General features: G+C 64.4%; 52 protein-coding genes, 1 pseudogene and 1 riboswitch (2 of these 54 running past the window's edge). Of the genes and pseudogenes, 26 read left to right on the forward strand and 27 right to left on the reverse strand.

Annotation, left to right across the window (positions count from 1 at the left end; genetic code table 11):
• On the reverse strand, positions 1 to 909 hold the 5' portion of the coding sequence (gcvT, locus tag XH85_RS18035; RefSeq protein WP_164940788.1) for a glycine cleavage system aminomethyltransferase GcvT. It extends 240 nt beyond the left edge of the window; 909 of the gene's 1,149 nt are visible here — the first part of the coding sequence; the start codon lies at positions 907 to 909; its stop codon lies beyond the left edge, outside the window.
• A gap of 163 nt (positions 910 to 1,072) precedes the next feature.
• Positions 1,073 to 1,164: riboswitch (glycine riboswitch) on the reverse strand.
• A gap of 235 nt (positions 1,165 to 1,399) precedes the next feature.
• Between gcvT and alaS the strand changes: the two genes are divergently transcribed.
• Positions 1,400 to 4,078, forward strand: coding sequence for an alanine--tRNA ligase (gene alaS, locus XH85_RS18040; RefSeq protein WP_164940789.1), 2,679 nt, complete (start codon positions 1,400 to 1,402; stop codon positions 4,076 to 4,078).
• Between the two features lie 6 nt (positions 4,079 to 4,084).
• Complete coding sequence (locus XH85_RS18045) at positions 4,085 to 5,317, forward strand: cyclic nucleotide-gated ion channel (protein WP_128932880.1); 1,233 nt, start codon at positions 4,085 to 4,087, stop codon at positions 5,315 to 5,317.
• 16 nt (positions 5,318 to 5,333) lie between these two features.
• Here XH85_RS18045 and XH85_RS18050 read toward each other — a convergent pair whose 3' ends face one another.
• Positions 5,334 to 5,834 carry a DUF3455 domain-containing protein gene (locus tag XH85_RS18050; RefSeq protein WP_128932881.1) on the reverse strand — a complete coding sequence of 167 codons (501 nt, stop codon included), beginning with the start codon at positions 5,832 to 5,834 and terminating at the stop codon, positions 5,334 to 5,336.
• A 155-nt stretch (positions 5,835 to 5,989) separates the two neighbouring features.
• Complete coding sequence (locus tag XH85_RS18055) at positions 5,990 to 7,204, reverse strand: NADP-dependent isocitrate dehydrogenase (protein WP_128932882.1); 1,215 nt, start codon at positions 7,202 to 7,204, stop codon at positions 5,990 to 5,992.
• A 328-nt stretch (positions 7,205 to 7,532) separates the two neighbouring features.
• Here XH85_RS18055 and XH85_RS18060 point away from each other — a divergent pair, with 328 nt between their 5' ends.
• Positions 7,533 to 8,732, forward strand: a complete 1,200-nt coding sequence (locus tag XH85_RS18060) for a TrmJ/YjtD family RNA methyltransferase (protein WP_128932883.1) — start codon at positions 7,533 to 7,535, stop codon at positions 8,730 to 8,732.
• A gap of 125 nt (positions 8,733 to 8,857) precedes the next feature.
• Here the strand turns inward: XH85_RS18060 and XH85_RS18065 are convergent, their stop codons facing one another.
• The gene (locus XH85_RS18065) at positions 8,858 to 9,517 is read right to left on the reverse strand and encodes a TetR/AcrR family transcriptional regulator (protein WP_128932884.1); all 660 of its coding nucleotides are present in this window, start codon (positions 9,515 to 9,517) and stop codon (positions 8,858 to 8,860) included.
• A 246-nt stretch (positions 9,518 to 9,763) separates the two neighbouring features.
• Here XH85_RS18065 and XH85_RS18070 point away from each other — a divergent pair, with 246 nt between their 5' ends.
• The 3 genes from XH85_RS18070 (at position 9,764) to XH85_RS18080 (ending at position 12,432) form a co-directional block, all read left to right on the forward strand.
• Positions 9,764 to 10,306, forward strand: a complete 543-nt coding sequence (locus XH85_RS18070) for an OsmC family protein (RefSeq protein ID WP_128932885.1) — start codon at positions 9,764 to 9,766, stop codon at positions 10,304 to 10,306.
• Positions 10,307 to 10,343: 37 nt separating this feature from the next.
• Positions 10,344 to 11,477 carry an acyl-CoA dehydrogenase family protein gene (locus tag XH85_RS18075; protein WP_164939640.1) on the forward strand — a complete coding sequence of 378 codons (1,134 nt, stop codon included), beginning with the start codon at positions 10,344 to 10,346 and terminating at the stop codon, positions 11,475 to 11,477.
• A gap of 76 nt (positions 11,478 to 11,553) precedes the next feature.
• Positions 11,554 to 12,432 (forward strand): sulfurtransferase, encoded by an 879-nt coding sequence (locus XH85_RS18080; RefSeq protein WP_128932887.1) that lies wholly within the window; start codon positions 11,554 to 11,556, stop codon positions 12,430 to 12,432.
• A 192-nt stretch (positions 12,433 to 12,624) separates the two neighbouring features.
• Here the strand turns inward: XH85_RS18080 and XH85_RS18085 are convergent, their stop codons facing one another.
• A complete protein-coding gene (locus XH85_RS18085; protein ID WP_128932888.1) occupies positions 12,625 to 14,553 on the reverse strand; it encodes a sigma 54-interacting transcriptional regulator in 1,929 nt (642 codons plus the stop codon).
• Between the two features lie 159 nt (positions 14,554 to 14,712).
• Between XH85_RS18085 and XH85_RS18090 the strand changes: the two genes are divergently transcribed.
• The 4 genes from XH85_RS18090 to cynS all read left to right on the forward strand — a co-directional run bounded on the left by XH85_RS18090 (position 14,713) and on the right by cynS (position 18,592).
• On the forward strand, positions 14,713 to 16,095 hold the full coding sequence (locus tag XH85_RS18090) for a CmpA/NrtA family ABC transporter substrate-binding protein (RefSeq protein ID WP_128932889.1): 1,383 nt from the start codon (positions 14,713 to 14,715) through the stop codon (positions 16,093 to 16,095).
• A gap of 166 nt (positions 16,096 to 16,261) precedes the next feature.
• Positions 16,262 to 17,101 (forward strand): nitrate ABC transporter permease, encoded by an 840-nt coding sequence (ntrB, locus tag XH85_RS18095; RefSeq protein ID WP_128932890.1) that lies wholly within the window; start codon positions 16,262 to 16,264, stop codon positions 17,099 to 17,101.
• A 4-nt stretch (positions 17,102 to 17,105) separates the two neighbouring features.
• Complete coding sequence (locus XH85_RS18100) at positions 17,106 to 18,029, forward strand: ABC transporter ATP-binding protein (RefSeq protein WP_128932891.1); 924 nt, start codon at positions 17,106 to 17,108, stop codon at positions 18,027 to 18,029.
• A 74-nt stretch (positions 18,030 to 18,103) separates the two neighbouring features.
• Complete coding sequence (gene cynS / locus XH85_RS18105; protein ID WP_091889062.1) at positions 18,104 to 18,592, forward strand: cyanase; 489 nt, start codon at positions 18,104 to 18,106, stop codon at positions 18,590 to 18,592.
• Here the strand turns inward: cynS and XH85_RS18110 are convergent.
• A complete protein-coding gene (locus tag XH85_RS18110; protein ID WP_128932892.1) occupies positions 18,579 to 19,406 on the reverse strand; it encodes an isocitrate lyase/PEP mutase family protein in 828 nt (275 codons plus the stop codon). The genes cynS and XH85_RS18110 overlap by 14 nt on opposite strands.
• Positions 19,407 to 19,510: 104 nt before the next feature.
• Here XH85_RS18110 and XH85_RS18115 point away from each other — a divergent pair, with 104 nt between their 5' ends.
• Positions 19,511 to 20,485 (forward strand): LysR family transcriptional regulator, encoded by a 975-nt coding sequence (locus XH85_RS18115; RefSeq protein ID WP_128932893.1) that lies wholly within the window; start codon positions 19,511 to 19,513, stop codon positions 20,483 to 20,485.
• Between the two features lie 5 nt (positions 20,486 to 20,490).
• On the opposite strand, the gene XH85_RS18120 is transcribed toward XH85_RS18115, so the two are convergent.
• Complete coding sequence (locus XH85_RS18120) at positions 20,491 to 20,814, reverse strand: DUF1476 domain-containing protein (protein ID WP_128932894.1); 324 nt, start codon at positions 20,812 to 20,814, stop codon at positions 20,491 to 20,493.
• 319 nt (positions 20,815 to 21,133) lie between these two features.
• Between XH85_RS18120 and purC the strand changes: the two genes are divergently transcribed.
• On the forward strand, positions 21,134 to 21,901 hold the full coding sequence (purC, locus tag XH85_RS18125; protein ID WP_173015815.1) for a phosphoribosylaminoimidazolesuccinocarboxamide synthase: 768 nt from the start codon (positions 21,134 to 21,136) through the stop codon (positions 21,899 to 21,901).
• Between the two features lie 15 nt (positions 21,902 to 21,916).
• Positions 21,917 to 22,156 carry a phosphoribosylformylglycinamidine synthase subunit PurS gene (purS, locus tag XH85_RS18130; protein ID WP_091889056.1) on the forward strand — a complete coding sequence of 80 codons (240 nt, stop codon included), beginning with the start codon at positions 21,917 to 21,919 and terminating at the stop codon, positions 22,154 to 22,156.
• 12 nt (positions 22,157 to 22,168) lie between these two features.
• On the opposite strand, the gene XH85_RS18135 is transcribed toward purS, so the two are convergent.
• The gene (locus XH85_RS18135) at positions 22,169 to 23,185 is read right to left on the reverse strand and encodes a magnesium and cobalt transport protein CorA (protein ID WP_128932895.1); all 1,017 of its coding nucleotides are present in this window, start codon (positions 23,183 to 23,185) and stop codon (positions 22,169 to 22,171) included.
• Positions 23,186 to 23,354: 169 nt separating this feature from the next.
• Here XH85_RS18135 and purQ point away from each other — a divergent pair, with 169 nt between their 5' ends.
• Both purQ and XH85_RS18145 read left to right on the forward strand, forming a co-directional pair.
• The gene (purQ, locus tag XH85_RS18140) at positions 23,355 to 24,056 is read left to right on the forward strand and encodes a phosphoribosylformylglycinamidine synthase subunit PurQ (RefSeq protein ID WP_128932896.1); all 702 of its coding nucleotides are present in this window, start codon (positions 23,355 to 23,357) and stop codon (positions 24,054 to 24,056) included.
• The gene (locus XH85_RS18145) at positions 24,053 to 25,027 is read left to right on the forward strand and encodes a tripartite tricarboxylate transporter substrate binding protein BugD (protein WP_128932897.1); all 975 of its coding nucleotides are present in this window, start codon (positions 24,053 to 24,055) and stop codon (positions 25,025 to 25,027) included. Before purQ ends, XH85_RS18145 begins: the two co-directional genes overlap by 4 nt.
• A 257-nt stretch (positions 25,028 to 25,284) precedes the next feature.
• Here the strand turns inward: XH85_RS18145 and XH85_RS18150 are convergent, their stop codons facing one another.
• Positions 25,285 to 26,250 carry a DMT family transporter gene (locus XH85_RS18150; protein WP_128932898.1) on the reverse strand — a complete coding sequence of 322 codons (966 nt, stop codon included), beginning with the start codon at positions 26,248 to 26,250 and terminating at the stop codon, positions 25,285 to 25,287.
• A 75-nt stretch (positions 26,251 to 26,325) separates the two neighbouring features.
• Positions 26,326 to 26,805 (reverse strand): PaaI family thioesterase, encoded by a 480-nt coding sequence (locus XH85_RS18155; RefSeq protein ID WP_164934489.1) that lies wholly within the window; start codon positions 26,803 to 26,805, stop codon positions 26,326 to 26,328.
• A gap of 184 nt (positions 26,806 to 26,989) precedes the next feature.
• Here XH85_RS18155 and purL point away from each other — a divergent pair, with 184 nt between their 5' ends.
• A complete protein-coding gene (gene purL, locus XH85_RS18160) occupies positions 26,990 to 29,200 on the forward strand; it encodes a phosphoribosylformylglycinamidine synthase subunit PurL (RefSeq protein WP_128932899.1) in 2,211 nt (736 codons plus the stop codon).
• A gap of 183 nt (positions 29,201 to 29,383) precedes the next feature.
• On the opposite strand, the gene XH85_RS18165 is transcribed toward purL, so the two are convergent.
• On the reverse strand, positions 29,384 to 30,574 hold the full coding sequence (locus XH85_RS18165) for an acyltransferase family protein (protein ID WP_128932900.1): 1,191 nt from the start codon (positions 30,572 to 30,574) through the stop codon (positions 29,384 to 29,386).
• 176 nt (positions 30,575 to 30,750) lie between these two features.
• Here XH85_RS18165 and XH85_RS18170 point away from each other — a divergent pair, with 176 nt between their 5' ends.
• Positions 30,751 to 30,924, forward strand: coding sequence for a DUF1328 domain-containing protein (locus XH85_RS18170; protein ID WP_007612121.1), 174 nt, complete (start codon positions 30,751 to 30,753; stop codon positions 30,922 to 30,924).
• 106 nt (positions 30,925 to 31,030) lie between these two features.
• On the opposite strand, the gene XH85_RS18175 is transcribed toward XH85_RS18170, so the two are convergent.
• The gene (locus tag XH85_RS18175; protein ID WP_128932901.1) at positions 31,031 to 31,390 is read right to left on the reverse strand and encodes a DUF427 domain-containing protein; all 360 of its coding nucleotides are present in this window, start codon (positions 31,388 to 31,390) and stop codon (positions 31,031 to 31,033) included.
• 174 nt (positions 31,391 to 31,564) lie between these two features.
• Here XH85_RS18175 and XH85_RS18180 point away from each other — a divergent pair, with 174 nt between their 5' ends.
• Complete coding sequence (locus tag XH85_RS18180; RefSeq protein WP_128932902.1) at positions 31,565 to 31,810, forward strand: BolA family protein; 246 nt, start codon at positions 31,565 to 31,567, stop codon at positions 31,808 to 31,810.
• 39 nt (positions 31,811 to 31,849) lie between these two features.
• Complete coding sequence (locus tag XH85_RS18185) at positions 31,850 to 33,031, forward strand: low temperature requirement protein A (RefSeq protein WP_128932903.1); 1,182 nt, start codon at positions 31,850 to 31,852, stop codon at positions 33,029 to 33,031.
• Positions 33,032 to 33,041: 10 nt separating this feature from the next.
• Here the strand turns inward: XH85_RS18185 and egtD are convergent, their stop codons facing one another.
• Positions 33,042 to 34,013 carry an L-histidine N(alpha)-methyltransferase gene (gene egtD / locus XH85_RS18190; protein ID WP_164940184.1) on the reverse strand — a complete coding sequence of 324 codons (972 nt, stop codon included), beginning with the start codon at positions 34,011 to 34,013 and terminating at the stop codon, positions 33,042 to 33,044.
• A 48-nt stretch (positions 34,014 to 34,061) separates the two neighbouring features.
• Entirely contained in the window at positions 34,062 to 35,360 is a 1,299-nt protein-coding gene (gene egtB / locus XH85_RS18195) for an ergothioneine biosynthesis protein EgtB (RefSeq protein ID WP_164940192.1), read from the reverse strand.
• A 250-nt stretch (positions 35,361 to 35,610) separates the two neighbouring features.
• On the opposite strand from egtB, the gene grxD reads away from it, so the two are divergent.
• From grxD to XH85_RS18215, 4 genes are read left to right on the forward strand one after another with little or no spacing between them, the layout of a single operon-like run.
• Positions 35,611 to 35,937, forward strand: a complete 327-nt coding sequence (gene grxD, locus XH85_RS18200; protein ID WP_061883061.1) for a Grx4 family monothiol glutaredoxin — start codon at positions 35,611 to 35,613, stop codon at positions 35,935 to 35,937.
• A gap of 3 nt (positions 35,938 to 35,940) precedes the next feature.
• Complete coding sequence (locus XH85_RS18205) at positions 35,941 to 36,492, forward strand: O-acetyl-ADP-ribose deacetylase (RefSeq protein ID WP_128932906.1); 552 nt, start codon at positions 35,941 to 35,943, stop codon at positions 36,490 to 36,492.
• Positions 36,493 to 36,538: 46 nt separating this feature from the next.
• Positions 36,539 to 37,825, forward strand: coding sequence for a serine hydrolase domain-containing protein (locus XH85_RS18210; RefSeq protein WP_164940185.1), 1,287 nt, complete (start codon positions 36,539 to 36,541; stop codon positions 37,823 to 37,825).
• Position 37,826: 1 nt separating this feature from the next.
• The gene (locus XH85_RS18215; protein ID WP_206734824.1) at positions 37,827 to 39,086 is read left to right on the forward strand and encodes a serine hydrolase domain-containing protein; all 1,260 of its coding nucleotides are present in this window, start codon (positions 37,827 to 37,829) and stop codon (positions 39,084 to 39,086) included.
• 32 nt (positions 39,087 to 39,118) lie between these two features.
• Here XH85_RS18215 and XH85_RS18220 read toward each other — a convergent pair whose 3' ends face one another.
• The 9 genes from XH85_RS18220 to XH85_RS18260 form a co-directional block, all read right to left on the reverse strand.
• On the reverse strand, positions 39,119 to 40,186 hold the full coding sequence (locus XH85_RS18220; protein ID WP_128932909.1) for a threonine aldolase family protein: 1,068 nt from the start codon (positions 40,184 to 40,186) through the stop codon (positions 39,119 to 39,121).
• A 36-nt stretch (positions 40,187 to 40,222) separates the two neighbouring features.
• Positions 40,223 to 40,507: a type II toxin-antitoxin system RelE/ParE family toxin gene (locus XH85_RS18225; RefSeq protein ID WP_245474148.1), complete on the reverse strand. Its 285-nt coding sequence runs from the start codon at positions 40,505 to 40,507 to the stop codon at positions 40,223 to 40,225.
• Positions 40,504 to 40,731 (reverse strand): hypothetical protein, encoded by a 228-nt coding sequence (locus XH85_RS18230; protein ID WP_128932911.1) that lies wholly within the window; start codon positions 40,729 to 40,731, stop codon positions 40,504 to 40,506. The genes XH85_RS18225 and XH85_RS18230 overlap by 4 nt, the downstream gene beginning before the upstream one ends.
• 114 nt (positions 40,732 to 40,845) lie before the next feature.
• Complete coding sequence (rpsD, locus tag XH85_RS18235) at positions 40,846 to 41,463, reverse strand: 30S ribosomal protein S4 (protein ID WP_128932912.1); 618 nt, start codon at positions 41,461 to 41,463, stop codon at positions 40,846 to 40,848.
• Between the two features lie 198 nt (positions 41,464 to 41,661).
• A complete protein-coding gene (locus XH85_RS18240; protein WP_128932913.1) occupies positions 41,662 to 42,429 on the reverse strand; it encodes an acyltransferase in 768 nt (255 codons plus the stop codon).
• Positions 42,430 to 42,736: 307 nt separating this feature from the next.
• Positions 42,737 to 43,510 (reverse strand): HpcH/HpaI aldolase family protein, encoded by a 774-nt coding sequence (locus tag XH85_RS18245; RefSeq protein ID WP_128932914.1) that lies wholly within the window; start codon positions 43,508 to 43,510, stop codon positions 42,737 to 42,739.
• A 61-nt stretch (positions 43,511 to 43,571) separates the two neighbouring features.
• Entirely contained in the window at positions 43,572 to 44,369 is a 798-nt protein-coding gene (gene murI / locus XH85_RS18250; RefSeq protein WP_128932915.1) for a glutamate racemase, read from the reverse strand.
• A gap of 186 nt (positions 44,370 to 44,555) precedes the next feature.
• Entirely contained in the window at positions 44,556 to 45,362 is an 807-nt protein-coding gene (locus XH85_RS18255; RefSeq protein WP_164934486.1) for a Crp/Fnr family transcriptional regulator, read from the reverse strand.
• Positions 45,363 to 45,600: 238 nt separating this feature from the next.
• Positions 45,601 to 46,674: a SecDF P1 head subdomain-containing protein gene (locus XH85_RS18260; RefSeq protein WP_128932916.1), complete on the reverse strand. Its 1,074-nt coding sequence runs from the start codon at positions 46,672 to 46,674 to the stop codon at positions 45,601 to 45,603.
• A 250-nt stretch (positions 46,675 to 46,924) separates the two neighbouring features.
• Here XH85_RS18260 and XH85_RS18265 point away from each other — a divergent pair, with 250 nt between their 5' ends.
• Positions 46,925 to 48,832 carry an acyl-CoA synthetase gene (locus XH85_RS18265; protein ID WP_128932917.1) on the forward strand — a complete coding sequence of 636 codons (1,908 nt, stop codon included), beginning with the start codon at positions 46,925 to 46,927 and terminating at the stop codon, positions 48,830 to 48,832.
• A gap of 207 nt (positions 48,833 to 49,039) precedes the next feature.
• Positions 49,040 to 50,817 (forward strand): annotated as a pseudogene (locus XH85_RS18270) (caspase family protein).
• A gap of 130 nt (positions 50,818 to 50,947) precedes the next feature.
• On the opposite strand, the gene XH85_RS18275 reads toward XH85_RS18270, so the two are convergent.
• Positions 50,948 to 52,117, reverse strand: coding sequence for a M20 aminoacylase family protein (locus tag XH85_RS18275; protein ID WP_128932918.1), 1,170 nt, complete (start codon positions 52,115 to 52,117; stop codon positions 50,948 to 50,950).
• Between the two features lie 125 nt (positions 52,118 to 52,242).
• Complete coding sequence (gene purB, locus XH85_RS18280; protein WP_128932919.1) at positions 52,243 to 53,550, reverse strand: adenylosuccinate lyase; 1,308 nt, start codon at positions 53,548 to 53,550, stop codon at positions 52,243 to 52,245.
• A 565-nt stretch (positions 53,551 to 54,115) separates the two neighbouring features.
• Between purB and XH85_RS18285 the strand changes: the two genes are divergently transcribed.
• On the forward strand, positions 54,116 to 54,703 hold the full coding sequence (locus XH85_RS18285; protein WP_164940186.1) for a TetR/AcrR family transcriptional regulator: 588 nt from the start codon (positions 54,116 to 54,118) through the stop codon (positions 54,701 to 54,703).
• 450 nt (positions 54,704 to 55,153) lie between these two features.
• Here XH85_RS18285 and XH85_RS18295 read toward each other — a convergent pair whose 3' ends face one another.
• Positions 55,154 to 55,807 (reverse strand): response regulator, encoded by a 654-nt coding sequence (locus tag XH85_RS18295; protein WP_128932922.1) that lies wholly within the window; start codon positions 55,805 to 55,807, stop codon positions 55,154 to 55,156.
• A 7-nt stretch (positions 55,808 to 55,814) separates the two neighbouring features.
• Positions 55,815 to 56,692, reverse strand: the 3' portion of a protein-coding gene (locus XH85_RS18300; RefSeq protein WP_128932923.1) for a sensor histidine kinase. The gene runs 493 nt beyond the window's last position; the window shows 878 of its 1,371 coding nt (coding positions 494-1,371); its start codon lies off the right edge, out of view — the gene reads right to left on this strand; the stop codon is at positions 55,815 to 55,817.

A 56,692-nucleotide genomic window follows, 5' to 3' on the forward strand; every position in this document is an offset into this window, starting at 1 on the left:
GGTACGCAGGCCGACGCGGCGGCGGTTGGCGCCTTTATCGAAATGAGCGAGGATCGCATCAGCGCCCGGGAAGCCGCCGGGGCGCATCCCGCCGGTGCGGCGGCTCTTTTGCACCGACCATTCCAGCGCGGCCTCGACCGGCGTGGTCGTGGTGTCGATGTCGTGGCCGTAGAGGCAGAGGCCGGCCTCGAGCCGCAGGCTGTCGCGGGCGCCAAGCCCGATCGGCATCACGTCGGGGCTTTCGAGCAGCGTCTTGGCGAGACGCTCGGCATCGCCAGCGGGAACGGAAATCTCGAACCCGTCCTCGCCGGTATAGCCCGAGCGCGAGACGAAACAGGGCAGGCCGGCGACCTCGTGAGGGCCGGCGTCCATGAATGTCATGGAGGGCGCCGCTGCACACAATTTCGCCAACGCCGATTCCGCCTTCGGGCCCTGGAGCGCGATCAGCGCGCGGTCGGCAAGCGAATCGATGACGCAGTCGCCGGAGAGATGCGCGCGGAGATGCGCCTCGTCCGCGTCCTTGCAGGCGGCGTTGACGACCAGGAACAGGTGATCGCCGAAATTGGCGACCATCAGATCGTCGAGGATGCCGCCATCCGCATTGGTGAACTGGGCGTAGCGCTGCCGTCCCGGTGCAATCGCAAGGATATCCTGCGGCACCAGCCGCTCCAGCGCACGGGCGGTGTCCTCGACCCTGCCGGACTTCGGACGAAGTGCGATCTGGCCCATGTGGGAGACGTCGAACAGGCCGGCAGAGGCGCGGGTATGGAGATGTTCCTTCAGGACGCCCGCGGGGTATTGCACGGGCATGTCATAGCCCGCGAACGGCACCATCTTGCCGCCAAGCGACACATGAAGGTCGTAAAGGGGCGTACGTCTGAGGGGGGCGTGGTTGTCGGTTGAAAGCATCACAGGGGCCCTCGGCGGTTCCCCGGGGACGATTCCCCGGGAGCAACCAGTCGAAGCCCCATCTGTCGCTGTGCCTGAGAGTATTATCCCGTCGGCGGACGCTGGTCCGGGCCACCCTTTTTTACAAGGTAATTGCCCGTCGGCGCCTCTTTCCAGATGACGTCAAAGCCACTCGGTCCTTTTGCCTGAGAGTTTCCGGGGCGGTTGCTCCTTCGGCGCCGGCTGCCTAAAGCCGATCTCTCCCGACGTGGCCGTACGATATAGATAGGTAAAGACCACAGGGCGGCCAAGCCTGTCAACGCGGCGGCTTCGGCTTTCAACCGGGATTGCTACGGGATTGCGCGCCTGCGGCAACCCACTGATCTGCTTGCACAGTTTCTGGACAGCGAAGCTGGCCTTGTCTAAAAGCGCTTTGGCCTGCAGATATCAGCCTTAACGTCCGGTTTTTATGGCGAGAAGTGCGGGTCCAAGCACACCCGATTGGATGAACATGAGCGGCGTCAACGAGATCAGGTCGACCTTTCTGAACTTCTTTGCCGAGAACGGCCACGAGATCGTGCCGTCCTCGCCACTGGTGCCGCGCAACGACCCGACCCTGATGTTCACCAATGCCGGCATGGTGCAGTTCAAGAACGTCTTCACCGGCGTCGAGAAGCGGCCCTATCAGCGCGCCACCACGTCGCAGAAATGTGTGCGCGCCGGCGGCAAGCACAACGATCTCGACAATGTCGGCTACACCGCGCGCCATCTCACCTTCTTCGAGATGCTCGGCAACTTCTCGTTCGGCGACTATTTCAAGGAGCGCGCGATCGAGCTCGCCTGGAAGCTGATCACTGCCGAGTTCGGGCTGAAGAAGGACAAGCTGCTCGTCACCGTCTATCACACCGACGACGAGGCGGCCGGCCTGTGGAAGAAGATCGGCGGCTTCTCCGACGACCGCATCATCCGGATTCCGACCTCGGACAATTTCTGGGCGATGGGCGACACCGGCCCATGCGGCCCGTGCTCGGAGATCTTCATCGACCGCGGCGAGCACATCTGGGGCGGGCCTCCGGGCTCGCCGGAAGAGGATGGCGACCGTTTCCTCGAATTCTGGAATCTCGTGTTCATGCAGTACGAGCAGGTGACGAAGGAGGAGCGCGTAGGCTTGCCGCGTCCCTCGATCGACACCGGCATGGGCCTGGAGCGCATGGCCTGCATCCTCCAGGGCGTCGAGAGCGTGTTCGAGACCGACCTGTTCCGCAATCTGATCGATGCGACGGCCTCCGCGCTCGGCGCCGGCCCGACCGAGCAGAACGCCGCCTCGTTCCGCGTCATCGCCGACCATTTGCGCTCCTCGGCCTTCCTCGTCTCCGACGGCGTGCTGCCCTCGAACGAAGGCCGCGGCTATGTGCTGCGCCGGATCATGCGCCGCGCGATGCGCCATGCGCAGCTGCTGGGCGCGAAAGAGCCGCTGATGCATCGCCTGGTCTGGGCGCTGGTGCGCGAGATGGGCCAGGCCTACCCAGAGCTGATGCGCGCGGAGAATTTGATCGAGGAAACGCTGCGGCTGGAAGAGACCCGCTTCCGCAAAACTCTCGCGCGCGGCCTCGCCATCCTCGACGAAAAGAGTGCGGGCCTGAAGAAGGGCGACATGTTCGATGGCGACGTCGCCTTCACACTCTACGACACCTACGGGTTCCCGCTGGACCTGACGCAGGACGCGCTGAAGTCGCGCGGCATCGGCGTCGACCAGTCGGCCTTCTCCGATGCAATGGAGCGCCAGAAGTCCAAGGCGCGCGAGTCGTGGAAGGGGTCGGGCGAAGCGGCTTCCGAGGCGATCTGGTTCCCGCTGCGCGAGAAGCTGGGTGCGACCGAATTCCTCGGCTACGAGACCGAAAGCGCCGAAGGCGTGGTCGCGGCGCTGGTCAAGGACGGCAAGGAGGCGGACAGCCTCAAGGCCGGCGAGACCGGTGCGCTGGTGCTGAACCAGACGCCGTTCTACGCGGAATCCGGCGGCCAGGTCGGCGATACCGGCGTGCTGCTCGGGGAGGGCGGCATCAAGGTCCGCATCACCGACACGCAGAAGAAGCTCGGCGATCTCTTCGTCCACATCGGCACGGTCGAGAGCGGCGAAGTGAAGCTCGGCACCGCGCTCCAGCTCGAGGTCGATCATGGGCGTCGTTCTTCGATCCGCGCCCATCACTCGGCGACGCATCTCATCCACGAGGCGCTGCGTCAGGTGCTCGGCGATCACATCGCGCAGCGCGGCTCGCTGGTCGCGCCCGACCGCCTGCGCTTCGACTTCGTGCATCCGAAGCCGATCACGGCGGAGGAGCTGTCCCGCATCGAGGACATCGCCAACGACGTGGTGCTGGAGAACGACGAGGTCACCACGCGCATCATGGGTGTCGATGAAGCCCGTGAGGCCGGCGCGCGCGCCCTGTTCGGCGAGAAATATGGCGACGAGGTCCGCGTCGTTTCCATGGGCAGGACCGCGCGCGAGCGCGGCGCCAACGCGCTCGGCTGGTCGGTCGAGCTCTGCGGCGGCACCCATGTGAGGCGCACCGGCGACATCGGCCTGATCACGCTCACGAGCGAGAGCGCGGTCGCCTCCGGCGTTCGCCGCATTGAGGCGCTGACCGGCAATTATGCGCGCAAGCACGCCAATGACACCATGGCGCTGGCCAAGACCGCGGCGAACGAGCTGCGCACGTCCATCGACGACGTGCCGGCGCGCATCACGGCGCTGATGGAGGAGCGCAAGAAGCTCGAGCGCGAGCTCTCCGACGCGCGCAAGAAGCTGGCAATGGGCGGCGGTGCGTCGTCGAGCAACGGCGCGGCGGCAGGCGTGCGCGAAGCCGGCGGCGTCAAACTGATGGCGCGCGCCGTCGAGGGCATCGAGATGAAGGATCTCAAGAGCCTTGCGGACGACGGCAAGAAGCAGATCGGCTCCGGCGTCGTCGCCATCGTCGGCGTCACCGAGGACGGCAAGGCCGGCGTCGTAGTCGGCGTCACGCAGGATCTCACCGCGCGCTTCAACGCCGTGAATTTGGTGCGCATCGCCTCCGAAGCGCTCGGCGGCAAGGGCGGCGGCGGCCGGCCCGACATGGCCCAGGCCGGCGGCCCTGACGGCGCCAATGCGGCCGCGGCGCTCTCGGCGATCGAAAAAGCGATGGCAGGCGCTTAAAGCCCCATGTCCCCCGTTCCGCGAGGACGTGGGCTTCGCGATCCCGATTTGAGGGATCGCCTCTTCGAATTGCTGGAGCACGATCCGCTCGCCTATTCGGTCGGGTCGCGCTTCATCCAGGTGATCATCGGCGTCATCGTGATCAACGTGGCGGCGATGATCCTCGCCTCGGTGCCTGAGCTGGACGCGCAATTCGGCACGCTGTTCGCAGGCATCACCATCCTGTCCGTGATCGTGTTCGCGCTGGAATATGCGGCGCGGCTGTGGACCGTGGCCGGCCACACGCAGCGCAAGGCGTCCGCGCTGTCCGACCGGCTCGGCTACGCCTTCTCCGCGCTCGGTATCATCGACCTCATGGCGTTCCTCCCCGCAGCGATCGTGCTGGCCACGGGCCGGCATGCGACGCTGGCAGCCCTCGGCGTACTGCCGTTCTTCAAGCTGATCCGCTATTCGCCGGCGATGCGCTCGCTGCTTGCCGCCGTGCATGCCGAGCGGCGCGCGCTGATCGGCTGCATCGTCATCCTGGTCGGCGTGGTCTTGACCTTTGCTTCGCTGCTCTACGCCATCGAGCGCGACGTGCAGCCGGACAAGCTCGGCACCATCCCGCAGGCGATGTGGTGGGCGATCGTGACGCTCGGCACCGTCGGCTATGGCGATGTCGTGCCGGTGACGCCGCTCGGCAAGTTTGTCTCCACCTTCGCTATCGTCAGCGGCTTCGCCATGATTGCGCTGCCGGTCGCGATCATCTCCACCGCCTTTGCCGAAGAGGTGAAGCGGCGCGATTTCGTCGTCACCTGGGGCATGCTGGCGCGGGTGCCGCTATTCTCGCATTTGTCGGCCGCCGAGATCGCCGACATCATGCGGCTGCTCAGGGCACGCACCATCGAGCAGGGCGAGATCCTGGTGCGGCGGGGCGATGTCGCCTCCTCGATGTATTTCATCACCGCCGGCGAGGTCGAGATCGCGCTGCCGAGCCAGCAGGTGCGGCTTGCCGACGGCACCTTCTTTGGCGAGATCGCGCTCTTGCACAAAACAAAACGCAGCGGCACGGTGACGGCGACGCGCAAGACCAGGCTGCTCGTGCTCGACGCCCAGGATTTCCACGCGCTGATCGCGCGCATGCCGACGCTGGCCGCCCACGTCCACAACACTGCGAAAGCGAGGCTCGCCGACACCGGCGATCTCGCCGCGGCGGAGCTGGCGCAGGCGGAGAAGGAAGATGGGGGCAAGGCGCGCTGACGAGGTCCGCCGCGGGTTAGCCCTTCTTCAGGAAATCATACTCGGCGGAGTAGGGCACGCTCCTGAACTCGCCAGCCCTGTCGCAAGCGCCGTCGAGCTTGCCGCCACGGGTGTTGATGCGCTGGACCGTGGTCACGGGCGTGAGCACGCCGCTGCCGCGGTGTGAGGTGACTTCCAGCTTCAGCCAGGGGATATCGCTCGCCGTTGCGCCGGGCGCATTGCCGATGGCCTTGCCGACCACCGCGCTGCCGTCGGCATGCTCCCAGTTCGGGCCGGCATAGTGGCGGCCGATGGTCTTGCCGTCCGCGAGAAGCGTCGCGATCGGCTCGCGGAAGGTCCAGGCGAGCTTGCCGTCGGTGCCGGCCTTGCACTCATAGACCTGCGCGCCCTCGGCGTGCACGCTGAGCACGACGCTCTCGCCCGGTGCGGTGATGGCCGCCGGAAGAGGCTCGGCGGCGAGCGCGGACGTGCTGGTCAGCGCGAAGGCCACGAATGCAAGGCTCTTGAGGGACGGCATGATGCTACTTCGGGTGCATGTGTCGTCATTGCGAGGAGCTCGCGACAAAATTGCAGAGCAATTTTGCGCTGATGCGACGAAGCAATCCAGACTGTTTCCCCGGAGGGGTTCTGGATTGCTTCGCTACGCTCGCAATGACGCGTGGAGTTGGCAGCTTACGCCGCCAGCGCCTTGGTCAGGTTCTCGGCGACCTTGTCGAGGAAGCCGGTGGTCGAGAGCCAGCGCTGGTCGGCGCCGACCAGGAGCGCAAGGTCCTTGGTCATGTAGCCGGCCTCGACGGTGTCGACGCAGACCTTCTCGAGCGTGTTTGCGAACTTGGCGAGCTCGGCATTGTTGTCGAGCTTGGCGCGATGCGACAGGCCACGCGTCCAGGCGAAGATCGACGCGATCGAGTTGGTCGAGGTCTCCTTGCCCTTCTGGTGCTCGCGGTAGTGGCGGGTCACCGTGCCGTGGGCAGCCTCGGCTTCGACCGTCTTGCCGTCCGGGGTGAGCAGCACCGAAGTCATCAGGCCGAGCGAGCCGTAGCCCTGCGCGACCGTATCGGACTGCACGTCGCCGTCGTAGTTCTTACAGGCCCAGACATAGCCGCCGGACCATTTCAGCGCCGAGGCCACCATGTCGTCGATCAGGCGGTGCTCGTAGGTCAGGCCCTTGGCGTCGAATTCCTTCTTGAACTCGCGGTCGAAGATGTCCTGGAAGATATCCTTGAAGCGGCCGTCATAGACCTTCAGGATCGTGTTCTTGGTCGACAGATAGACCGGATAGCCGCGCAGCAGGCCGTAATTGAAGGAGGCGCGGGCGAAGTCGATGATGGAGCCGTCGAGATTGTACATTCCCATCGCGACGCCGGCATCGGGGGCCTTGAACACTTCCTTCTCGATCACGGTGCCGTCCTCGCCGACGAACTTCATCGACAGGGTGCCCTTGCCGGGGAACTTGAAATCGGTGGCGCGGTACTGGTCGCCATAGGCGTGGCGACCGATGATGATCGGCTTGGTCCAGCCGGGAACCAGGCGCGGCACGTTCTTGCAGATGATCGGCTCGCGGAAGATGCAGCCGCCGAGGATGTTGCGGATGGTGCCGTTCGGCGACTTCCACATCTGCTTGAGGTTGAACTCCTTCACCCGGGCTTCATCCGGGGTGATGGTGGCGCACTTGACGCCGACGCCGACCTTCTTGATGGCCTCGGCGGCGTCGATGGTGACCTGATCGTTGGTGTGGTCGCGGTGCTCCATGCCCAGGTCGAAATAGAGCAGCTCGACATCCAGGAACGGAGTGATCAGCTTGTCCTTGATGTACTGCCAGATGATCCGGGTCATCTCGTCGCCATCGAGTTCGACGACGGGATTGGATACCTTGATTTTTGCCATGATCGGGGAAGCCTCTTGGGAACGGCGCTTGTGGTGGGAATATCCGGCGCCTCTTAGCACCGCCGCGCGGCGGGCGAAAGCCAAGGGATTATGCACTTTTAGCTCATCCAGCTTCCGCAGACGGGCAGCGGCAGCCCGCCCTCGGCCGGGCCCGGGTCATGTTCCAGGCGAGATTCAAAAGTCGAATCCAACCCGTTATTTCCCTTGAGAATTTTCTCAGGACAGGCAAACGACAGGCGGCGGTGCGGCCGGCCCGGTGGGCAGGCTTGAATCAACTCCTGAAGTGGCCTCTGCAAGGCCTTGAGAGACAGTGTGAAAGCGAAGCGAGATGTCGGGGACTGACAAGAGCAAGGCGGGGCTTTCTCTCGACGGTCCCATCGTGATCCTGGTCGAGCCGCAGCTCGGGGAGAACATCGGCATGGCCGCGCGCGCCATGGGCAATTTTGCCCTGAGCCGGCTTCGCATCGTCAATCCCCGCGACGGCTGGCCCAACATCGCGGCCCAGCGTGCCGCCGCCGGCGCCGATCACATTCTGGAAAAGGTCGAATTGTTCGAAACGGTCGAGCAGGCGGTCGCCGATCTCGACCTCTTGTTCGCCGCCACAGCCCGCGCCCACGACCAGGCCAAGCCAGTGGTCGGGCCGGAAGCCGCCGTTGCCGAGATCTCGGGGCACATCGCCACCGGGGGCAAGGCCGGTATCCTGTTCGGCCGGGAGCGCTGGGGCCTGACCAACGAGGAGGTCGGGCTCTCCAACCGCATCATCACCTTCCCGGTCAATCCGGGCTTTGCCTCGCTCAACCTCGCGCAGGCCGTGCTGCTGGTCGGCTACGAATGGTTCAAACGAGCCACATCCGGCGAGCTGCCGCACGCCATGCCGGAGCGGTCCGAGCGCGCCTCGCAGCACCAGATGCAGGCCTTCTTCGACAACCTCGTGCGCGAGCTCGACAAGGTCGAATTCCTGCGCCCCGCCGAGAAACGCGACACCATGCTGGTCAACCTGCGCAACATCTTCAGCCGGATGGAGCCGACCAAGCAGGACATGCACACGCTCCACGGCGTGGTGATGGCAATCGCGGAAGGGCGCAAGGGCCCGGCCAAGGGCGGCGTGCTCGACGGCGAGCAGGCCACGCGCCTGCGCGCGCTCTTGGCCGAGCACGGGCAGGGCGGCGGCGTGCCCGACAGCGGCTCCACCGTGCGCGGCCTCGCCCGCCTGCTCCGCCGCAACCCGACCGATGCCGAGCGCCTGCTCTGGCATGCCCTGACCCGCGACCGCCGCTTCGCAGGTAGGTTCAAGCGCCAGACCCCCGTGGGGCGGCACATCCCGGATTTCGTCTCATTCCCGCACCGGATCGCGATCGAGCTGGTCAACCCGGGCGAGGGGGAGACCATCGCCGCCGACCGTGCGTCGCGGCGTGCGTGGCTCGAAGCGCGGGATTATCGTGTGCTGGAGATCCGGGCGGCGGACGTCGAGCGCGATCTGGAGGCGGAGCTGGTGCGGCTTGCTGGGATGATGGCGCAGAGCGCGTAGGTCTCGTCGCGCATCGGTCTTGTAGGGTGGGCAAAGCGCAGCGTGCCTACCATGTCGATCAACGCAGCTGAGACAGAATGGTGGGCACGGCGCTGCGCGCCTTTGCCCACTCTACGAATTTGGACCTACACTGCCTCTAGCTGGTCCGCCGCGCGCTTCTTCTTCGTCTTCGACTGGCCGAGCAGGGGACCTGCCGCAAGCGCGGCGGTATCGGCAACGCCCGGATCGCGCGAGATCATGGCCGCGACGATGGCGCCGTCGATGATGAGGCCGAGCTGATGTGCGAGCACGGCGGGCTCGCTGGAGCCGAGCTCGCCGGCGAGTTTCTCGATGTGGCCGAGCACGATCTTCTTATGCTTTAGTGCGATGCTGCGGAATTGTTTTGCGTCCTTGTCGTGCTCGCCGACGGCGTTGATGAAGGGGCAGCCGTAGAAGCGTTCTTCGGCGAACCAGCTCTTCAGCGCGGGGAAGATGCGCGTCAGTTTCGCCTGCGCGTCGCCGCCGCCTTGCTCCATCGCGCCAATGAACCATTCGCGCCACTGCTTGCCTTCGCTCTCCAGCACCGCGTTGACCAGGTTGGTCTTGGAGCCGAACAACTTATAGAGCGTGGTCTTCGCGGTGCCGGCTTCCTCGATGATCGCATCGATGCCGGTGGCATTGATGCCGTTCTTGCAGAACAGATGGGTCGCGGCGCTCAGCAAACGCCCGCGCGCGGACTCGTCGTCGCCTGCGCCAGCACCGGCGTGCGGCGAATTCGATCTTTTCTTCGATGACGTCTTAGCCATGGACTCGAACTTACCCGCAGCTGCGCCGCATCAGCAAGCCGCATCTGTTCCGCGCCGAAAAGATTCGCATGCGCAAGCGCATCTGCTTCGCCTTTAAGCAAGCTGCGGCTGATCAATCCGCAGGCAGGGACACTAAGCGGCTCCAATGCTTCGCGTTTTGTTTTCGGCTTGCTCTGGCACGCTCCATGCAAGGAAACAGACCGTTCGGTATCCTACCGATTTCCACTTCTGCCAGGGAGAAGACTGATGACTGCCGTCGTTCAGAAGACAGTGCTGACGGGGTGCCTCGCGCCCATCGACAAGAATGGCCTCGAGCAACTGATCGCGAGCGGCAAGGCCAATCCGAAGGTCGTCAAGACCTTGAAGTGCAAGACGGTCGCGGAGGGAAAATTCCGCCACGCCAACTACATCCGCAATTTGCCGCCCTACATCGTCGACGAGCCCCCGGGGCTTCTGGGCGACGATACCGCGCCCAATCCGTCGGAAGCCTCGCTCGCCGCGCTCGGCTCCTGCCTCGCGGTCGGCCTGCACGCCAACGCCGTGCATCGCGGCTGGATCGTCAACAAGCTCGAGCTGGAGCTCGAGGGCGACCTCAACATCACTGCGGTCTGGGGCACCGGCGACACCTCCGACAAGCCGGTCGGCTTCACTGACGTCCGCGTCAAGGTCGACATGGAGTGCGAGGGCATCGCGCCGGACGAGATCAACGCGCTGGTCTCCCATGTGAAGAAATGGTCGCCGGTCGCCAATACCTTCACCCGCCCGGTCAATCTCGAGGTCGGCATCTAGCAGACGGCAATCAGGAACTTCGGTGCGGGAGGCGATCATGGGTTCACTGGCTTTATCGCGGGTCGACATTTTGGATCATCCCGCACCGTCCATTGCAGGAGAGGTGGCGCGGATCGCGCGGGAGCAGCTCGCGCCGCTCGCTGCCGGCATCGACGCCGGCACGGTCTATCCGGCCGAGGTGCTGCGCAAGTTCGGCGCGGTCGGCGCCTGGGGCAGTCACGTCCCGCACGAAGGCCCCGCGGATCTGCGCTGCGCCATCCAGGCGATGGCTGTTATCGGCGAGGTCTGCGGCGCCACCGCCTTCATGGCCTGGTGCCAGAACACGCTGGTCTGGTACGCCGCGAACTCAACAAATTTGAAGCTGGCAAAACGATTCAGCGATGCCTTCTCCACCGGCCGCGTACTCGGCGGCACCGGGCTCTCCAACCCGATGAAGAGCTTCTTCGGCATCGAGAAGCTCAAGCTGAAGGGGCGCAAGGTCGAGGGCGGCTACATCGTGCGCGGCGCGCTGCCCTGGGTCTCCAATCTCGGTCCTGACCATTATTTCGGCGCGATCTTCGAACGCGAGGACGATCAGGGCATCGCAAAAGGCGAGCCTGGCACGGTGATGTTTCTGGCCGATTGCTCGGACCCAGCGATCACGCTGACGCCGTGCAAGCCGTTCCTCGCCATGGACGGCACCGGCACCTATGGCGTCCAGTTCCGCGACGTCTTCGTGCCGGACGAGCTGATCCTGGCCGATCCCGCGGGTCCCTTCGTCAAGAAGATCCGCGCTGGCTTCATCCTGCTTCAGGCCGGCATGGCGCTCGGCGTGATCAGGGACTGCATCAACATCATGGACGAAGTCGACAGCCCCCTTGGCCATATCAACCGCTATCTGCCGCAGCAGCCGGTGCATTTTCGCGATCTCGCCGCCGAGCTCGAGACCGAAACGATGGCGCTGGCGCGTGATCCCTACAACGAGGAGGAGACCTACTGGCGCAAGGTGATCGCACTCAGGCTTCGTGCCGGCGAAGCCAGCGTCGCGGCGGCGCATGCGGCGATGCTGCATTGTGGCGCACGCGGTTATCTCAAAAGCCACCGCGCTCAGCGGCGACTGCGCGAGGCCTATTTCGTCGCGATCGTCACGCCTGCCACCAAGCAATTACGCAAGATGCTCGCCGATTCCTGATCTTCACGAGTCCACCCGAAGACCACTGCCAAGACGACTGTTAAGACCACCACCAACCTCAACGGAGAGGCTGCCAATGACGGACGTTCTGATCTCTGCCAGCGAACTTGCCGATCTCTTGAAGACCGAGCCCTGTGTCGTCATCGACACTCGCAATCCCGACGCCTACGGCGCCGGGCACCTCCCCAATGCCGTGAACGTGCACGATATCTTCACCTATCTTGCGACCTCGACGCCCGACGGCATCAACGAGCTCAAGACCAAATTTGCCGACGCCTTTGGTACCGCTGGTCTCTCCGGAACGGAGACAGCGGTGGTCTATGAGCAGTCGATGAACTCCGGTTTCGGCCAGTCCTGCCGCGGCTATTATCTCCTCACCATGCTCGGCTATCCCAGGGTGAAGGTGCTGCATGGCGGTTTCGATGCCTGGGCAGCAGCCGGTTTGCCGGTCACCAAGGACGTGCCGACGCCGGCGAAGGCATCGTTCACGATCGTGCCTGAGGCGGGCGAGATCCTGATCGACGCCAAGACCATGCTCGGGGCCATCGGCAAGCCCGGCATCGCCATCCTCGACGTGCGCGATGTCGATGAGTGGATCGGCGACAGCTCGTCCCCATACGGCAAGGATTTCTGTCCACGCAAGGGCCGCATCCCCGGCGCGGTGTGGCTGGAATGGTACCGCATGATGAAGCCGACCGCTGAGGGCCCGCGCTTCAAGTCCAAGGACGAGATTCTGGCCGAATGCGCCACTGTCGGCATTTCGCAGACGACGCCGGTCTATCTCTACTGCTTCAAGGGCGCGCGCGCCTCGAACACGTTCCTGGCGCTGAAGAACGCCGGCGTGAAGGACGTGCGGATGTACTTTGGCTCCTGGAACGAATGGTCGCGCGATCCGTCGCTGCCGATCGAGCAAGGGCTGCCGATTGCATCGGGTGTCACGACAAAGGCGGCGTGATAGCGTGCCGCTGCCGTAGGGCTCGGTCCCACCTCTCCCCGACGGGGAGAGGTCGGATTGCGCAGCAATCCGGGTGAGGGGGCGTTGCCTTTGGTGAGACCGTAAGCCCTCGCCCGGATCGCATCTCTCGGTGCGATCCGACCTCTCCCTACGGGAGAGGCGAACCGAGGCGCGACCGTGCTTCGCCACATTCTAGCCGTTGAGGCCCGCCCGTGGACGAGGCGCGATTCCCAGCGCCTTGATCCGCGAGGCCAGCGTGGTCGGCTTGATATCGAGCATCTCGGCCGCGCCGCCGGGGCCGAAGACTTTCCCTGCGCAGGCTTCGAGCGCCGCCAAAATGTTGGCGCGCTCGTGATCGCGCATTTCCGATGACGTCATGACCGCGGGGCGCACATCGGCTTTCGGGCGTGCAGCGCCGCTCGGAGCTTGCGTGCCGGAGGGGTCGGGCAGATCGATGCGCAGCCGCCCGTTCTGAGACAGAATTGCGGCGCGCTCGATCACGTTCTGCAATTCGCGGACATTGCCGGGCCAGTCGTAGCGGGTCAGCCGCCGCGCATCGCCTTCGGACAGACGCAGGTTCGACTTCAACGCCTTGCTCTCGCGCGTCAGGAAATGCTGGGCCAGCAGCGGAATGTCCTCGCGTCGTTCGCGCAAGGGGACGGTCTCGATCGGGAATACGTTGAGACGGAAATAGAGGTCCTCGCGAAACCGGCCGCGTTGCACCTCCTGCTTGAGATCGCGATTGGTCGCGGCAATGACGCGCACGTCGACCGCGCGCGTGCGCTCCTGGCCGACGCGCTCGAAATTGCCTTCCTGCAAGACGCGCAGCAGCTTACTCTGGAGTTCGAGCGGGATCTCGCCAACCTCGTCCAGAAACAACGTGCCGCCGTCGGCAAGCTCGAACCGGCCGATGCGGTCGCGCGTTGCGCCGGTGAAGGCGCCGCGGACATGACCGAAGAACTCGCTCTCGAACAATTCGCGCGGGATCGCGGCGCAGTTGACGCGGATCAGCGGCCGGTCGCTGCGACCCGAGGCTTCGTGGATGGCGCGCGCGATCAGCTCCTTGCCGGTGCCTGATGCCCCGGTGATCATCACCGCCGCGGTGGTCGGGGCCACCAGCTTGACCTGGCGCAGCGTCTTCTGGATCGCCTCGCTCTGGCCGATGATGCCGCGGGGATTGGTCTCGATGCGGATTTCTTCCTGGAGATAGGCGTTTTCGAGCTCGAGACGCTCGCGCAGGCGGTCGACCTCGGCAAGCGCGGCATGCAGTTTCTCGTCGGCCTCGCGGCGCTGGCTGACATCGCGAAACACCACGACCGCGCCGACCACCACGCCGCGGTCGCGGATCGGAGTGGAGGTGTATTCGACCCAGGCCGGCGAGCCGTCCTTGCGCCAAAACACCTCGCCGTCGACCTGATGCACGGCACCGTCGCGGAACGCCGCATAGATCGGGCAGTCGTGGTTGTGATAGTGCCGGCCATCATGGTGGGTATGGTGCACGATCGGATGGATTTCCTTGCCGACCAGCTCCTCGGCGGTCCAGCCGAGCATCCGCTCCGCCGCAGGGTTGACGAAGGTGGTCTTGCCCTCGGCGTTGACGCCATAGATGCCTTCGCCGGCCGCGCGCAGGATCAGCTGGTTCTCGCGCTCGATGTCCTGGAACACGCGTTCGACCCGCTGCCAGGTCGAGATGCCGCCGCGCATGTGGTCTTCGGCAGCAGCGTCGACGTTGCGCCGGCGGCGCGCTTCGAGATCGGTGAGGGTGAGCAGCAGCAGCGTGCGGCCGTCATGGGGCAGGATGCAGCCGGCATATTCGAGCCTGAGATTTTGGCCGGCGGCATGGCGCGGGGTGAGCGTCGTGGTCCAGTAGGCGCCCTTGTGCAGCACGGCCTGGGTGAACACGGTCAGCGCCGGGAGCTGGCCGGCATGAAGGGTGCTGGCCCTGGTCTGCCGCAACAGCGTGCGGTCGTAGCCGAGCAGGGTGCAGGCCGCCGGATTGGCGTCGATGATCTGATCGCGGTAGGGATCGACCAGCAGCGTCGCCTCCACTGAGGACTCAAACGCCGCGGTGCGTGGATCGATGGTTTCGGCCGCATCGTCGCGGCCGGGCATCGTTGCCATTACGAAATCTCGTCATTTGATTACGAATTTTCGTTTATCACGACTTTTCGTAGCAACCAAGCGCGACAGAAAGTGCTGCGTCATCAACGCACTGCCCGGCGATCCAGCGATGGCATGCTCCTTGCGTAATCCCTTCTGCAATGACGCGCAGGAGGTCCGATGTCCACATTCGACAATCCGTTTGATCCCGATCGAAACCTTCGAGCCGGTTGTGTCTGTGGCCAGCACCGATCGGCGGCGGAGCACGAGCAGGCGAGCGCAGCCCCGCGCTGCGAGCCGACGGACAGCGAGGAGACGCGTTACGCGGGCGTTGTCGCCTCCGCTGTGATGCGCGCGATGTTTCCGCAAGATATGGCACGGCGCGCGTTTCTGAAATCGGTTGGGGCCTCGACGGCGCTGGCGGCGCTATCGCAGTTCTTCCCGCTTCAGACCGCAACCGAGGTGTTTGCCGAGACTGGCGCGCCCGAGAAGAAGGACCTCAAGGTCGGCTTCATCCCGATCACCTGCGCGACGCCGATCATCATGGCGGCCCCGCTCGGTTTCTATGCCAAGCACGGCCTCAACGTCGAAGTGGTCAAGACCGCCGGCTGGGCCGTGATCCGCGACAAGACCATCAACAAGGAATACGACGCGGCGCACATGCTGGCGCCGATGCCGATCGCGATCTCGCTGGGGCTCGGTGCGAATGCCATTCCCTTTGCCGTGCCTGCGATCGAGAACATCAACGGGCAGGGCATCGTGCTGGCGACCAAGCACAAGGACAGGCGCGATCCCAAGGACTGGAAGGGGCTGAAGTTCGCCATTCCCTTCGACTATTCCATGCACAACTATTTGCTGCGCTATTATCTCGCGGAAGCCGGTCTCGACCCCGATACCGACGTGCAGCTGCGCTCGGTACCGCCGCCGGAGATGGTCGCGAATTTGCGCGCCGACAACATCGACGGCTTCCTCGCGCCCGACAACATCTGCCAGCGCGCGATCTATGACGGCGTCGGTTTCATGCATCTCTTGTCCAAGGAGATCTGGGACGGCCATCCCTGCTGCAGCTTTGCTGCCAGTCGAGAGTTCATCACGACGGCGTCGAACAGCTTTGCGGCACTGACGCGGGCCATCGTTGATGCGACGGCCTATGCGTCGAAGGCGGAGAACCGCAAGCAGATCGCGGAGGCGATCGCGCCGGCGAACTACATCAACGCACCGGTCACGGTGCTGGAGCAGGTTTTGACCGGCACCTACGCCGACGGCCTCGGTGGCGTGAAGACCGACGCCAAGCGGGTCGATTTCGATCCGTTCCCCTGGCAGTCCTTTGCGGTGTGGATGCTGACGCAGATGAAGCGCTGGGGCCAGATCAAGGGCGACGTCGACTACAAGACGGTCGCCGAGCAGGTGTACCTGGCGACCGATACGAAGAAGCTGATGACCGAGATGGGGCTGTCGCCGCCCGTGAGCAGCTACAAGTCGTTCGCGGTGATGGGCAAGACATTCGATCCGACCAAGCCGGAGGACTATTTGGCCAGCTTCAAAATCAGGAAGGCGTCGTGAGTAAACTTCTCTCGCTACCGTCGTCCCGGCGAAGGCCGGGACTCATAACCACAGGGAGATGTTTGGCGAAGACTCGTCGTTCGGTACTGCTGCCGATGGCGATCGATAGATTCCGCGGTATGAGTCCCGGCCTTCGCCGGGACGACATGTGGAGAGGTCTTGCGCAATGAACTCCTCCCTCCGCCTCCGCGCCGGCCTCGTCTCTATCGCGCTTCTCGCCGCATTCCTCGGCATCTGGCATCTCGCCACGCGCTCGACCGGCACAACGACAGCGATGAGCCCGGAATACGCCAAGCTGATGGGCCTGACCGCGACGCAGGGCAAATCCGCGATGCCCGGGCCGCTCGATGTCGGCGCAAAGCTCTGGGAGCACCTGAGGCGGCCGTTCTATGATAACGGGCCGAACGACAAGGGGCTCGGCATCCAGCTTGCCTATTCGATCGCGCGCGTCGGCACCGGCTATCTGCTGGCGGTGATGGTCGCCATCCCGCTCGGCTTCCTCATCGGCATGTCGCCGCTGCTCAGCAAGGCGCTCGATCCCTTCATCCAGGTGCTCAAGCCGATCTCACCGCTGGCCTGGATGCCGCTCGCGCTGTACACCATCAAGGATTCCTCGGTCTCGGCGATCTTCGTCATCTTCATCTGCTCGATCTGGCCGATGCTGCTCAATACCGTCTTCGGCGTTGCCGGCGTGCGCAAGGAGTGGATCAACGTCGCGCGCACGCTGGAGGTCGGCACCGTCAGGCGCGCCTTCACCGTGATCCTCCCCGCGGCAGCGCCGACGATCTTGACCGGGATGCGCATCTCGATCGGCATTGCCTGGCTCGTGATCGTCGCGGCCGAAATGCTCGTCGGCGGCACCGGCATCGGCTATTTCGTCTGGAACGAGTGGAACAACCTCTCGATCACCAATGTCATCATCGCGATCCTCCTGATCGGGATCGTCGGCATGCTGCTCGACCAGATCCTGGCGCGATTCACGCGCATGGTCACGTTTCCGGAGTAGGGCAGTGACCGATAAATTCATCTCCATCGAAGGCATCGCGAAGCGCTATCCGGGCGCGGGCGGCGCCACCACGAGCGTGTTCGAGAATCTCTGGCTGTCGATGGCCCGCGGCGAGTTCTGTTGCGTGATCGGCCATTCCGGCTGCGGCAAGACCACAGTGCTCAACATCCTTGCCGGCCTCGATGCGCCGAGCGAAGGCGCCGTCATCGTCGACGGGCAGGCGATTTCCGGCACCAGTCTCGACCGCGCCGTGATCTTCCAGAGCCACGCGCTTTTGCCCTGGCGCACCGTGCGCGGCAACGTCGCCTATGCCGTCAGCTCGAAATGGCGGAGCTGGGATCGCGCCAAGGTCAGGGCGCACGCGCAGAGTTTCATCGATCTCGTCGGCCTCACCGGCTCCGAGCACAAGCGTCCCTCCGAGCTGTCGGGCGGCATGAAGCAGCGCGTCGGCATCGCCCGCGCGCTCTCGATCACGCCGAAGATGATGCTGATGGACGAGCCCTTCTCGGCGCTCGACGCGCTGACACGCGGCACGCTCCAGGACGAGGTGCGGCGCATTTGCCTCGAGACCGGGCAGACCGCGTTCATGATCACCCATGACGTCGACGAGGCGATCTACCTCGCCGACAAGATCTTTCTGATGACCAACGGTCCGGGCGCGGTGCTCGCCGAAGTCGTCGAGAACCCGCTGCCGAGGGATCGCGGCCGCACCGATCTGCACCGCCATCCGCTGTACTACGCCTTGCGCAACCACATCATCGATTTCCTGGTGACGCGTAGCAAGACCTTTGCCGCCGAGACGCCCGGTCACGATCCGCGCAACGTGCCGGTGGTTCAGATCGGCAAGCCCGGACTAACGATCGCGTCGAATGGCGAAGAGCAACGACAGCCATGGATATCCGGGCCCAGCCCCGGACTCACTGCGTGATTTTATAGACGCACGATCTGCGGAAAACCGCTTCACACTTTTCCGGATCATGCCTTTGAAGAGGAGACCCTGACATGAAACGCGAAGACCTCACCGAAAAGCTGCTCGACATCAAGCGCGAGAAGGGCTGGAGCTGGAAACACATCTGCGACAAGATCGGCGGCTATTCCGAGGTGCTGATCGTTGGCGCGATCCTCGGTCAGATGAAATTGACCAAGCCGCAGGCCGCCAATGCCGGCGAGCTGTTCGGCCTGTCGAAGGCGGAAGTTGCCATGCTGAACGAGGTGCCGATGCGCGGCACCGGCACGCCAATGCCGCCGACCGATCCGCTGATCTACCGCTTCTACGAGATGGTGATGGTGAACGGCCCGGCCTGGAAGGCGCTGATCGAGGAAGAGTTCGGCGACGGCATCATGTCGGCGATCGACTTCGACATGGGCATCGAGCGCGTCGCCAATCCGAAGGGCGACCGCGTCAAGATCACCATGAGCGGCAAGTTCCTGCCGTACAAATATTACGGCGCCAGCGGCAACGTGCCGGAATACGGCTTTAGGGAGGAGTGACCGCGGCGAAGGCGGCGCGCAGCTCGCCGACGGGCGCCATGTCGCGAACATAGGTGAAGGATCCCTTGTCCTTCATCTCGCGTGCGCAGTTCAGGAACGCGGCGAGCGCGTAGCGCGACATGGCCCCGCCGACGCTGATGCGCTTGACGCCGGCGGCGGACAATTGCCCGACTGTCAGCGTCGGGTCGGCAAAGCCCATCACGTGGTTGAACGGCTTGCTGAGCGAGGCGACGACGGTCCGGATCGTGGCGAGATCGTAGAGGCCCGGCGCATACAGGACATCGGCGCCCGCGGCCTCGAAGGCCTGCAGGCGGCGAATTGTGTCGTCGATGTCCTTGCGGCCGTGCAGGAAGTTCTCGGCCCGCGCGGTCAGCGTGAACGGAATCGGCAGCGCGCGCGCCACTTCGACCGCGGCCTGGACGCGCTCGACGGCGTGGGAAAAGTCGTAGATGGGGCGATCGCGGTCGCCGCTGAAATCCTCGATCGAACCTCCGACCGCGCCAGCCTCAGCGGCGCGCTGAATCGCTTGGGCGGCACGCTTCGGCTCATCTGCGCCGCAATTCTCGAGGTCGACGCTGACCGGCAAGTCGGTGGCTTCGACGATCGCGCGCGCGTTGGCGAGGATGACGTCGAGACTGACGCCGCCGCTGCCGAGCATGTTGGCCACGCCGAGGCTCGTGGTCGCCAGGGCCTCGAAGCCCATCGCCGCGAGCAGCTTGGCCGTCCCGGCGTCCCACGGATTGGGAATGATGAAGGCTCCGGGCCGCTCGTGCAGCGCGCGAAACGCCGTCGCCTTGTCCAGCTGGCTCGTCATGGCTCGTCTCCGTGTTGTTCGTGCACGCAGCCTTAGGAGCATTTCCGTCATCCGCCAAATTTGTTATTCCTTCGGATATCATCAGTTTTTTGCATGAGGTCGCGATGGACAGTGACGCCCTCAACACGTTCCTGGCGGTTCATCGCAGGGGCGGGATCTCGAATGCCGCGAAATTCCTGCACCGTTCGCAGCCGGCGATTTCCCGCCGTATCGCCTTGCTGGAGCAGGAGCTCGGCGTGCCCCTGTTCGAGCGGGTGGCAGGCCGCACCCGGCTCAGCGATGCCGGGCGCGTGCTGATCCCCTATGCCGAGCGTGCCGTTGCCGCGGCGCAGGACGCCGAACAGGCGATACGCGCGTTGACCAAGCAGAATTCGGGGCCGGTTTCGCTGGCCGTCACCGGCACGCTGGCCGACGGCCGCCTCTCGACCATCATGAAGCGGTTTGCGAAGGAAAATCCCGCCGTCACGCTGGCACTGCAGACAGCGACCAGCGCGGAGGTCAGCGATCTCATCCGGCGCGGCGAGGCCACGATCGGCCTGCGCTACAACACCGACCGCTCCGGCGATCTCGCCTGCGAGCAGGTGCTGAGCGAGGCATTGCAGGTCGTCTGTGCGCCCGACCATCCTCTGGCCGGAAAGCGCGTGAAGCGCCTCGCCGAGCTGCGCGGCGAGCGCTGGATCGCATTCCCGGAGACTCGCGGTCGTCGCGAGATCGCCGCCGCTCACGTGTTCGCGTTGTTTCTGACGCAAGGGCTTGGCGAAATCGAGTGGACGGCCGTGGACAGCCTCACCGCGCAGAAGCGGCTCGTGGAATCGGGCTTTGGCCTTGCACTCCTGGCGAGAAGCCACGTGGCGGAGGAGCTGCGTGCGGCCTCGATCGCGACGATCGCCGTGGGCGATCTTGCCGCGAACCAGGACATCGTCCTTGTCACGCGTCGTGGCGGCTTTCTGAGCGCGGCCGCCGAGCGCCTGCTCGAGACCATCCGCCGCCACTATGCCGGGCTGGATGTCTCGACCACGCGGGACGCCAGAAAGCGGTCGCCGGCGCGCAAGGGAATTGCGCGCCGGCGACTCGCCTGAACCAGTTACTTCCCGGCCTTCACCTCGGCGGCCGCCACCGCGATCAGCTCGCTCATCTTGGCGCGAATCGCCTGCTCGGTGACGGCGACCTTCTTGGCGGCGAAATCGGCCATGACCTTGCGCAGGACGTCGCCATCGCCGGCCTCCTCGAAATCGGCCGCGACCACCTCCTTGGCATAGGCGGTGGCGGCGTCACCGGTGATGCCGAGCTGTTCGGCCGCCCACAGGCCGAGCAGCCGGTTGCGGCGGGCCTCCGCCTTGAATTTCTGCTCCTCGTCGAGGGCGAACTTCTTCTCGAAACCTTCCTCGCGCTTGTCGAACTCGCTCATGCTTTGTTCCAAATCCCTCTGAATGGAGTGGGAGCCTTCCGTTGCGGCGACCCGGCTGCATGCCTACATAGAGAGCAGAAATAGGCAAAACAACGGGCCGTTAAGCCGCAGGCAAGACGGTATAAGTTGGTGCCGGACGGCCGGATCGATTGTGCTTGGACAGCCAATCGGATAGGTTGCCTAAGGCTTGGTTCCCGTTCTGTTTCCAAGGATTCGAGACGGGTTCCCAGCCGTTCACGGCAGCTCCGCTGTGGGTCCTAATCCTAGTCAACCGGAGCACACCAAATTCATGGATTTCAACAAAACACGGTACATCCCAATGAGCCGTCGGCGTCGCATTTATGAAGGCAAGGCAAAGGTTCTCTATGAAGGCCCGGAGCCCGGTACCCTGATCCAGCACTTCAAGGACGACGCCACCGCATTCAATGCGAAAAAGCATCAGGTGATCGAGGGCAAGGGTGTCCTCAACAACCGGATCTCGGAGTACCTGTTTCAGCACCTCAACGACATCGGGGTGCCGACCCATTTCATCCGCCGCCTCAACATGCGCGAGCAGTTGATTCGCGAGGTCGAGATCGTGCCGCTGGAGGTGGTGGTGCGGAACGTTGCCGCCGGCTCGCTGTCGCAGCGCCTCGGCATCGAGGAGGGCACCCAGCTGCCCCGTTCGATCATCGAATTCTACTACAAGAACGACCAACTCAACGACCCCATGGTGTCGGAAGAGCACATCACCGCCTTCGGCTGGGCAACGCCGCAGGAGATCGACGACATCATGGCGCTCGCCATCCGCGTCAACGATTTCCTCACCGGCCTCTTCCTCGGCATCGGCATCCGCCTCGTCGATTTCAAGATGGAGTGCGGCCGCCTGTTCGAGAACGAGATGATGCGGATCATCGTCGCCGACGAGATCTCGCCGGACTCCTGCCGTCTGTGGGACATCAAGTCGAACGAGAAGCTCGACAAGGACCGCTTCCGCAGGGATCTCGGTGGCCTGCTCGAGGCCTATACCGAAGTCGCAAAGCGCCTCGGCATCCTCATGGAGAACGAGCGTCCGCAGGGCTCCGGCCCGGTGCTGGTGAAGAGCTGAGAGAGGATCTTTGACGTGAAGGCACGTGTCACCGTTACCCTGAAGACGGGCATCCTCGATCCGCAAGGCAAGGCCATCGAAGGCGCGCTGAAGTCGCTCGGCGTCGACGGCGTCGCCAGCGTCCGCCAGGGCAAGGTGTTCGACATCGAGCTCGCCGGCGCCGACAAGACCAAGGCGGAAGCCGTGCTGAAGGAAGCCGCTGACAAGCTGCTGGCGAACACCGTGATCGAGAATTATCGGGTCGAGATCGTCTAACGCGCGGGCGGCTTACAGCCACCCTGCACGACGGAATCGCCAGTACAGCGCGCCGCATGCCGTCAGCATCACGCCGAGCAGCATGTAATAGCCGTACTCCCATTCCAGCTCCGGCATGTGCTTGAAGTTCATGCCGTAGATGCCGGCGAGTGCGGTCGGGATCGCGATGATCGCGAGCCAGGAAGCGAGCTTCTTGGACACCGCCGTCTCCTGAGCCTGGCCGACCAGCAGGCTCGCCTCGAAGGCAAAGGCCAGCACCTCGCGCATGGAATCGATCCGCTCCTGGATGTTGCGGACGTGGTCGGTGACGTCGCGGAACAGTGGCTGCATGGCCTGCCGCACCATCGACAGCTCGTCATGCTCCAGCCGGCGGCAGACCTCCACCAGCGGTCCGATTGCGTTGCGGAGCCGCAGGAGGTCGCGGCGCAGCATATAGAGCCGCTCGATCTGCGCCTTGGTGATCGCGTGCGCGAGCACGTCGTCCTCGATCTCCTCGATCTCCTCGTGAATGCTCTCCAGCACGGGCGAGTAATTGTCGACGATGAAATCGAGAATGGCGTACAGGATGTAGTCCTCGCCGCGGGCGAGCGCCCGCGGGCAGCTTTCGCAGCGTTCGCGCACCGGTGTGTAGGATGTCGAAGCGCCGTGGCGCACCGAGACCAGATAGCCATCGCCAACGAAAATGTGCGTTTCGCCGAAGGCGATCCGGCCTTCGACCAGTTGCGCGGTGCGCGCAACGATGAACAGAGCCTCGCCGTACTGCTCGATCTTGGGCCGCTGATGGGCGTGGTTGGCGTCCTCGATCGCGAGCTCGTGCAAATCGAACTGCTTCTGCACCGCGCCGAGCAGCGCCATGTCCGGCTCGTGCAGGCCGATCCAGACCACATGGCCGGGCTTGGCCCGCCAGCTCGAGGCCTCGCTGATGGCGATATTGGCGACGCGCCGGCCGTCGACATAGGCGCCGGCAGCGACGACGCCCTCGGTGGGCACCGGCTCGGAGGGGGATGCGGACAGCGACGGGATATTCATGGCTTCAATCCCGGGCAAATCGAGCGGTCAGACTGCGTGCGACCAGAGCCTGTGTACAAGGCCGTTTGCCGAGGCTAGCACTGGTAAAATCCCCGTCAAATGGTTATGTCTCTTGGCGAATTGGCCCCTCCGTGCCACCCCGATTCCAGCCACCGTCGGAACTTAAGCCATGAAAGCCGCCATCCTCGTCTTTCCCGGAATCAATCGCGACCGCGACATGGCGCGTGCCTTGAGGCTGATCTCCGGCAGCGAGCCCGCAATGGTGTGGCACGCCGAGACCTCGCTGCCTGCCGGCACCGACCTCGTGGTGGTGCCGGGTGGCTTCTCCTATGGCGATTACCTGCGCTGCGGCGCGATTGCGGCGCGGGCGCCGGTGATGGACGCGGTGCGCGACTATGCGGCCAAGGGCGGCCTCGTGCTCGGCGTCTGCAACGGTTTCCAGATCCTCTGCGAGTCCGGCCTGTTGCCGGGCGTCCTGATGCGCAATGCGCGGCTGAAATTCATCTGCCACGACGTGCATCTGCGGGTCGAGCGTTCCGACACGCCGTTCACCCGCGGCTACAATGCCGGGCAGGTGATCCGCGTGCCCGTCGCCCACGGCGAGGGCAATTACGAGGCGGATGAAGAGACCATCAAGCGGCTCGAAGGCGAGGGGCGGGTGCTCTATCGCTACTGTTCTGCCGAGGGCGTGGTTGATGAGACCCATAACATCAACGGCGCGGCGCATTCGATCGCCGGCATCGTCAACGACAAGGGCAACGTGCTCGGCATGATGCCGCATCCTGAAAACCACGTCGAAGACATCATGGGCTGCACCGACGGCCGCGGCCTGTTCGCCGGCCTGGTCCAGCATCTGGAAAAAGCCGCGTGATCTCGTTCATGCTGAAGCGGTCGCTCGCCGCGCTCGCGGCGCTGTCGTTCGCGACCGTTGCGTTCGCGCAGGATTATCCCAAACGTCCTGTTACCATGATCGTGCCGTTCGCGGCCGGCGGCACCTCGGACGTGATCGCGCGAACCGTCGCCGAGCAGATGGGCATCGCGCTCGGCCAGACCATCGTGATCGAGAACGTCGCCGGCGCCGGCGGTTCGACCGCGCTGGCACGCGCCTCTCGCGCCGAGCCCGACGGCTACACCATCGCGATCGGCAATGCCGGCACCAATGCCGCGACCTACACGATCTATCCAAAACTGCCGTTCACGCCGGACTCGTTCGTGCCGATCGCCATGGTCGCGAAGACGTTCGGCATCATCGGCGTGCGCAAGGATTTTCCGGCGAAGGACCTGAAGGAGTTCATCGCCTACGCCAAGGCCAATCCGGGCAAGATCAATCTCGGCCATGCCGGCGTCGGCTCGTCGAACTATTTGATCTGCAAGAGCTTCGTCACCGCCGCCGGGATCGACGCGACGCTGGTCGGCTATCGCGGCGCCGCGCCCGCGCTGACCGATGCGGTCGGCAGTCAGATCGACGGCGTCTGCGATGCGGCCGCCTCCGTCTCTCAGGCGATCAACGAGAAGCTGGTGAAGGGCCTCGTGGTCGGCTCCACCGTGCGGCTCGCGACGCTGCCGGATCTGCCGACGTCGGCCGAAGCCGGGCTGCCCGAGTTCGAGGCGCAGGGCTGGAACGGCCTGTTTGCGCCCAAGGGCACCCCGCCGGCCGTCATCGCCAAGCTCAACGCCGCCGCGCGCACGGCGGTGGAAACCGACGCGGTGAAGAAGCGCTTTGCCGACCTCTCGACCGTTGCGCCCGACCCCGACGAGCACACGCCCGAGGTGCTGCGAAAGCTCGTGACGCGCGACGTCGAGAAGTACCGGAAGATGCTGGCGGACGACGCCAAGCAATAGCTTCATTCGGCTGCGATTTCACGAACTTGCATCGCGTTTGAGGCGACTGACCCTCGTCGCAACGCTGGACGATCTCCAGAAGCAATGGCCGGACTTCGATTCCGCCGACGCGCATCTGCTCTACGCCCGCGCCTGAAATGGGAGGACGTGGAGTACGACCCAAATAGTCTAGCCGTGCGGGTGCGCCGCGAGATGGAAGCGGGCTTCCGGCAGCCGAACGTGGCTGCTTGATTGACGCTCGCAAAAAGCGCTTCACGCTATCGTAGCTTCAGCCGCTCCGCCGGCACTGTCATGGCCGCAACGCCGGCCATGACCAGCAGCAGCCCCAGCGCCAGGTTCGACGGCACGTTCTCGCCGAGCAGCAGCACGGAGAGGCCGACGCCGATCGGGATGCGCAAATAGCCTTGCGCGTTGGTGGTCAGCGTGCCGAGCCGGGCGAGGCAGACGTAGAACAGCATCAAGCCCAATGCGCTCGACACGATGCCCATGACGATGGTGGCGATGATCGCGGTCGGCGTCGGGTGCAGCGTCCAGGGCTGATCGATGACAAGCGAGGGCGGCAGCAGGATGATGCCGCCGAACAGCAACGAGCCCGCCGCCACCACCATCGGGTCGTAGTCGGACAGCCTGAGGCCGAAGATCGTGGCGCAGGCAAAGGAGATGGTGGCGAGCAAGATCGCGATCTCCGCGACGATCTCGCTGCCAAAGCCGCGTAGCGCATCGAGGCCGACGATGAGAATCGTGCCGGCAAGGCCCAGGATCGCGCCCGCGAGCTTGAGCAGCGTTGCCGGTTCGTGCCGTGTGATCAGCGAGGTGATGAGGAAGGCGAAGATCGGCGTCGTCGACGCCAGCACCACCGTGTTCGATGCCGGCACGTATTGCTGCGACCAGGTGATGATCAGGAAGGGGAAGGTCGAGTTGATCAATTGCTGGGTCGCGAACAGCTTCCAGGCCTTGGCGTCGGTCGGGATCGTGACGCCGCGCATCCACAGGATCGCGAACAGGAACGCGGCCGCGATCAGCGAGCGCGCCGCGATGAAGGTGATGGGCGGAATCGTGTCCAGCGCCAGCTTGGCCAGCGGATAGGTCGAGCTCCAGCAGCAGGCGAGCGCGAACAGCAACGCATAGTCGCGCCAGTTGCGCGCGCCGGTGGCGGCCATGGACGGCGACGGCGTTGATGCGGACGCCATCGCGCGACCCGCCTCAGATGTGCTCTGCGGCACCTTGTTCCTGCTCCCCGGCGCACAAGCGCTTGGTGCAACTCTGGGCGAGGGGGCGTGAAAAGGGAAGGCGTCGAGCTATGCGTTTGGCTGGGGCTGCGGCTTCCGCTTCATCCGCTTGATCGTGCCGGAAAAGGTGAGCAGCAGCCGCTCGCCGGACATCATCTTGCCGCGCAGGAAGATCAGCGAGCCGCCGGCGCGGCTGACCTCGCCGGTGCATTCGATCAGCTCGCCCTCCCGCGCCGCGTCGAGGAATTCGCAGGCAAAGTTGGTCGTCACCGCCCGGCTGTCCAGGACGTGGGTGGCGATCGCGAACAGGGAGTAGTCGGCAAAGGCCATGTAGCAGCCGCCATGGACGTTGCCGGAGCCGTTGAGGTGCTTCTTTTCGACCCGGAAGGCGCTGCGGACGCCGCCGTCCGCCTCGATCCGGTGCCAGAAGGGGCCGACATGGGACTCAAAACTGTCCCGAATCCAGGTCCGCCAGCCCTTAAATTCTCCCTCGGTGGCGACATGGAGGTCGGGGCGGCGGGGAGCGGGCGCTTTGGTCAATTCGTGCAAGGAAATGGGCCTTCAATTGCGGGTCTTTAGCCCTTAAATCCGATCCGTCCGCGCCGTGCAATTCCTGTTCCCGCGGGGCCCCCGCCGCAAAACGTGGGACAGCGGGAAAATGCGCCATAAAGGGCTTTTCCAAGCCCTCCGATGTTCCTAAGAACGGCCAAAGCCCGCCGAAAGCCCCGAATCCATGAAGAATGAACCCAAGATCACCCCCGAACTGGTTGCCGCCCACGGGCTCAAGCCCGACGAGTATGAGCGCATCCTCAAGCTGATCGGGCGGGAGCCGACCTTCACTGAACTCGGCATCTTTTCGGCGATGTGGAACGAGCATTGCTCGTACAAGTCGTCGCGTATCCATCTGCGCGGCCTGCCGACCAAGGCGCCCTGGGTGATCCAGGGCCCGGGCGAGAATGCCGGCGTAATCGACATCGGCGATGGCCAGGCCGTGGTCTTCAAGATGGAGAGCCACAACCACCCAAGCTACATCGAGCCCTATCAGGGCGCGACCACCGGCGTCGGTGGCATTTTGCGCGACGTCTTCACCATGGGCGCGCGCCCGATCGCTTGCCTCAATGCGCTGAGCTTCGGTGCGCCGGAACATCCCAAGACGCGGCACCTCGTCTCCGGCGTCGTTGCCGGCGTTGGTGGCTATGGCAATTCCTTCGGCGTGCCGACGGTCGGTGGCCAGGTGCGCTTCCACACCCGCTATGACGGCAACATACTCGTCAACGCGATGGCGGTCGGCCTCGCCGATGCCGACAAGATCTTCTATGCGGCCGCCTCCGGCGTGAACATGCCGATCGTCTATTTGGGCTCCAAGACCGGACGCGACGGCATTCACGGCGCCTCGATGGCGTCGGCCGAGTTCGACGACAAGTCCGAGGAGAAGCGCCCGACCGTGCAGGTCGGCGATCCCTTCGCCGAGAAGCTGCTGCTGGAAGCCTGCCTCGAGATCATGGAGAAGGGCTGCGTCATCGCGATCCAGGACATGGGCGCGGCGGGCCTGACCTGCTCGGCGGTCGAGATGGGCGCCAAGGGCGATCTCGGTGTCGATCTCGATCTTGATGCGGTGCCGACCCGCGAGACCGGCATGAGCGCCTACGAGATGATGCTCTCGGAGAGCCAGGAGCGCATGCTCATGGTGCTCAAGCCCGAGAAGGAAAAGGAAGCCGAGGCCATCTTCACGAAGTGGGGCCTCGATTTCGCCGTGGTCGGCTACACTACGCCGAGCAAGCGTTTCGTGGTCAAGCATGGCGGCGACGTCATGGCCGACCTGCCGATCAAGGAGCTCGGTGACGAGGCGCCGGTCTATGACCGCCCGCATGTCCCCTCCGCCGCGTTGCCGATCGTGCACGCCCGCGACGTTGCGACGCCGATAGGCCTCGGCGCGGCGCTGGAGAAGCTGATCGGCACGCCCGACATGTGCAGCAAGCGCTGGGTCTGGGAGCAGTACGACCACGTCATCCTCGGCAACACCATGCAGCGCCCCGGCGGCGATGCCGCCGTGGTGCGCGTGCAGGACGGGCCGAAGGGCCTGGCGCTGACCGTCGACGTCACGCCGCGCTATTGCGAGGCCGATCCGTTCGAGGGCGGCAAGCAGGCGGTGGCGGAAGCCTGGCGCAACATCACCGCGGTCGGCGGCAAGCCGCTGGCGATCACCGACAACCTCAATTTCGGCAACCCTGAAAGGCCCGAGATCATGGGGCAGTTCGTCGGCTGCCTGAAGGGTATCTCGGAAGCCTGCCGCACGCTCGACTTCCCGGTCGTCTCCGGCAACGTCTCGCTCTACAACGAGACCAACGGCCGTGCGATCCTGCCGACGCCCTCGATCGGCGGCGTCGGTCTGCTCGACGATTTCACCAAATCCGCTTCGCTCGCCTTCAAGGCCGAGGGCGAGGCTATCCTGCTCGTCGGCGAGACCCATGGCTGGCTCGGCCAGTCGGTTTACTTGCGCGACATCTGCGGCCGCGAGGAGGGCGCTCCGCCGCCGGTCGATCTCGCCGCGGAAAAGCGCAATGGCGATTGCGTGCGCGGCATGATCCATGCGGGCACTGCGACGGCCGTGCACGATCTCTCCGACGGCGGTCTCTTGATCGCGCTCGCCGAGATGGCGATGGCGAGCGGCATCGGCGCAAAATTGCTCGCCGCGCCGACCGCGCTTGTGTCGCAGGCCTATTGGTTCGGCGAGGACCAGGCACGCTATCTCGTCACTGTGCCGGAAACGGAGGCCGGCCGCGTGCTCGCCAAGATGCGCGGATGCGAGGTGCCCTGCGTGCGGATCGGCACCACCGGGGGCGATGCGATCGCCATCGCGGGCGAGGCGCCGGTGGCGATCGACACGCTGCGCAAGTCGTTCGAGCGCTGGCTGCCGGAGTATATGGGCGGGAAGGCGGCGTAAGCCGTTCCCCCGCTCTCCGTCATTGCGAGGAGCAAAGCGACGAAGCAATCCAGACGGTTTCCGCGGAGGGACTCTGGATTGCTTCGTCGCAAGGGGCTCCTCGCAATGACGAGTTGAGAGACCTTGGCCTCACGATAAGTCCCGTAGCCCGGATGGAGCGTGCGCTCCATCCGGGCTACTGGGTCACAGCACCTTCGTTGCCCCGGGGATCTGGCGCAAGGCGCGCGTTAGCGCCCAACTGAACGCGACTGTCAGCACGAACCCGATCGTCGCCTTGACGATCGCTGGCAGCTCATAATCAAACAGCCAGTATTGCAGCCAAAGCGCGATCGGGTAGTGCACCAAAAACATGCCGTAGGCGTCCGACTGCATCGGATCGAGTAGCTTTGCTGAGCCTGATTGTCTGAACCTCTGGAAAAAGGCCAGGATTAAAAACATGATAGCCACGCTGAAGACAGCGAAGCAGATGGCATAGAGCCCCTCATACCAGTTCGGCAGCGGCGACGGATTTCCCAGTATTTCGCGCTTGATGAAGATCAGCCCCCAGAGCAGGCAATACGGAATGATCGTCAAGACCATCCAGTCCCAGCTGACCTTCGCCATCCGGCCGTCTGCCGCGAGCAGGCCGCGATCCATATTCGCGACGCCAATGCCGGCACCGAAAAAGAAGTAGCTCGCATAGAGCATCACACGCCCGTGCTGCACCGAGAACGGCCCGAACTCGAACCAGTTGCCTGGACCATAATACATCAGCCCGGGAACATAGAACGCTGCGGTGACGGCAAGCATGACCGCGAAGAACACGGCGGGCCGACGGCGACCGTGCAGCGAGAGGCGGTTGATCGGATCGAGCAGGGTGGGTGACAGCCGATGCAATATGCAGGCGACCACGTCGAATCCGAGCAGGACCCAAAGGAACCAGATCGGCCCGCTCGGCCACGGGCCCTTCGTGATCATATTCCACCAATATTCCGAAAAGCCGATCTCGGGATGGTGTCTGAGCGAGATGGCGTAATAGGCGAGCGGAATGATCGTGAATGCGCAGATCACGAACGGCAGGCCAAGCCGAAGCAGGCGATCGGCCAAATAGTTCAGCGGTCCCTTGCGGGCGATGCCCGACCACGCAAACAAGCCCGACAGGAAGAAGAACATCGCCATGAAGAAGCTGTCGGTGGCGAGCACGATCATGTCGAAGCCGAAGAAGAATTTCGGGTCGGTATGACCGAAGTAAGTATAGGGGATGACGGCATGGTGCAGCAGCACCACCAGCGTCAGGAAGGTACGGGCACGATCGAGCGACAAATTGCGCGTCTTGGCCTTGGGTGCGGCATGTGCCTCTGCGCCGATCGTCGCCGAATGTGACATCGTCATCATGATTGCCCCGCGCTCCCGCCCCGGCTGGACTGTGCCGCCGGGAACCTGATTCAGCAAGGGCCGTTTGGGTCGCTCTTCAGTCCCCGGACCCCTTAGGAACCAGTTCCGCGTAACGAAGTTAGGGTTCGCGAAAAGAGCGTGAGGCCGCGAGGGGCGGCACCAATTCGGAGCTGGCGATGACGATCCTGAAGTGGGCGCTGATCTTCTTACTCGTTTCGATCGTGGCCGGTGTGCTCGGCTTCACCGGCATTTCGGCCGCCTCCGCCGATATCGCCCGCTTCCTGTTCTACGTCTTCGTCGTGATCTTCCTGGTGCTGCTGATCCTGGGGCTCACGATCTTCAGGGCTTAGCTTAGGTTCGTGTCAGCACCAGACCCGGAATCTCGAGATTCTCAGGTGCGCAACTGCGCACCAGGGTTCGGTCCTGCGGACCGCCCCGGAATGACGGCATCCAAAACTACCCCACTTCCTCGATCTTCACCTTGTCCGGATAGAAGGCCAGATGGCCGGAAATCTCCGTCATCGCGGGGAAGGGCGTCTCGTAGGTCCAGATCGCGTTGTCCAGCGTCTTGCCGTCGGTTTTGACGCTGTAATAGTTCGCATCGCCCTTGTACGGACAATGGGTGACGCGGTCGGTGCGCTCGAGCAGGGCCATGTTGGTGTCCTCCCGTGGCACATATTGCACCGCCGGATATTTGGCCTCCTTCAAGGTCAGCGCTTTGCTGGTCTCGGCGATCACGATGTCGCCGGCCGTGACGCGGACGCGCCGGGGATTTTGGGTGATGGTGATGGGATGGTCGGGCCCTGGAAGCTTCATGATGTCACGCCTTTTCGATCAACCTGCCGCGCGCGGCACTTTGTCGTGCCTTCCTGTCGGGATCAGGGATATAGTGCCTGAGTGCGTGACGGTGAAGGCCGTTCACGCTAAGTTTGGCCGTGCCGGTGAGGGGACCCCGGCAAGCGATTCGAGACCAGAAGGAGCGAGACCAGAATGCCCATGGACGCCCACGATATCGAGGCGATGATCAAGGCAGCAATCCCCGATGCCGAAGTGACCATCCGAGACCTCGCCGGCGATGGCGACCACTATGCTGCGACCGTGATCTCGGAATCCTTCCGCGGCAAATCCCGCGTCCAGCAGCACCAGATCGTCTATCAGTCCCTGCGCGGCCAGATGGGCGGCGTGCTGCATGCGCTGGCGCTGCAAACCGGGGTACCCGGCGGGCCGGGCACTTGATCTGACGGGCACCTGATCCAAGCGCGACGGGGCACGAAGATGGCTGCGGAGAATCCGCGCGGCGCGATGTTTCGCGTCATCGGTCCGAACCAGCACAGCCGTGTCACCAATGCCGAGCTGTTCTTCGACCTCGTCTTCGTCTTTGCCGTCACACAAGTTTCGCACACGCTGCTGCACCATTTTACGCCGCTCGGCGCGGTGCATGTCGCGGTGCTGTTTCTCGCGGTATGGTGGGTGTGGGTCTACACCGCCTGGGTCACCAACTGGCTCAATCCCGAGCTGACGCCGGTCCGCATCCTGCTGTTTGCGATGATGCTCGGCGGCCTTGTGCTGTCGACCACGATTCCGACCGCCTTCGAGGGGAGGGGTCTGTGGTTTGCGATCGCCTATGCGACCATGCAGGTGGGGCGTACCGCGTTCTGGCTGTTCGCGACCCCGCATCACCGCACCGCGGTGCGGCACAACGCGATTCGCATCCTGACCTGGCTCTCGATCTCCGCGGTGCTGTGGATCGCAGGCGGCCTCTCCGAGGGTGATACGCGGCTATGGCTGTGGATCGCGGCGGTGACCTGGGAGTACATCTCCCCGGCGGCGCGCTTCTGGGTTCCGAAGCTGGGCTTCTCGTCGGTCGAGGCCTGGGCCGTCGAAGGCGCGCACATGGCCGAGCGCTGCTCTCTGTTCGTCATCATCGCGCTCGGCGAGGCCATCGTCGTCAACGGCGCCACTTTTGCCGAGCTGACGTGGAGCGCGGACAACATCCTCGCCTTCGTCTCGGCGCTGGTCGGCGCCATCGCGATGTGGTGGGTCTATTTCCACAAGGGGGCCGAGGCCGGCTCCGAGCGCATCTCGAAGTCCACCGAATCCGGCCGGCTGGCGCGGCTCGCCTACACCTATCTGCACATGCCGATCGTCGCCGGCATCATCCTGACCGCGGTCTCGGACGAACTGGTGCTGAAGCATCCCACCGGCCATTCCGACCTGCGGACCATCGTGAGCACGATCGGTGGTCCCTTGGTGTTCCTGGTCGGCGCCATCCTGTTCAAGCACGCGATCCGCGGCTTCCTCCAGCTCTCGCACGGCATCGGCATCATCCTGCTGCTGGTGCTGAGCTGGTTCGCGTCGGAGCTATCGCCGCTCTGGCTTTCGGTCGCAACGACCGTGATCATGATCGTCGTGGCGGTGTGGGAGTCGGTGTCGCTGGGAGCGGCAACCGAGGAGTAGGCGCGGAGGCCTACTCGGCCACCTCCAGCGCGTGCACGGAGAACATCTTGGCCGCGTCTGTCCAGCTTTCGCGCACACGCCAGCCCGCGCCCTGTGCCAGTGATGCGAAACGCTCGATACTGTATTTGTAGCTGTTCTCGGTGTGGATGCTCTCGCCGGGGCGGAACGAGAAGGTCGTGCCGAGCAGACGCACGGTCTGGCTCTTCTTGCTGATCAGGTGCATCTCGATCCGGTGCCGCTCGCGGTTGTAGATCGCACGATGGGTGAAGGCGGAGAGGTCGAAATTGCCGCCGAGCTCGCGGTTGATGCGCACCAGCACATTGAGGTTGAAGCGCGCGGTGACGCCGGCGGCATCGTTGTAGGCGTCGTGCAGTACCCGCTCATCCTTCTCGAGATCGGCGCCGATGATCATCTGCGCGCCCTTACCGAGGATCTTGCGGGCGCTCTTCAAAAAGGCTTGCGCTTCCTGCGGCTCGAAATTGCCGATGGTCGAGCCCGGGAAGAAGCCGACCTTGGGCATGGATGCGACCGCCCTGGGCAGCTCGAACGGCGTGGTGAAGTCGGCGGCGACCGGATAGATGCCGAGCGCGGGAAAATCCCGCTTCAGGCCGTTTGCCTGCGCCTTCAGGAAGTCGCCGGAGATGTCGACGGGCACATAGGCCGCGAACTTGCAATGGCCCAGCAGCAGGCGGACCTTCGTCGTCGCGCCGGCGCCGAACTCGACCAGCGCCGCATGCTCCGGGATAATCTTCGCGATGTCGCTGCCGCGCTCCCTCAGGATCGCAAGCTCAGTGCGCGTCGGGTAATATTCCGGCAGGCGCGTGATCGCCTCGAACAGCTCTGACCCCGTCGCATCATAGAAATATTTCGGCGACAGCTTTTTCGGCTGCTGCGAGAGGTCCTCGATCGCCTCGCGGGCGAAGGCAGTCGTCTGCTCGTCGGGGAGATGGGCTTCGGCCAAAGCGCTGGCGTGCACATTCATGATACTCTCCTGAACGCGCTGTCCGGCGCGCATTTGTCGTCGGAATTTTTAGTCGTAGTCGGCGAGCCGCAGCCCCGTGAACTGCCAGCGGTGGTGCGGGTAGAAGAAGTTGCGATAGGTGATACGGCTGTGGCCTTCAGGGGTTGCAAGCGAGGAGCCGCGCAGCACCAGCTGGTTGACCATGAATTTGCCGTTGTATTCGCCGAGCGTGCCTTCAACGGCGCGGTAGCCGGGGTAGGGCGCGTACGAAGAGCGGGTCCATTGCCAGACGATGCCGAAGGCATCGTTGAGCTGGCCGGCGCGCGCGGCGACCTCCCATTCCATCTCGGTCGGCAGGTGTTTTCCAGTCCAGCGGGCGAACGCGTCCGCCTCGTAATAGCTGACGTGGCAGACCGGCGCGTTCGGATCGATCGGCTTGAGGCCGGCAAGCGTCATCACGTGCCACGCGCCATCGACCTCGCGCCAGTGGCCCGGAGCCTCCCAGCCCTCGTTGCTCACCGTGGCAAAGCCGTCCATCAGCCACAGCGTTGCGGTCCGGTAGCCGCCGTCGCGCATGAAGGCGAGCCATTCACCGTTGGTGACGAGATGGCGGGCGATCTTGACCGGGCCAACGAGGGCGCGATGCGCCGGCTTCTCGTTGTCGAAATGGAAGCTGTCGTCGACATGGCCAACGGTGTGGATGCCTTCGTTCAGAGACAGCCAATCCTCGCCGGCACGGGTCGCGGCCGGGAAGCGCCAGTCCGGATCATAGGTCGGGGAAACCGGATTCTGCGCGAAGGCGTGCAGGATGTCGGTGAACATCAATTCCTGATGCTGCTGCTCGTGATTGAGCCCGACCTCGACCAGCGGCGCGATCTCGCGCAGCTTGGCCGCGCTGGCTTCGCGGAAGAATTTGACGACGGCCGCATCGACATATCTGCGATAGGCGCCGACCTGGTCGGCGCTGGGACGGGTGATGTCGCCGCGGCGATGCCGAGCATGACGCGGGCCGGCGCTGACGTAATAGGAATTGAACAGGAATGCGAAATCGGGGTGGAAGGGCCGGTAATCAGGGCAATGTTCGCCGAGCAGGAATTGCTCCCAGAACCAGGTGGTATGCGCCCGGTGCCATTTGATCGGGCTCGCATCCGGCATGGACTGGATCTGCTGGTCCTCGGGTGAGAGTGGCGCCGCCCGGCGTTCGGTCTCGTTGCGGACGGTGAGAAACGCGTCTCCCAGCCGCTGGGCGAGCTTGCCCGGGTCGGAGGACGGTGACGAAAGCGGAGCGGGGGCCGTAGCGGAGGCTTGTTTCGTCACGTTTTTCTCCAGACAGGACAAGAGAACGTTGTTGGCGCTACCCGGTTCCAAAACCAAGGTTCGTCCTAGATAGGGGCTCCGTTATGGTATGAAAGTCCTCTCCGGCGATGATATTGATGTCATCAGCCTATGGACCGGCGGGGCTCTGACCGGCCGCCCAAGTCCAGGACGAGGGCCCTTCGCCGCCATTTTACTTTGGATGCACAACGGTTTGGGCTACATATATGGGCAGATGTCGGGTTAGATCGGCTGAGCCGGCCCGAGACAATTGGTGGGGGCTCCGCCCCGGAAGGACATGGAAATGAGCATCGAGGAATTCATCGCCAACGAAGTGAAGTCGAACGACGTCGTTCTGTTCATGAAGGGCACGCCGCAATTTCCGCAGTGCGGGTTCTCCGGCCAGGTCGTCCAGATCCTCGACCATATCGGCGTCGGCTATAAGGGCCTCAACGTCCTCGAATCCGCCGAGCTGCGCAACGGCATCAAGGAATATTCGAACTGGCCGACCATCCCGCAGCTCTATGTGAAGGGCGAGTTCGTCGGCGGCTGCGACATCGTCCGCGAGATGTTCCAGGCCGGCGAATTGCAGCAGCTCTTCTCCGAGAAGGGCGTCGTCGTCGCGGCTTGATGCATGACCCAGCTGACGCGCCGTGTCAGTGGCGCCGAGCTCGAGGTCATCGTTGCCGACATCACCACGCTCGGCGTTGACGCCATCGTCAACGCCGCAAATTCGTCTCTCCTTGGCGGAGGCGGCGTCGATGGGGCGATCCACGACGCTGCCGGTCCCGAGCTTCTCGCCGAGTGCCGGACGCTCGGAGGATGCCCGACCGGCGATGCCAAGATCACCAAGGGCTATCTTCTGTCTGCGCGCCATGTGATCCATGCTGTCGGCCCCGTCTGGCATGGCGGCAGCCACGGCGAGGCGAAGGCGCTGCGCTCGTGCTATCGTCGCGCGCTCGAGCTCTGTCAGGCCAATGGGCTGAACTCGCTGGCCTTCTCCGCGATCTCCACTGGCGTTTATCGTTTCCCGGCCGGGCAGGCCGCGAAGATTGCGGTTCATACGACCATCGACACGTTGCCGGCCGCGCCCTCGGTCAGCCGTGTCATATTCTGTTGTTTCTCGGAGCGAAGCGCCGCCCTTCACATGGACGTGTTGGCGCGGTACGGCAGCCCTTGTGCGTGACGACGCGGTCAGTACACTCCGCCGGACCATGTTCCGGGGAGGGGGTATGATTTCACAATCTGGACTGCGCGCGCTGGTCTGCGGCGCGCTGGTGTCGCTTGGCGCGATGTCGTCCGCGCATGCGGAGGGCACCTACGAGATTCCGGCCGGCGCGCATTTCAACCAGGACAAGCTCGCGAAGGTCAGCGAGTTCTTCAAGAACGAGGTCGCCACCGGCAAGATCGCCGGCGCCACCGTGCTGATCAAGCAGCACGGCAAGCCGGTCTACCACGAAGCCTTCGGCGTGCAGGACGTGGTCAGCAAGGCGCCCATCACCGACAAGACGATCTTCCGCCTGTTCTCGATGACCAAGGCGATCACCTCCGTGGTCGCGATGCGATTGATCGAGGATGGCAAGGTCAAGTTAGATGATCCCGTCTCGAAATACATCCCGTCCTTCGCCAATGTGAAGGTCGGCGTCGAGAAGAAGGCGGAGGACGGCACCAAGTCGCTCGAACTGGTGCCGCCCAACCGGCCGATGACCGTGCTCGACCTGATGCGTCACACCTCTGGTATCACCTATGGGTTCTATGGCGACAGCCTGGTGCGCAAAGCCTATCGCGAGGCCAATATCTATGCCGGCGATTTCGACCTTGCAGAGTTCGCCGAGCGGATCGCAAAACTGCCGCTGCACAATCAGCCGGGTGCGCTTTGGCAATATGGCCATTCCACCGACGTGCTGGCGCGTGTGATGGAGATTGCGGCCGGCAAGCCGCTGATCGACATCATGCGGGAAAAGCTGCTCGACCCGCTCGGCATGGTCGATACCGGCTTCTTCGTTACGGCACCCGAGAAGCAGAAGCTCCTGGCGCAGCCGGTGCCGAACGACAGCGATTTCCGGGTCGGCCGAATCAACGATCCGACCACCGTCAAGAAAATCCAATTCGCCAGCGGCGGCATGGTGACGACCATGGCCGACTATGAGCGCTTTGCGCAGATGCTCCTCAACGGCGGCAGCCTCAACGGCAAGACCATCCTCAAGCCCGAGACATTCAAGCTGATGGTGACCGATCAGGTCGGCCCGAAATCGGGCGTCGACCGCGACTATTTCTACTTCCCCGGTGACGGTTTTGGCTTCGGCCTCGGCCTCGCAGTCCGCACCGATCCCGGCAATGCCAAGCCGCCGCCACCCGGCGATCTCGGCGAATTGAAGTGGGACGGTGCCTCCGGCTGCTATTTCGTGATCGACCCCAAGCAGGACATGTTCTTCGTCCTCCTGGAGCAGACTCCTACCGAGCGCCAGCGGGTGCAACGGACATTGAAGCAGTTGGTCTATGAAGCCATGGAGAAGTGATGTGCGCGGGCGCCGCGCGCTGATCGCGGCGCTCGTTGTTCTGTTTGGCGTGGTCGGTGCGCGTGCGGGCTCCGAGCGCGCTGCGCACAAATTCTCGCCTGAAGGCCTCGCAAAGGTCTCCGACTACATCCGGAACGAGATCGCCACCGGTAAGATTCCCGGCGCCATCCTGCTGCTCCAGCAGCACGGCAAGCCAGTTTATTACGAGAATTTCGGCGTCCGTGACGTCGCGACCGAGATCTCGATGAGCGCGGACACGATCTTCCGCCTCTATTCGATGTCGAAGCCGATCACCTCGGTCATGGCGATGATGCTGGTCGAGGAGGGCAAGCTTTCGCTCGACGATCCCGTCTCGAAATACATTCCGGCCTTCGCCAAGATGAAGGTCGGCGTCGAGACGAAGGCCGAGGACGGCAAGGTCGCGCTGGTGCTGGAAGCGCAGAATCGTCCCGTCACGATCAAGGATCTGCTGCGCCACACCTCGGGTCTGCCTTATGGCTATCATGGTGGCGGCATGGTGCGCGAGCTCTATGCCGAGGCCAATCTGTTCCAAAGCAATCTCAGCAATGCCGACTTCGTCGCGAAGATCACCACGCTGCCGCTGGTCGAGCAGCCGGGCACCGCGTGGGATTACGGCTTTTCCACCGACGTGCTCGGCCGCGTCGTCGAGGTCGCTTCCGGCAAGACGCTGCTCCAGTTCGAGAAGGAGCGGCTGCTCGATCCGCTCGGCATGACCGAGACCGCGTTCTTCGTCGCCGATCCCGCCAAATTTCCGCGCGTTGCCGAGCCGATGCCGGAGGACCGCAACATCAACCCGACCACGCCGGTTCGCGACATCAGGCGGCCGTCGAAGTGGGAATCGGGCGGCGGCGGCATGGTCGGCACGATCGGCGACTACGCCCGTTTCGCGCAGATGCTGCTGAATGGCGGCATCTACGAGGGACGGCGTTATCTCAAGCCCGAGACCATCGCGCTGATGGCGTCCGATCATATCGGACCTGAGACGAAGATCGCGCGCGACCAGAACTATTATCCGGGCGACAGCTCCGGCTTCGGCCTCGGCTTTGCCGTACGCACCGCGGTGCCGCCGGGTACGGCGTGGCCGCTTGGCGAGTATCGCTGGGACGGCGTCGGCGGCACCTTCTTCTTCATCGATCCCGAAGACGATCTGTTCGGGATCTTCATGGTGCAGACCCCCTCACAGCGCGGCCGGATCCAGCTGGCGCTGAAGACGCTGATCTATCAGGCGATGGGGCGGTGAGCTCGACCATTACGCCCCTCGGGCTACCTGACTTACGCTCCGCGCACGATCTCGCGCACGTATCCGATCGTCTCCTCGATCTGGCTCGCATTGACGTCGAGATGGGTGCAGGCGCGGATGCGGCCGTCCATCATCGCAAGCGTCACGCCGCGCTGGCGTAGCGCTGCGACCATCTTGTCGCCGGGAATGCCGGCGCCGTCGGGCTTGAAGAATACCAGATTGGTCTCGGGCTCCTGCACCTCGATGCCAGAAATCTGCGACAGCCCGCGGGCGAGCGCGCGCGCATTGGCGTGGTCGTCGGCAAGGCGCTCGACGTGATGGTCGAGGGCGTAGATGCAGGCCGCGGCGCAGATGCCGGCCTGCCGCATCGAGCCGCCGAGGCGCTGCTTCCATTGCCACACCGCGTCGATGAAGGCGCGTGAGCCCGCAAGCACGCCGCCGATCGGCGCCCCGAGGCCCTTGGAGAAGTCGATCCAGGCCGAATCCCATCCAGCGGTCATGTCGCGCGGCGAGATTCCGCTCGCCACGGTGGCGTTGAGTAGGCGCGCGCCGTCCATGTGGGTGATGAGGCCATGCTGCTTCGCGATCGCGACGATCTCGTCCAGCGCCGCCTTCTTCCAGATCGTGCCGCCGCCGATATTGGCGGTCTGCTCGACGCTGACGACGGTTTGCGGCGGCTGGTAGCGCGTGCGCGGATGCAGCGCCCTGCGCAATGTGTCGGGCGTGAACTGGCCGTCGGCGCCCTTCAGCTGCGTGACCTGGAAGCCGCCGATCGCCGCATGCGCGCCGCCTTCGCGGGCGATGATGTGCGCGGTCTCGTGGGCGAGGATCTCGTCGCCGGGACGGCAATGCACCAGCGTCGCGGTGACGTTGCACATCGTGCCAGAGGGCATGTACACCGCGGCTTCCTTGCCGAGCAGATCGGCCACGCGCTCGCACAGCGCGTTCACCGTCGGATCGTCGCCGACCTGCTCGTCGCCGACCTCCGCCCGCGCCATCGCCTCGCGCATCGCAGCGGTTGGCTTCGTCTGCGTGTCCGAGAGCAGATTGATGCGCACCGGCGGCGCCTTGGGATCGACGGGGGGAGGGGTGTAGAGCATCAACTTGCTCCCTGAGGGATTGGCATTCGCTCGCGGTTAGCGAGTTCTAGATGGACGCCGGGCGGCGTGACGAAACCGCATAATAACGATTTCTGTCTCGGTCACACGATAATCGATCAGATAAGGATAAGGGTTGACCGGCACGCGACGGACGGATGCACGAGTGGTCTGGCGCCCTGCATAAGGATGGTCCTGAAGCAGCGCGATAAGCGCGACAATGCGGTCGCGGACGCGGCCTGCTCCCTGGGGCGAGCGCGCTTCGATATAGGTCAGGGCCACGTCGATCTGGGCAAGCGCTCGCTTCGTGTAACGGACCTTCACAGCCCGTGCTTGGCCCACATCACGCGAACTTCATCGGCGCTAGCCAGCTCACCGCGGGCGATTTCAGCTTCGGCCTCGGCGAGATCCGCCTCTTCCGCCGCCGTCAGCTGGATCGGAGGCTGATCGACTCCGGCGAGTTCAAGCAGCGCTCGCGCCAACTCATCCTGCTCTGAATCGGGCAGGCCGGAAACCTTGCTAAAGGCCTCTTCCAGAAGACGCGTCATGATCAACTCCGTTAGTGCAAGCATAGCACGGATAGGATGAGACAGGGGAGTGGCGGCCTGAAACGAAAAAGGCCCCGGAAACCGGGGCCTTTGAACGTCGATCTGCCGAAACGATCAGCGCGAATAGAATTCGACGACCAGATGCGGCTCCATCTGCACCGGGAACGGCACGTCGGAGAGGCCGGGGATGCGCGCATACTTCGCAATCATCTTGCCATGGTCGACTTCGAGATAGTCGGGAACATCGCGCTCGGGGAGCTGGCTGGCTTCGAGCACGTGAGCGAGTTGCTTGGAGGCTTCCTTGACCTCGATCACGTCGCCGACCTTGAGCTGGTAGCTCGAGATGTTGACCTTGCGGCCGTTGACCTTGACGTGGCCGTGGTTGATGAACTGACGCGCGGCGAAGATGGTGGAGACGAACTTGGCGCGGTACACGACCGCGTCGAGACGGCGCTCGAGCAGGCCGATCAGGTTCTCGCCGGTGTCACCCTTGAGGCGGCTCGCCTCGACATAGATGCCGTGGAACTGACGCTCGCTGATGTTGGCGTAATAGCCCTTCAGCTTCTGCTTGGCGCGCAGCTGCACGCCGAAATCGGAGAGCTTGCCCTTGCGGCGCTGGCCGTGCTGGCCGGGGCCGTATTCCCTGCGGTTCACGGGGCTCTTCGGGCGGCCCCAGATGTTCTGGCCCATACGGCGATCGATCTTGTACTTCGCCTCACTACGCTTAGTCATCGCGTCCTCTTCGGTTGCATGGTTTGAGGAAACGCGCCCTCCTGTGTGACGGGCTAGGCCCGGCACCGACAGGTCCGATCCCCAAAGCTTAAGGACAGGACCACGGGTCGCGAAACGCTTCGCGGGCCGAAATCGGCCCGCGAGCAGGCGGCTTTTAGGGGAGTTTGGGGTTCGCTGTCAATGCGAATGCCCCCGGAATCAGGTCCTTACTGCCCGGATGGGCTTGGCGCCGGCTGCCCGCAATTCGGCAGCGATTTCAGTGTTGAGGACCTGTTCCAGCCGGGTCAGGACCCGGGCGATCGGGGCGGCATCCGTCACCCGGTGGTCCCAGCGGATCACGACATGGATGGTCTGGTCCGCCTCGACCACCCCATAGCTGATGACGAAGGGGCCCGGCGTGATGGGGTGGAGCTCGCCGCCGCCATAGGCGGCCACCGAGCTTACCGCGAAGCTGCCGAACCAGTTGCCGCGCTGCCGGCCGAAATTCAGCCCCACCGCCCAGGACAGGCGCCGCAGCGGCAGGGGCAGGCGGGTCGCCCGCATGATCTTGCGGAACATCGGGACGTCCTCGACCGGCGCCGTCTTGGCGCGCCGGATCTCGGCGTCGATCTGGCCCAATGGCAGGGCTTCCGGGGCCGAAATCCGCTGCGGCATCACGCATTCCTCGCCCCGTTCTACCCGGGCGATGGCGACCAGCGCCACGCTCTTCGGCAGCTCATAGAGCGACGGCCAGGGCCATTTGGCATAGACGGTCCGCAGGATCGGCTCGTCTTTGGCGACCAGGGCAAAGGCCTTGACGAACATCGCCGCCCAGCCGGCAGGCGCCATCGCGCCGGCGCGGGATTCGAGCAGGGGGCGAATATCAAGCGAACGGGAGAGCGAGACGAAGGGCACGCCCATCGAGGCGCGCATGAGGTCGCAAATCAGGCGGCGTCGCAGCGAGATGGTCTTGGGCGTCCCGCGCATTGGTCTCCGGTTCCCGCAGATTAAAATATGTGCAGCGAGCGGGTCATCCGCTCGCCGCGTGATCTAGCACGAACCAACCCGCTTGGGCTCGGTCGGTTCGTCGCATGAGGGGCGCCGGCGAGGCCAGCGGATTGGCTTTGTTGAAAACGTAAATTACTAGTATTTTCAGAGGCTTGCTGCTATATGTTTTGGCGTCGTGCACGGGCATCTGCCGGGACCCGGTAGGAATCGCCGGCCTTCAGATGCTTGTGGGCCGCCGACTCCCCTAGCAGCGCCCCGGTTCCCGGCAAGGCCGAGATCGGCTTGTTCAGCGCCTGGTCCCTTCGAACGCCGCCATGATGCCACGCTGGAACAGCGACCAGTCGAAGCCGAGCGCGATCGCCCGGTAGCCACGGTCGATCAGGGCGTTGGCCTGGTCGGCGGTGCGCGCCACGCCCCCGATCGGCACGCCGCTTCTGAGGATGCCGGCTTCCGCGCGGGCGACCAGCTCAAGCAGCTCCGGATCGTCCATCTGACCACGCTTGTTGATGGAGGTGGCGAGATCGCCGGGGCCGATCACTGCGACGTCGATGCCCGGTGTCGCCATGATCTCGTCGATGCGATTGACGGCGTCGACATGCTCGATGGTGATCATGCAGATCATCTCGTCGTCGGCGCTGGCCATGTAGTCCGGCATCGACTGGCCCCAGCGGAACGGCGCGTGGAAGGGACCCCAGAGCCGATCGCCGCGCGGCGGATAGCGCACGCTGCGCACCGCTTTCTCGGCGTCGTCGCGGTTGGTGATCATCGGGAAATTGATGCCGAAGGCACCGATGTCCATCGGTGCTTTCGCAAGCCATGGCTCGTTCGCGGCGATCCGAACCAGTGGCGTGCATGGCGTGCCCGTGGTCGCGGCGATCATCGCATGTGCTTCGGTCAATCCAATCGGCCCATGTTCGAGATCGACGATGATCCAGTCGAGCGAGCGCGCCATGATCTGCACCATCTGCACGCTCGGGATCGTCGCGATCGCGCCGAAGGCGGGGCGCCCCTCGCGCCAGAGCCGGCGGAGACGGTTGAGTGGTGTGGAGGGGACCGACATGGGAAGGCCTGCGGCAAGGTGACGACGGCAAAGCCTAGCAGCGCGCCGTTGCCGCGCAAAGTCAGGCCAGGGCGCGGCCGCCGAAGAACGGTGTAAGCATCGCCGAAAGGCCATGCACGCGGTTCGAGGTGAAGATCATCTCGGCGCCTGACTGCGCAATGCCGCCGATCCGCGGGCCAAGCAGATCCGAGACGCGGCGGGCGATCGCGGGCGCGGGGTCGATCCACTCGACCGGCCAGGGCGCCAGCCGTTTCAGCCGTTCGAGCAGAAGCGGATAATGCGTGCAGGCGAGCACCACCGTGTCGGTGCGCGATGTCGCATCCCCGGCGTCGCCGACGAAACAGGGTGCGAGTTCGGCGAGGATGGCCTCGTCGCTGATCGCAGCGCCGCTGAGCTCGGCTTCAGCCAGCGAGGCAAGCTCGGGTGAGCCGACCAGAGTCACCTCGCATCCCTGCGCGAAGTCGCGGATCAGAGCTTTGGTATATTCCCGCTTTACTGTGCCCTTGGTGCCGAGCACCGAGACGCGGCGGGTCTTCGACTGCGCGCAGGCCGGCTTGATCGCCGGCACCGTGCCGACGAAGGGTACGGAATAGGCGGCGCGCAAGTGAGACAGGACCAGGGTGGATGCCGTGTTGCAGGCGATGACGATGAGGTCGGGATCATGCGTACCGATCAATTCACCCATCAACGGCACCACGCGGGCGATGATCTCGTCCTCGCCATGGTGGCCGTAGGGGAAGAAGGCGTCGTCGGCGACATAGACGTAATGCGCGTCCGGGCGTGCGGCGACGACCTCACGGAGCACCGTGAGTCCGCCAAGGCCGGAATCGAACACCAGGATGGTCGGGGAGTTGGTCACGTCATTACCTTAAGGCGCCATGGTTACCATTCGGTTTTTAGGGCGGTTTTGCGGCGGGACCGCCCCAGCGCCAATCTGGAAGGGTCGAATGCGCTGCGGACGGGACATATCCGCAAAATTGCGCGGAGCCATCGTGTCCTAGACTGGCCGCAACGCCTTTGGCGTTGCGGCGTGGAGGCGGGGCGGTCACGCGATCCTGTTCGTGGCGGCCGCCCGCTCCGTGGCGAGCTGCTTCTGCAGGCGATCGATGTTTTGCAAGAGGCGCTGGCTGGTCAGCACCAGGAAGTAATAACCGAACTGCGGATCCTGGAAATAAATCTCGAGCAGCCGGTCATAGGTGATCGTCAGCACCTGTCCGTCTTCGATGCACTCGATCGTTCCGGTGCGCCGGTTGTCCGGCGTGAGAAAGCCGAGCTCTCCCATGAGAGTTCCCGGCCCGATCTCGACATTGATCTCCTTGACCAGGAATTTTCCGGTGACCGTGAGGAGCATCTCATTGGCGGGGTCGCCCAGCCTGAACAGCGTGTCGCCATGGCGATATTTGCGCTCGGTCATGAACGGCTTGAGCCATTCGATCGACATGTCGCCTTCGGCCGCATGGCGCGCCTTCTTGACCAGCTTGAGCATCTGCCGCAGCCGCAGGGCGTTGATCGGCAGCAACAGAAGATACAGGAGGAACGTCGAGACGTTGGCGGAGAGCGCGCCGAAAACGGCGAACAACGCGCAGCCGATCATGTTGGCGACGCGCAGCGGCACCATCGTCCGCATCAAGAGGGTGGCGACGAAGAAGACGGCGCCGACCGCGGCGAACAGATTGGCCAACGTGATGTTGTGGACGAAGATCTCCAGCAGCCGGTTGAAGATCGCGTCGTAGGTGACGTTGTTTGGATCGAGGCCCATCTGGACCAGGATCTTCGCGATCCTGAGGTTGTCCGTTGCCGCATCGAGAATGCGGTCGAGGATCGAGGAAACGTCTGCGCTGCCGGACGGCATGGTACTAACCCCGCGTAAGGCCTTCAGTCCTGCTCGGTATTCGTATAGCCGAAATCGAATGACGGCCGCCTGAAATGAAGCCTTTGGCCATCATGCCGCAAGAGGCAAATTTTAGCTTGATCGGGCGTTTCGGCAATTGCCCCTTTGGTTGTGCGTCGGCCCGCAACGCGGCCGTGATTCGGGGCGACTTCAGCGTCGCGGATGGGCCCGACGCCGCGGGGGCCGCCCGATCTCCGCCTTAGGGCTTGGCGGCGGGTTGCACGACCTGCTGCTCGACGAGGCCAAGACGTCCGGGCAGCGAGCCTGCGCGCAGCAGCATGGCGACGCTGTTGGCCTCTTCCAGGGTGAAGTTGCCGGAGATCTGGCCTGAGCCGCCGGTGATGGGCTCGCGGATCACGGGAGCGGCGATCACCTTGTCGTCGAGCACAATGGCAAAGGGCTTTCCGATGTTCTCTGCGGTGATGCGGGCGAAGCGCCGCGTGCCGCGGCCGTTGAAGCGGAACGAGGCGATCGGCTCGTTCGTGTCGCTCGTAAATCCGGGTCCCGCATAGCCGATGTCGTCGCCGTCGAGCGCGCTGTCCTTGGCAACGAGATAAGAAAGCCTGTCCTTGAAGCCGAGCAGGACTTCCGTGCCAGTGGGCGGCGTGACGGATCGCGCCTGCTCCGGCGGCATCGAGAGATCGATCAGGCGGAAGCTGACCCGCACCTTCTTGGCGAAGATTGTGGTGATGCGCTCGGGCTCCATCGCGCCCGGCAGGAAGATGCGGATGCGGTCCGTTCCCTCGGGCTGGACGCTGACGAGTGTGATGCCGGCGTCCTTAAGGCGCTGCTCGATCATAGCGATGGAATCTTCGACGAGATCGTGCAGCCGTGCGGCGGATGCGGCGTCGGTCGGCGCAAGCCTGATCAGTCCGTCGCCGGCGTCGGTCGCGGTGAGCGCGTGCGTGGGCAATCCCTCCGCCGCCGAGGCCAGCTTGCGTGTGAGCTGTTCGCGACCTTTGGCGTCCGCAATCTTCACTTCGACGCCGCCGTCGCTGATCGCAAGTCCGGAGAAGGCGATCCGCCCCTCGCGCAGAATCTTGTAGGCGTCGTCGCGCAGATCCGTGACGACCGCCTCCCGTAAGCCATCGGTGTCCACCTTGTAGATGATGCGGGATCCGCCCAGCTTCTCCATCTTGTCGGCGACGAAAGCCGCGACCTTGGTGCGCATCTTGTCGAATTGAGTGTCGGCCAACGCCACGCGAGGCAGCACGATCGCCATGGCGAGTCCGACGAGCAGGCTTGTGATGCGGTTCCGCAGATGCGTAGGCATGATCACCTCAAGTCTTGCGGCAGGACGCTGGCGGGGAGGCCGGCGCCAGTTTCTTGGTCCCCGGATCGGGTGTGGAGGTTCAATTTCGGTCTGGATTGAGGCGGAGCGCCGCGGCCGGTAGGCGATGGACGAACGCCAAATCATCCATCATTGTGTTCCCGCTCGACCGGCAAATCGGTCGAGGCCTCGCCGAACCAAAATGTCAAAAGACAGGGGGCGGGGACATGCATCTGAGGGAGGACGAAATTCCATGGCGGGCATCCATGCGCTCGATCGGCTCATCGGCAACGACTATCCGGATTTCTTGACGGACGCCGACGTCCGGGCCTTCGAGCAGATTCCTTATGCCGATCGCGTCGCGGCCGAGAGCACCTATGACGCGATCAGGCTGGGTGCAGCGCGCAACCCCGACGGCGCGGCGATCCAGTTTCTGCAAAACGCCGATCCCGCCGACACGCCGGTCGTGGTCACGTATCGCGATTTCATCGCGCGCGTCACGCAGGCCGCCAACATGTTTCACGCGTTGGGAGCGGAGAAGGGCGACGTCATCAGCTTCATGCTGCCGCTCGTGCCGGATGCCTTCGTGACGCTGTTCGGCGCCGAAGCCGCGGGCATCGCCAATCCCGTCAACCCGCTGCTCGAGCCGCACCAGATCGCGGAGATCTTGGAGGCCGCGAACACGAAAATCCTGGTGGCGCTCGGGCCGATGCCCGGCACCGACATCTGGCAGAAGGTCGAGCAGATCCGCCCGCAACTGAAGCATCTCAAGGCCATCGTGCAGGTGTTCGGCGGCGGCGATCCCGCCAACGGCATCTTCGCCTTCGGCGACCTGATCAAGCAGCAGCCGTCGGACCGGCTTGTCAGCGGGCGCAAGATTTCGGGTGCCGACATCGCCGCCTATTTCCACACCGGCGGCACCACCGGCACGCCGAAGCTGGTGCGGCACACCCATGCCAACCAGGTCTATCAGGCCTGGGCGCTCAATCTGCTGCTGAAGGCGAAGCCTGGCTCCAATCTGCTGTTCGGCATGCCGCTGTTTCACGTCGGCGGATCGTTGACGCAAGTGCTGCTGACGCTGTCGAGCGGCGGCTCGCTGGTCGTGCTGTCGCCGAGCGGCTGGCGCAATCCGAATGCGGTGAAGAACATCTGGCAGCTGGTCGAACGCTACAGGCCCGACGCGCTGTCGAGCGTGCCGACGGTGCTCGCCGCTACGCTGGCGGTACCGCCAGGCAACGCCGACATCTCCAGCTTGAAATATGCCGCCGGCGGCGGCTCGGCGATTCCCGTCGCCGTGGGCTCGGCGATCCAGGACAAGCTCAAGCTGCCGGTGATCGAGGTCTACGGCATGACCGAGACCTCGAGCGTGCACACCCTGGCCTATCCGTCGCGGCCGATCCGGCTCGGCTCGGTCGGCCTTCCCATGCCTTACGCGCGCGTGCGCATCGTGCAACTCGATGCCAATGGCCGCCTGATCCGCGACTGTGCGCCCGACGAGATCGGTGTCGTCATCATGGCCGGGCCGGGCGTGTTCGGCGGCTATCTCAACGACGAGCACAACAAGGGCGCCTTCGTCGACGAGGTCTGGGTCAATTCTGGCGATCTCGGCCGGCTCGATGCCGACGGCTATCTCTGGATCACCGGCCGCGCCAAGGACCTCGTGATCCGCGGCGGCCACAACATCGATCCGGCGCCGATCGAGGAGATCATGTTCAGACATCCCGCCGTCGGCTTCGCCGCGGTGGTCGGCCAGCCCGACGCCTATGCTGGCGAACTGCCGGTGGGCTATGTGCAGTTGAAGCCGGGCGCGAGCGTCGAGCCGGGCGAGCTCGAAACGTGGGTGCGCGAGCGCACGCCGGAGCGCGCCGCCGTGCCGGTGCAGGTGATTCCGATCAATCCGATGCCGGTGACGGGCGTCGGCAAGGTGTTCAAGCCGCAGTTGCGTTGGGACGCGGCGGAGCGCGTGTTCACTAAGGTGCTGGCGCCGATCGTCGCGCGCGGCATCGATTGCAAGGTGAAGGTCGGCGCGCATGGCAGCCACGGCTCGATCGCCACCGTGACGCTTGCGGGCCTGCCACCGGATCAGCGCGAGGTGGTCGCGAACGAGGTGCATGCGCTGCTTGCACCGTTCGTGATGCGCCACGAGGTGGTGCACATGTAGCGGACCCCGATAGACGGCTTCGGCGTCAGTCCGAAAGCAGGGCGACGCTGCGCCGCATTATCCATATCCCCCATCAGGGCGTCTTATGTGATGGGCATCACATAGGAAGAATTAGCAATCAGCGATGCTTCCGAATAGTCTCGTGGAATTGCATCCGGGGGGACGCAAGTGATTCCGTTTCGGCTATTTGCTTTGTTGATAGTTGCGATGGGCCTTACCTGCGGATCGGCGCATGCCGACCGGCGGGTGGCGCTCGTGATCGGCAATTCCGCCTACAAGAGCGCGCCGAAGCTCGGCAATCCCGTCAACGATGCCACCCTGGTCGGCGGCATGTTCAAGAAGGCCGGCTTCGATTCCGTGGACGTCAGGCTGGATCTCAGCGCCAGCGAGATGCGGCGCATGCTGCGCGAATTCGCCGGCAGGTCGCGCGACGCGGACATGGCGGTGATCTATTACGCCGGTCACGGCATCGAGCTCGACGGCAACAACTATCTCATTCCGACCGATGCCACGCTGGAGACGGACGGCGACGTTCTCGACGAGACCATTCCGGTCGAGCGTGCGCTGTTCGCGGTCGAGCCGGCCAAGCAGCTGCGCCTGATCATTCTCGACGCCTGTCGCGACAATCCATTCGCGAAGACGATGAAGCGCACGCTGGCCTCGCGCGCGATCGGACGCGGCCTGGCCAAGGTCGAGCCGACCAGCCCGAACACGATGATTGCCTTCGCGGCCAAGGCTGGGTCGACCGCATCGGACGGCGATGCCAGAAACAGCCCGTTCGCCACGGCACTGGTCGAGCACCTGCCGAAGCCGGGACTCGATCTGCGCAAGGCCTTCGGCTTCGTCCGCGACGACGTGCTGAAGGCGACCGGCTACAAGCAGGAGCCCTATGTCTACGGCTCGCTCGGCGGCGACGACGTGCCCCTCGTCGTGAGACCTGCGGCAACCGGTCCCCAAGCCAACCCGCAGGAGGCCATTCGCAGGGATTACGAGCTCGCGCTCCAGCTCGCGACACGCGACGGCTGGGAAGCGTTTCTGGCGCAATATCCCGATGGCTTCTATGCCAACCTCGCCAAGGGCCAGCTGAACAAGATCGGCGCCGAAGAGACGCGTGCTGCAGCCGAACAAAAGGCCCGGGCGGCCGAGCAGGAAAAGGCAAGGCTCGTTGCCGAGCGCGCCCAGAAGGCCGAGCAGGAGAAGGTCGCCGCGGCCGCCAAAGCCGCTGAAGATGCGCGCATCGCCGCGGAGAAGCAAAAGCAGATCGAGCAGGCGAAGGCTGAAGCGGCCGAACGCGAGAAGGCGGCGGAGGCGGCGGCCGCGAAGGCGCTGGCCGAGAAACAGGCCATGGAAATGGCGGCGGCCGAGGCCGCGGCGAAGCAGGCCGCAGACAAGCAGGCGGCCGACGCCGAGAGCAAGAAGGTCGCTGCGCTGTCGCCCCCGTCCGCCCCGCAACCTGGCGATCTTGCTAAATCAGTCCAGCTCGAGCTGCGACGCGTTGGTTGCATGAAGGCTGAGCCGACCGGCGAGTGGAGCGAAACCGCGCAACGGTCGCTGTCACTGTTCAACAGATACGCCGGCACGAAATTCGACGCGAAGCTTGCGAATACTGATGTGCTCGATGCCCTGAAGACCAAGTCGGACGCATTTGCCCGCTGGTCTGCGACCATGGCTTCAGGGCCGACGGCGATGCCTGCACGAAGATTGTCTGTCGCCCTGGCTACCGCGTCAGCGACGACAATGAATGCGAGAAGATCCAGGAGAAGAAGCCGGTCGCGACGCGCGAGGACTCGCGGAAGCGGGACGCAGATCGGAAGGCAACCGAAGCTGCGCCGTCCAAGCCGGAGGCGAGTGGGCAGATGGTCTGCAACAATGCCGGCTGCCGCCCGGTAGGGCGCGGATGCCGGCTTGTTCAGCATTCGGGTGCGATAGGTGCGGGCACCGGCTATGGGACGTCCACGGTCGGAACCAAGGAAGTCTGCAATTAAGCGCCGTGCGGTTCACGATGTCGGGCATTGTAGCCCGGATGAGCGCAGCGACATCCGGGGCAGTGCCGCAATCTGACGAGACTTGTCCCGGGTGTCGCTTCCGCTCACCCGGGCCACAAGCTTTGGTCAGCTACGCCGGCATCCGCGTCTCGATCAGGCGCACCCAGAACGAGGCGCCGTGGCCGAGGATGTTGTCGTTGAAGACATAGGCCGGGTGGTGGCACTCGTTGCCGTCACCCATGCCGACCAGCACCATGGCGCCGGGACGCGCTTCGAGCATGAAGGAGAAATCCTCGGCGCCCATCATCGGAACGAACTTGTCGTTGACGCGATCAGTGCCGACGATGTCGCGGGCGACGTCGGCGGCAAGGCCGGCCTCGCGCGCATGGTTCATCGTCACGGGATACATCCGCGTGTACTTGGTCTCGGCCGAGCCGCCATAGGCGCGCGCGACGCTGTCGGCGACCTCGCCTATGCGGCGCTCGACGAGATCGCGGACTTCAGGATCGAGCGTGCGCACGGTGCCGGCGAGCTCGGCGACTTCAGGGATGATGTTGAAGGCGGTGCCGGCGTGGAACTGGGTGATCGAGATAACGGCCGATTTGAGCGGGTCGACATTGCGCGAGACGATCGACTGAAGCGCATTGACGATTTGCGATCCGATCAGGACGCTATCGACCGATTTGTGCGGGCCGGCGCCGGCATGGCCGCCCTTGCCATTAACGATGATCTGGATGTTGTCGGAGGAGGCGAGCATCGCGCCGGGAGTGGTTGCGAAATGGCCTTCGGGCAGGCCCGGCATGTTGTGCATGCCGTAGACCTCCTGGATGTTCCAGCGCGTCATCAGCCCGTCCTCGACCATGGCCTTGCCACCGCCGCCGCCTTCCTCGGCGGGCTGGAAGATCATGATCGCCGTACCGTCGAAATTGCGCGTCTCGGCGAGATATTTGGCCGCGCCGAGCAGCATCGCGGTGTGACCGTCATGGCCGCAGGCGTGCATCTTGCCGGGCACTTTTGAGGTGTAAGGTACGCCTGACGTCTCCATGATCGGCAGCGCGTCCATATCGGCGCGGAGGCCAATGGTCTTGCCGGAGGCGGACTTGCGGCCGCGGATCACGCCGACCACGCCGGTGCGGCCGATGCCCGTCACCACCTCGTCACAGCCGAACTCGCGCAGCTTGTCGGCGACGATGCCGGCGGTGCGGTGGACTTCGTAGAGCAGCTCGGGGTTCTCGTGGAAGTCATGGCGCCAGGCGGCCATTTCGTCGGACAGGGCGGCAACGCGATTGACGATGGGCATGGAGGATCCGTTCTTGTTGTCGTTCGTAGTTCGAGGGTGGGTTAGCTCCGCGGACGCGAAAGAGGTGGGTTACGCCCAGCGGACTGCGCTTCGCGCAGGCCGCAAAGCTAACCCACCCTACGATCCTACGCTTCGCCGAACACGCGCTTAAAGATCGTATCGACGTGCTTGAGGTGATAGCCGAGGTCGAACTGCTCCTCGATCTCGGCATCGCTGAGATATTTCTTCACCTCAGTGTCCTTCTTCAGGAGCTGAAGGAAATCGCCTTCGCCGCGCCAGACCGGCATCGCGTTGCGCTGCACGAGCTTGTAGGCGTCCTCGCGACTGGCGCCCTTCTGCGTCAAAGCCAGCAGCACGCGCTGGGAGTGCACGAGGCCGCCGAGGCGGTCGAGGTTCTTCTGCATGTTGGCGGGGTACACCAGCAGCTTGTCGATCAGGCCGGCGAGGCGCACCAGCGCGAAGTCGAGGGTCACCGTCGCGTCCGGGCCCATCATGCGCTCGGCGGAAGAGTGCGAGATGTCGCGTTCGTGCCAGAGCACGACGTTCTCCAGCGCCGGCGTCACATAGGCCCGCACCATGCGGGAGAGACCGGTGAGGTTTTCCGAGAGCACCGGATTGCGCTTGTGCGGCATCGCCGAAGAGCCCTTCTGTCCCTCCGAAAAGAATTCTTCGGCCTCCAGCACCTCGGTGCGCTGCATGTGGCGGATCTCCACCGCGATGCGTTCGATCGAGGAGGCGATCACGCCAAGTGTCGAGAAATACATCGCGTGGCGATCGCGCGGGATCACCTGCGTCGAGATCGGCTCCGGCACGAGGCCCATGGCCTTGGCGACGTGCGCTTCGACGCGCGGGTCGATCTGCGCGAATGTGCCGACGGCGCCGGAGATGGCGCAGGTCGCGACCTCCTTGCGCGCCGCAATCAGACGCTCCTTGGCGCGCGAGAATTCGGCATAGGCATAGGCGAGCTTGAGGCCGAAGGTGACGGGCTCGGCATGGATGCCGTGGCTGCGGCCGATGGTTGGCGTCATCTTGTGCTCGAAGGCGCGCTTCTTCAGGGCGGCCAGCACCTTGTCGAGGTCGGCGAGCAGCAGGTCGGCGGCGCGGGTGAGTTGGACGTTGAGGCAGGTGTCGAGCACGTCGGAGGAGGTCATGCCCTGGTGCACGAAACGTGCCTCGGGGCCGACGATCTCGGCGAGGTGGGTGAGGAAGGCGATGACGTCGTGCTTGGTCTCGCGCTCGATCTCGTCGATGCGGGCGACGTCGAACGTGGCGTCCTTGGCCTTGGCCCAGACGGTCTTGGCGGCCTCCTTGGGGATGGTGCCAAGCTCGGCGAGCGCGTCCGCCGCATGCGCCTCGATCTCGAACCAGATCTTGAACCGGGTCTGCGGCTCCCAGATCGAGGCCATTTCCGGGCGGGTATAGCGGGGGATCATCTGACGGCTCCAAGAGGTGGGCGGGACGCCCCTGGGGATGCTAGGGGCGTGGGCTCCGGCCAAAATGCTTTTTACGCCGCGATTTAGCAGAGCGGGGAGGGCGAAACAAACGATCGGGCTCAGGGAGCGGGGTACGAGGGCAACTATCCACCGGTCGGGCGGGGCGAGCCTGCGCCGGAGCAAAAATTGGCTGTCAATCACGGATCATTGACTGACAGATATTGAAATCTGTCAGCGAGACGTGTATATCCGTAACCGGACGCTCCGATTGGGCGTCCCGCGACAAGCCCCGGGGAGCCCGACATCCGAAACAAGCTCGGATCGGAGGGCGGATTGAAGAACGGGGACCGCGGACGAATGGAGACTTAAGACAATGACGACCGAAATCCTCAATTTCACCGGCGTGATTGGGCATTGGCTCAATTTGCTGGTGGCGCGCCAGATCGCGGCGCAGGCTGCAAAACTGCCTCATTAAGGCATAGGCTTTCCGAACGACCGGCCAGGGCGCTTCGGAAGCGGTCCTACTGCCGGGTAACTGAACCCTGAACGGGAACATGGTGCTGGCATGAACGAAGCTGTTGTCTTGACGCCGGAGCGGATCCTCGAAGTCACCGAGGACGTGCTCAGGCGCTTCGGACTTGCCAAGGCCACGGTGGTCGACGTTGCCCGTGCGCTCGATGTGAGCCACGGCAGCGTCTATCGTCATTTCCCGAGCAAGGCCTCGCTGCGCGAGGCCGTTGCCAAACGCTGGCTCGACCGCATCGACTCACCGTTGCGCGCGATCGCCGGGGAGCAGGGCCCCGCGCCTGACAGGCTGGATCGCTGGTTGCGCACGCTGTTCGCCGCCAAGCGTTCGCGCGTGCTCGACGACCCCGAGATGTTCCAGACTTATCTGACGCTGGCGCGCGAGGCCTGTGCGGCCGTCAAGTGTCACAAGGACACCATGATCGACCAGATCGCGGCGATCCTGACCGACGGCGTCAAGCAGGGCGTATTCGAGGTGGAGGACGTCAAGACCACCGCGCGCGCCATCTTCGATGCCACCGTCCGCTTCCACCATCCGGCCCATGCCGACGAGTGGAAGGATGCCGATCTCTCCGCGCGCGTCGATGCGACGCTGGCGCTGCTGCTGCGTGGGCTGAAGGCGGCCTAAAGCCGCACGATCCCTTCAAAAGCGGTACGGCTAATCAACCTCTCGCCTTGTGGAGCAGGGGGTCGTCGCGAAGCGAGGGCGAGGAAGCCTGATGTCTTCGCGTGTGGAAAGCAGGGTCGGACGAGGGCACGACCGGCAGACTCTCCGGATATGCATTGACCGCGATTTCGACGACGTCCTTCGACCGCTTTCGAAGACGGTAGAATGTGAGTTCCTGATCGAGCATTGGGCAGCGGAAGTGGACGACGGCGGTGTCCGGTAGGCGGCAAAGCTCGTCAATGAGTTCGCCTACTGTGATGATCGGGGGATGGTCGACTGTTTTGTGATGACCCTTACTCATGACCGTTACTCCTTCACTCCGTTGCTAACCGAAACTGAACGGTCTCCGTTCCATTCCGCTTGGCACATTGAGAAGGTTCACAGGACTGAAGCGATGCGGCAGCCCTGCTGCTAGATCCTCGTCAACCCGCACGACGCCGCAAGCCGTACGAGTTGCGCGTCCGTGCGCGCGCCCGTCTTCGACTTGATCAGATAGTGATAGTTCTGCACCGTCTTCACACTGAGGTTGAGATGCGCTGCGATCTGCTCGGTGGTGGCGCCGCCGGCGAACTGCCGCAGGATCTCGATCTCACGCTCGCCCAGTTGATCCAGCGCCGAGCCGGTCGGCGACAGGCTGTCCTCGGCTAAAATATGCGCGATGTCGTCGCTCATCGCACGCTCGCCGCGCGCTACGCTGCGGATCGCATTCACGACAGCCGACGGCTCACTGCTCTTGGTGACGAAGCCAGAGGCGCCGGCGCTGAAGGCGGCTTTCACCAGCACGGCTTCGTTGTGCATGGTGAAGACGAGAATGCGCGCCCGCGGGCTGCGCGCACGGATGTTGCGGATCGCCTCCAGCCCGCTCGCGCCGGGCATCGAGATATCAAGCACGACGACATCGGGATCGTGCGCCTTGAAGGCACCATAGGCGTCCGCGGCGTTGTCGGCTTCCGCCACGACGCGAAGATCGCCCTGGCTTTCCAGCACGCGCCGGTAGCCTTGCCGCACGATCGGGTGGTCGTCGACCAGCAGCACGGAGATTCCTGTTGCCGCGACCTCGCTCATCTCGGCCTCACGCGGCGAGCGGGATGGTGGCGGCCACGCTGAGGCCGCGGGTCGCGGGCAGGATCGACAGCGATCCACCGGCGGCCGCAACACGTTCGCGGATGCCGGTGAGGCCGAAACCGGCCGATTGCGCGACGCGCTCCGCATCGCCGCCGCCGTCGTCCTCGACACGGATCAGGAGCGCGTCGTCCTCGCCGGCTTGGCGCTCGATGCGCAACGAGATCTCGCGCGCCGAGCCGTGACGCAGGGCATTGGTCAGGCATTCCTGCGCCACGCGATAGGCGGTGGTGGCCGCCGGGCCGCTGATGTCGGTGAGATCGCCCCTGAGGTCGAGCTGGATCGTCGGCCGCGCCGCGCTTTGCGAACGCCAGCTGTCGACGAGATTGACGAGACAGGCCTCGAGCCCAAGCTCCTCGGGCAGCGGATTGCGCAGCCGCTTCAAGGCGTCACGCAGCGAGGCCATCAGGTGATGGGTGGCCTGCGAGATCATGCGCGCATCCTGCGCGATGCCGTTGTCTTTGCTTTCCTTCGCGCTCGCCGTCTCGATGGTGTTGGCGAAGGCGAGGATGGCCGATAGATTTTGTCCGAATTCGTCGTGGAGCTCGCGGGCGAGCGCGCGGCGTTCGTCGTCTCGGATCTCGATCAGCCGCCGTGTCAGCGCCGCGCGCTGCTCGGTCGCTTCCTCCAGCCGGCCGCCGAGCGCATCGACGGCGCTACCGATCATCGCAAGCTCCATCGAACGGAAGCGCGGCAGCTTCGTACGATACTGGCCGCGCGCCATGCGCTGCAAGGCGGTGACGATGGTGCGTGCCGGCGCCAGCGCGTGCGCGATCGCGAGCGAAGCCAGCAGAGCGATTGCCGCCGCCATCAGCAGAGCAACGTCGA

It is taken from the genome of Bradyrhizobium zhanjiangense (assembly GCF_004114935.1).
Lineage (GTDB): Bacteria > Pseudomonadota > Alphaproteobacteria > Rhizobiales > Xanthobacteraceae > Bradyrhizobium > Bradyrhizobium zhanjiangense.

Bases quoted from the DNA above. Each gene is read 5' to 3' on its own strand.
- XH85_RS18230 (WP_128932911.1), bottom strand. From the start codon at position 40,731: ATGACGCGTCTTCTGGAAGAGGCCTTTAGCAAGGTTTCCGGCCTGCCC.
- XH85_RS18265 (WP_128932917.1), top strand. From the start codon at position 46,925: ATGGCGGGCATCCATGCGCTCGATCGGCTCATCGGCAACGACTATCCG.
- XH85_RS18120 (WP_128932894.1), bottom strand. From the start codon at position 20,814: ATGAGCGAGTTCGACAAGCGCGAGGAAGGTTTCGAGAAGAAGTTCGCC.
- XH85_RS18075 (WP_164939640.1), top strand. From the start codon at position 10,344: ATGGGTTCACTGGCTTTATCGCGGGTCGACATTTTGGATCATCCCGCA.
- XH85_RS18185 (WP_128932903.1), top strand. From the start codon at position 31,850: ATGGCTGCGGAGAATCCGCGCGGCGCGATGTTTCGCGTCATCGGTCCG.
- XH85_RS18210 (WP_164940185.1), top strand. From the start codon at position 36,539: ATGATTTCACAATCTGGACTGCGCGCGCTGGTCTGCGGCGCGCTGGTG.
- purQ (WP_128932896.1), top strand. From the start codon at position 23,355: ATGAAAGCCGCCATCCTCGTCTTTCCCGGAATCAATCGCGACCGCGAC.
- purL (WP_128932899.1), top strand. From the start codon at position 26,990: ATGAAGAATGAACCCAAGATCACCCCCGAACTGGTTGCCGCCCACGGG.
- XH85_RS18090 (WP_128932889.1), top strand. From the start codon at position 14,713: ATGTCCACATTCGACAATCCGTTTGATCCCGATCGAAACCTTCGAGCC.
- XH85_RS18170 (WP_007612121.1), top strand. From the start codon at position 30,751: ATGACGATCCTGAAGTGGGCGCTGATCTTCTTACTCGTTTCGATCGTG.
- grxD (WP_061883061.1), top strand. From the start codon at position 35,611: ATGAGCATCGAGGAATTCATCGCCAACGAAGTGAAGTCGAACGACGTC.
- XH85_RS18065 (WP_128932884.1), bottom strand. From the start codon at position 9,517: ATGGCTAAGACGTCATCGAAGAAAAGATCGAATTCGCCGCACGCCGGT.
- XH85_RS18285 (WP_164940186.1), top strand. From the start codon at position 54,116: ATGAACGAAGCTGTTGTCTTGACGCCGGAGCGGATCCTCGAAGTCACC.
- XH85_RS18220 (WP_128932909.1), bottom strand. From the start codon at position 40,186: ATGCTCTACACCCCTCCCCCCGTCGATCCCAAGGCGCCGCCGGTGCGC.
- XH85_RS18275 (WP_128932918.1), bottom strand. From the start codon at position 52,117: ATGCCCATCGTCAATCGCGTTGCCGCCCTGTCCGACGAAATGGCCGCC.
- XH85_RS18260 (WP_128932916.1), bottom strand. From the start codon at position 46,674: ATGCCTACGCATCTGCGGAACCGCATCACAAGCCTGCTCGTCGGACTC.
- cynS (WP_091889062.1), top strand. From the start codon at position 18,104: ATGAAACGCGAAGACCTCACCGAAAAGCTGCTCGACATCAAGCGCGAG.
- XH85_RS18070 (WP_128932885.1), top strand. From the start codon at position 9,764: ATGACTGCCGTCGTTCAGAAGACAGTGCTGACGGGGTGCCTCGCGCCC.
- ntrB (WP_128932890.1), top strand. From the start codon at position 16,262: ATGAACTCCTCCCTCCGCCTCCGCGCCGGCCTCGTCTCTATCGCGCTT.
- XH85_RS18165 (WP_128932900.1), bottom strand. From the start codon at position 30,574: ATGATGACGATGTCACATTCGGCGACGATCGGCGCAGAGGCACATGCC.
- XH85_RS18240 (WP_128932913.1), bottom strand. From the start codon at position 42,429: ATGCGCGGGACGCCCAAGACCATCTCGCTGCGACGCCGCCTGATTTGC.
- XH85_RS18045 (WP_128932880.1), top strand. From the start codon at position 4,085: ATGTCCCCCGTTCCGCGAGGACGTGGGCTTCGCGATCCCGATTTGAGG.
- egtD (WP_164940184.1), bottom strand. From the start codon at position 34,013: ATGAATGTGCACGCCAGCGCTTTGGCCGAAGCCCATCTCCCCGACGAG.
- XH85_RS18245 (WP_128932914.1), bottom strand. From the start codon at position 43,510: ATGTCGGTCCCCTCCACACCACTCAACCGTCTCCGCCGGCTCTGGCGC.
- XH85_RS18085 (WP_128932888.1), bottom strand. From the start codon at position 14,553: ATGGCAACGATGCCCGGCCGCGACGATGCGGCCGAAACCATCGATCCA.
- XH85_RS18060 (WP_128932883.1), top strand. From the start codon at position 7,533: ATGTCGGGGACTGACAAGAGCAAGGCGGGGCTTTCTCTCGACGGTCCC.
- XH85_RS18205 (WP_128932906.1), top strand. From the start codon at position 35,941: ATGACCCAGCTGACGCGCCGTGTCAGTGGCGCCGAGCTCGAGGTCATC.
- XH85_RS18295 (WP_128932922.1), bottom strand. From the start codon at position 55,807: ATGAGCGAGGTCGCGGCAACAGGAATCTCCGTGCTGCTGGTCGACGAC.
- XH85_RS18180 (WP_128932902.1), top strand. From the start codon at position 31,565: ATGCCCATGGACGCCCACGATATCGAGGCGATGATCAAGGCAGCAATC.
- XH85_RS18055 (WP_128932882.1), bottom strand. From the start codon at position 7,204: ATGGCAAAAATCAAGGTATCCAATCCCGTCGTCGAACTCGATGGCGAC.
- XH85_RS18175 (WP_128932901.1), bottom strand. From the start codon at position 31,390: ATGAAGCTTCCAGGGCCCGACCATCCCATCACCATCACCCAAAATCCC.
- XH85_RS18255 (WP_164934486.1), bottom strand. From the start codon at position 45,362: ATGCCGTCCGGCAGCGCAGACGTTTCCTCGATCCTCGACCGCATTCTC.
- alaS (WP_164940789.1), top strand. From the start codon at position 1,400: ATGAGCGGCGTCAACGAGATCAGGTCGACCTTTCTGAACTTCTTTGCC.
- XH85_RS18050 (WP_128932881.1), bottom strand. From the start codon at position 5,834: ATGCCGTCCCTCAAGAGCCTTGCATTCGTGGCCTTCGCGCTGACCAGC.
- XH85_RS18135 (WP_128932895.1), bottom strand. From the start codon at position 23,185: ATGAATATCCCGTCGCTGTCCGCATCCCCCTCCGAGCCGGTGCCCACC.
- purC (WP_173015815.1), top strand. From the start codon at position 21,134: ATGAGCCGTCGGCGTCGCATTTATGAAGGCAAGGCAAAGGTTCTCTAT.
- purB (WP_128932919.1), bottom strand. From the start codon at position 53,550: ATGATCCCCCGCTATACCCGCCCGGAAATGGCCTCGATCTGGGAGCCG.
- XH85_RS18110 (WP_128932892.1), bottom strand. From the start codon at position 19,406: ATGACGAGCCAGCTGGACAAGGCGACGGCGTTTCGCGCGCTGCACGAG.
- XH85_RS18115 (WP_128932893.1), top strand. From the start codon at position 19,511: ATGGACAGTGACGCCCTCAACACGTTCCTGGCGGTTCATCGCAGGGGC.
- rpsD (WP_128932912.1), bottom strand. From the start codon at position 41,463: ATGACTAAGCGTAGTGAGGCGAAGTACAAGATCGATCGCCGTATGGGC.
- XH85_RS18080 (WP_128932887.1), top strand. From the start codon at position 11,554: ATGACGGACGTTCTGATCTCTGCCAGCGAACTTGCCGATCTCTTGAAG.